Origin of the sequence: Massilia sp. MP_M2 (genome assembly GCF_039123635.1) — a bacterium.
In the GTDB taxonomy this organism is placed as follows: domain Bacteria; phylum Pseudomonadota; class Gammaproteobacteria; order Burkholderiales; family Burkholderiaceae_D; genus Telluria.
The window spans coordinates 57,672-114,678 of the sequence record NZ_JBCHJF010000011.1 but is presented as its reverse complement, the minus strand read 5'-3'; the positions used below and the strand labels follow the sequence as shown (position 1 = coordinate 114,678).

General features: G+C 61.4%; 51 protein-coding genes and 1 pseudogene (1 of these 52 running past the window's edge). 23 read left to right on the top strand and 29 right to left on the bottom strand.

From position 1 onward, the window contains the following. Positions 1-43: 43 nt before the first annotated feature. Both RCH14_RS20670 and cysC read right to left on the bottom strand, forming a co-directional pair. The gene (locus tag RCH14_RS20670; protein ID WP_343027973.1) at positions 44-1,885 is read right to left on the bottom strand and encodes a glycosyltransferase; all 1,842 of its coding nucleotides are present in this window, start codon (positions 1,883-1,885) and stop codon (positions 44-46) included. Positions 1,886-2,044: 159 nt separating this feature from the next. Next, positions 2,045-2,650, bottom strand: a complete 606-nt coding sequence (cysC, locus tag RCH14_RS20665) for an adenylyl-sulfate kinase (RefSeq protein WP_343027972.1) — start codon at positions 2,648-2,650, stop codon at positions 2,045-2,047. A 176-nt stretch (positions 2,651-2,826) separates the two neighbouring features. Here cysC and RCH14_RS20660 point away from each other — a divergent pair, with 176 nt between their 5' ends. The 3 genes and pseudogenes from RCH14_RS20660 (at position 2,827) to RCH14_RS20650 (ending at position 5,482) form a co-directional block, all read left to right on the top strand. Further along, positions 2,827-4,206, top strand: coding sequence for an FAD/NAD(P)-binding protein (locus tag RCH14_RS20660; protein ID WP_343027971.1), 1,380 nt, complete (start codon positions 2,827-2,829; stop codon positions 4,204-4,206). 6 nt (positions 4,207-4,212) lie between these two features. Then, positions 4,213-4,320 (top strand): annotated as a pseudogene (locus RCH14_RS20655) (IS481 family transposase); the annotation flags it as partial. A 106-nt stretch (positions 4,321-4,426) separates the two neighbouring features. After that, the gene (locus RCH14_RS20650; protein ID WP_343027970.1) at positions 4,427-5,482 is read left to right on the top strand and encodes a phytanoyl-CoA dioxygenase family protein; all 1,056 of its coding nucleotides are present in this window, start codon (positions 4,427-4,429) and stop codon (positions 5,480-5,482) included. A gap of 46 nt (positions 5,483-5,528) precedes the next feature. Here RCH14_RS20650 and RCH14_RS20645 read toward each other — a convergent pair whose 3' ends face one another. Next, positions 5,529-6,674 carry a DUF1501 domain-containing protein gene (locus tag RCH14_RS20645; RefSeq protein ID WP_343027969.1) on the bottom strand — a complete coding sequence of 382 codons (1,146 nt, stop codon included), beginning with the start codon at positions 6,672-6,674 and terminating at the stop codon, positions 5,529-5,531. Positions 6,675-6,678: 4 nt separating this feature from the next. Beyond that, positions 6,679-8,049 (bottom strand): DUF1800 domain-containing protein, encoded by a 1,371-nt coding sequence (locus tag RCH14_RS20640; RefSeq protein ID WP_343027968.1) that lies wholly within the window; start codon positions 8,047-8,049, stop codon positions 6,679-6,681. 185 nt (positions 8,050-8,234) lie between these two features. On the opposite strand from RCH14_RS20640, the gene RCH14_RS20635 reads away from it, so the two are divergent. The 4 genes from RCH14_RS20635 (at position 8,235) to RCH14_RS20620 (ending at position 13,183) form a co-directional block, all read left to right on the top strand. After that, positions 8,235-9,596, top strand: a complete 1,362-nt coding sequence (locus RCH14_RS20635; protein WP_343027967.1) for a chloride channel protein — start codon at positions 8,235-8,237, stop codon at positions 9,594-9,596. 332 nt (positions 9,597-9,928) lie between these two features. Beyond that, complete coding sequence (gene nhaA / locus RCH14_RS20630) at positions 9,929-11,161, top strand: Na+/H+ antiporter NhaA (protein WP_343027966.1); 1,233 nt, start codon at positions 9,929-9,931, stop codon at positions 11,159-11,161. Next, positions 11,158-12,486 carry a potassium transporter TrkG gene (locus RCH14_RS20625; protein WP_343027965.1) on the top strand — a complete coding sequence of 443 codons (1,329 nt, stop codon included), beginning with the start codon at positions 11,158-11,160 and terminating at the stop codon, positions 12,484-12,486. The genes nhaA and RCH14_RS20625 overlap by 4 nt, the downstream gene beginning before the upstream one ends. Then, positions 12,476-13,183 (top strand): TrkA family potassium uptake protein, encoded by a 708-nt coding sequence (locus RCH14_RS20620; protein WP_343027964.1) that lies wholly within the window; start codon positions 12,476-12,478, stop codon positions 13,181-13,183. The genes RCH14_RS20625 and RCH14_RS20620 overlap by 11 nt, the downstream gene beginning before the upstream one ends. A 33-nt stretch (positions 13,184-13,216) precedes the next feature. Here the strand turns inward: RCH14_RS20620 and rfbC are convergent, their stop codons facing one another. The 6 genes from rfbC to RCH14_RS20590 form a co-directional block, all read right to left on the bottom strand. Then, complete coding sequence (gene rfbC / locus RCH14_RS20615) at positions 13,217-13,762, bottom strand: dTDP-4-dehydrorhamnose 3,5-epimerase (RefSeq protein WP_183555750.1); 546 nt, start codon at positions 13,760-13,762, stop codon at positions 13,217-13,219. Then, positions 13,762-14,643 (bottom strand): glucose-1-phosphate thymidylyltransferase RfbA, encoded by an 882-nt coding sequence (rfbA, locus tag RCH14_RS20610; protein ID WP_343027963.1) that lies wholly within the window; start codon positions 14,641-14,643, stop codon positions 13,762-13,764. Before rfbA ends, rfbC begins: the two co-directional genes overlap by 1 nt. Before the next feature lie 8 nt (positions 14,644-14,651). Then, positions 14,652-15,557, bottom strand: a complete 906-nt coding sequence (rfbD, locus tag RCH14_RS20605; RefSeq protein WP_343027962.1) for a dTDP-4-dehydrorhamnose reductase — start codon at positions 15,555-15,557, stop codon at positions 14,652-14,654. After that, on the bottom strand, positions 15,554-16,630 hold the full coding sequence (gene rfbB, locus RCH14_RS20600; RefSeq protein WP_343027961.1) for a dTDP-glucose 4,6-dehydratase: 1,077 nt from the start codon (positions 16,628-16,630) through the stop codon (positions 15,554-15,556). The genes rfbD and rfbB overlap by 4 nt, the downstream gene beginning before the upstream one ends. Before the next feature lie 303 nt (positions 16,631-16,933). Next, positions 16,934-18,346, bottom strand: a complete 1,413-nt coding sequence (locus RCH14_RS20595) for a heavy metal sensor histidine kinase (protein WP_343027960.1) — start codon at positions 18,344-18,346, stop codon at positions 16,934-16,936. Next, positions 18,343-19,014 carry a heavy metal response regulator transcription factor gene (locus RCH14_RS20590; protein ID WP_343027959.1) on the bottom strand — a complete coding sequence of 224 codons (672 nt, stop codon included), beginning with the start codon at positions 19,012-19,014 and terminating at the stop codon, positions 18,343-18,345. The genes RCH14_RS20595 and RCH14_RS20590 overlap by 4 nt, the downstream gene beginning before the upstream one ends. Before the next feature lie 130 nt (positions 19,015-19,144). Here RCH14_RS20590 and RCH14_RS20585 point away from each other — a divergent pair, with 130 nt between their 5' ends. After that, the gene (locus tag RCH14_RS20585; protein WP_343027958.1) at positions 19,145-19,645 is read left to right on the top strand and encodes a heme-binding protein; all 501 of its coding nucleotides are present in this window, start codon (positions 19,145-19,147) and stop codon (positions 19,643-19,645) included. A gap of 56 nt (positions 19,646-19,701) precedes the next feature. Next, on the top strand, positions 19,702-20,139 hold the full coding sequence (gene uraH / locus RCH14_RS20580; protein ID WP_343027957.1) for a hydroxyisourate hydrolase: 438 nt from the start codon (positions 19,702-19,704) through the stop codon (positions 20,137-20,139). A 43-nt stretch (positions 20,140-20,182) separates the two neighbouring features. Here the strand turns inward: uraH and cynR are convergent, their stop codons facing one another. Continuing rightward, complete coding sequence (gene cynR / locus RCH14_RS20575; protein WP_343027956.1) at positions 20,183-21,082, bottom strand: transcriptional regulator CynR; 900 nt, start codon at positions 21,080-21,082, stop codon at positions 20,183-20,185. A gap of 127 nt (positions 21,083-21,209) precedes the next feature. Between cynR and RCH14_RS20570 the strand changes: the two genes are divergently transcribed. Next, on the top strand, positions 21,210-21,923 hold the full coding sequence (locus tag RCH14_RS20570) for an HPP family protein (RefSeq protein ID WP_343027955.1): 714 nt from the start codon (positions 21,210-21,212) through the stop codon (positions 21,921-21,923). 90 nt (positions 21,924-22,013) lie between these two features. On the opposite strand, the gene RCH14_RS20565 is transcribed toward RCH14_RS20570, so the two are convergent. After that, on the bottom strand, positions 22,014-22,790 hold the full coding sequence (locus RCH14_RS20565) for a methyltransferase domain-containing protein (RefSeq protein WP_343027954.1): 777 nt from the start codon (positions 22,788-22,790) through the stop codon (positions 22,014-22,016). Positions 22,791-23,032: 242 nt separating this feature from the next. Here RCH14_RS20565 and RCH14_RS20560 point away from each other — a divergent pair, with 242 nt between their 5' ends. Then, positions 23,033-23,377: a hypothetical protein gene (locus RCH14_RS20560; RefSeq protein WP_343027953.1), complete on the top strand. Its 345-nt coding sequence runs from the start codon at positions 23,033-23,035 to the stop codon at positions 23,375-23,377. Positions 23,378-23,382: 5 nt separating this feature from the next. On the opposite strand, the gene RCH14_RS20555 is transcribed toward RCH14_RS20560, so the two are convergent. Then, positions 23,383-25,140 (bottom strand): TonB-dependent siderophore receptor, encoded by a 1,758-nt coding sequence (locus tag RCH14_RS20555; RefSeq protein ID WP_343028058.1) that lies wholly within the window; start codon positions 25,138-25,140, stop codon positions 23,383-23,385. A gap of 12 nt (positions 25,141-25,152) precedes the next feature. Continuing rightward, positions 25,153-25,485 (bottom strand): hypothetical protein, encoded by a 333-nt coding sequence (locus RCH14_RS20550; RefSeq protein WP_343027952.1) that lies wholly within the window; start codon positions 25,483-25,485, stop codon positions 25,153-25,155. A 268-nt stretch (positions 25,486-25,753) separates the two neighbouring features. On the opposite strand from RCH14_RS20550, the gene RCH14_RS20545 reads away from it, so the two are divergent. Both RCH14_RS20545 and RCH14_RS20540 read left to right on the top strand, forming a co-directional pair. Further along, a complete protein-coding gene (locus RCH14_RS20545; protein WP_343027951.1) occupies positions 25,754-26,923 on the top strand; it encodes a serine hydrolase domain-containing protein in 1,170 nt (389 codons plus the stop codon). Between the two features lie 7 nt (positions 26,924-26,930). Beyond that, complete coding sequence (locus RCH14_RS20540) at positions 26,931-27,560, top strand: PAS domain-containing protein (RefSeq protein WP_343027950.1); 630 nt, start codon at positions 26,931-26,933, stop codon at positions 27,558-27,560. 191 nt (positions 27,561-27,751) lie between these two features. On the opposite strand, the gene RCH14_RS20535 is transcribed toward RCH14_RS20540, so the two are convergent. Beyond that, positions 27,752-29,959, bottom strand: a complete 2,208-nt coding sequence (locus tag RCH14_RS20535; RefSeq protein WP_343027949.1) for an EAL domain-containing protein — start codon at positions 29,957-29,959, stop codon at positions 27,752-27,754. Between the two features lie 242 nt (positions 29,960-30,201). Between RCH14_RS20535 and RCH14_RS20530 the strand changes: the two genes are divergently transcribed. The 5 genes from RCH14_RS20530 to RCH14_RS20510 are packed head-to-tail and all read left to right on the top strand — an operon-like array spanning position 30,202 to position 38,458. Then, positions 30,202-31,272, top strand: a complete 1,071-nt coding sequence (locus RCH14_RS20530) for a M35 family metallo-endopeptidase (RefSeq protein WP_343027948.1) — start codon at positions 30,202-30,204, stop codon at positions 31,270-31,272. Positions 31,273-31,278: 6 nt separating this feature from the next. After that, a complete protein-coding gene (locus RCH14_RS20525) occupies positions 31,279-34,095 on the top strand; it encodes a type VI secretion system Vgr family protein (RefSeq protein WP_343027947.1) in 2,817 nt (938 codons plus the stop codon). 9 nt (positions 34,096-34,104) lie between these two features. Continuing rightward, a complete protein-coding gene (locus RCH14_RS20520) occupies positions 34,105-36,348 on the top strand; it encodes a DUF3274 domain-containing protein (protein WP_343027946.1) in 2,244 nt (747 codons plus the stop codon). Next, entirely contained in the window at positions 36,345-38,165 is a 1,821-nt protein-coding gene (locus RCH14_RS20515) for a DUF2875 family protein (RefSeq protein WP_343027945.1), read from the top strand. The genes RCH14_RS20520 and RCH14_RS20515 overlap by 4 nt, the downstream gene beginning before the upstream one ends. A gap of 26 nt (positions 38,166-38,191) precedes the next feature. Then, positions 38,192-38,458: a PAAR domain-containing protein gene (locus RCH14_RS20510; RefSeq protein WP_343027944.1), complete on the top strand. Its 267-nt coding sequence runs from the start codon at positions 38,192-38,194 to the stop codon at positions 38,456-38,458. On the opposite strand, the gene RCH14_RS20505 is transcribed toward RCH14_RS20510, so the two are convergent. The 6 genes from RCH14_RS20505 to flhF form a co-directional block, all read right to left on the bottom strand. After that, positions 38,459-38,974: a hypothetical protein gene (locus RCH14_RS20505; protein WP_343027943.1), complete on the bottom strand. Its 516-nt coding sequence runs from the start codon at positions 38,972-38,974 to the stop codon at positions 38,459-38,461. It abuts the gene before it with no gap. Positions 38,975-39,053: 79 nt separating this feature from the next. Next, entirely contained in the window at positions 39,054-39,809 is a 756-nt protein-coding gene (motD, locus tag RCH14_RS20500) for a flagellar motor protein MotD (protein WP_343027942.1), read from the bottom strand. Between the two features lie 9 nt (positions 39,810-39,818). Next, the gene (locus tag RCH14_RS20495; protein ID WP_343027941.1) at positions 39,819-40,562 is read right to left on the bottom strand and encodes a flagellar motor protein; all 744 of its coding nucleotides are present in this window, start codon (positions 40,560-40,562) and stop codon (positions 39,819-39,821) included. Then, a complete protein-coding gene (locus tag RCH14_RS20490; protein ID WP_343027940.1) occupies positions 40,544-41,272 on the bottom strand; it encodes an RNA polymerase sigma factor FliA in 729 nt (242 codons plus the stop codon). Before RCH14_RS20490 ends, RCH14_RS20495 begins: the two co-directional genes overlap by 19 nt. Before the next feature lie 42 nt (positions 41,273-41,314). Further along, positions 41,315-42,133, bottom strand: a complete 819-nt coding sequence (locus RCH14_RS20485; RefSeq protein WP_343027939.1) for an antiactivator of flagellar biosynthesis FleN protein — start codon at positions 42,131-42,133, stop codon at positions 41,315-41,317. Beyond that, positions 42,126-43,523, bottom strand: a complete 1,398-nt coding sequence (gene flhF / locus RCH14_RS20480) for a flagellar biosynthesis protein FlhF (protein ID WP_343027938.1) — start codon at positions 43,521-43,523, stop codon at positions 42,126-42,128. Before flhF ends, RCH14_RS20485 begins: the two co-directional genes overlap by 8 nt. Before the next feature lie 304 nt (positions 43,524-43,827). Between flhF and RCH14_RS20475 the strand changes: the two genes are divergently transcribed. The 3 genes from RCH14_RS20475 (at position 43,828) to RCH14_RS20465 (ending at position 44,999) form a co-directional block, all read left to right on the top strand. Further along, the gene (locus tag RCH14_RS20475) at positions 43,828-44,151 is read left to right on the top strand and encodes a hypothetical protein (RefSeq protein WP_343027937.1); all 324 of its coding nucleotides are present in this window, start codon (positions 43,828-43,830) and stop codon (positions 44,149-44,151) included. Between the two features lie 147 nt (positions 44,152-44,298). Then, positions 44,299-44,721, top strand: a complete 423-nt coding sequence (locus RCH14_RS20470) for a DUF2778 domain-containing protein (RefSeq protein WP_407070101.1) — start codon at positions 44,299-44,301, stop codon at positions 44,719-44,721. Beyond that, positions 44,718-44,999 carry a hypothetical protein gene (locus RCH14_RS20465; RefSeq protein WP_343027935.1) on the top strand — a complete coding sequence of 94 codons (282 nt, stop codon included), beginning with the start codon at positions 44,718-44,720 and terminating at the stop codon, positions 44,997-44,999. Before RCH14_RS20470 ends, RCH14_RS20465 begins: the two co-directional genes overlap by 4 nt. A gap of 31 nt (positions 45,000-45,030) precedes the next feature. Here the strand turns inward: RCH14_RS20465 and flhA are convergent, their stop codons facing one another. The 3 genes from flhA to RCH14_RS20450 all read right to left on the bottom strand — a co-directional run bounded on the left by flhA (position 45,031) and on the right by RCH14_RS20450 (position 49,783). Next, a complete protein-coding gene (flhA, locus tag RCH14_RS20460; protein WP_343027934.1) occupies positions 45,031-47,142 on the bottom strand; it encodes a flagellar biosynthesis protein FlhA in 2,112 nt (703 codons plus the stop codon). Further along, positions 47,139-48,314, bottom strand: coding sequence for a flagellar biosynthesis protein FlhB (flhB, locus tag RCH14_RS20455; RefSeq protein WP_343027933.1), 1,176 nt, complete (start codon positions 48,312-48,314; stop codon positions 47,139-47,141). Before flhB ends, flhA begins: the two co-directional genes overlap by 4 nt. Before the next feature lie 158 nt (positions 48,315-48,472). Next, complete coding sequence (locus RCH14_RS20450; protein ID WP_343027932.1) at positions 48,473-49,783, bottom strand: glycosyltransferase; 1,311 nt, start codon at positions 49,781-49,783, stop codon at positions 48,473-48,475. A 272-nt stretch (positions 49,784-50,055) separates the two neighbouring features. Between RCH14_RS20450 and RCH14_RS20445 the strand changes: the two genes are divergently transcribed. Further along, positions 50,056-51,261, top strand: coding sequence for a hypothetical protein (locus RCH14_RS20445; protein ID WP_343027931.1), 1,206 nt, complete (start codon positions 50,056-50,058; stop codon positions 51,259-51,261). Here the strand turns inward: RCH14_RS20445 and RCH14_RS20440 are convergent. The 3 genes from RCH14_RS20440 to RCH14_RS20430 all read right to left on the bottom strand — a co-directional run bounded on the left by RCH14_RS20440 (position 51,242) and on the right by RCH14_RS20430 (position 54,272). After that, the gene (locus RCH14_RS20440; RefSeq protein WP_343027930.1) at positions 51,242-52,249 is read right to left on the bottom strand and encodes a fumarylacetoacetate hydrolase family protein; all 1,008 of its coding nucleotides are present in this window, start codon (positions 52,247-52,249) and stop codon (positions 51,242-51,244) included. The genes RCH14_RS20445 and RCH14_RS20440 overlap by 20 nt on opposite strands. A 55-nt stretch (positions 52,250-52,304) precedes the next feature. Then, positions 52,305-53,399: a phospholipase A gene (locus tag RCH14_RS20435; RefSeq protein WP_343027929.1), complete on the bottom strand. Its 1,095-nt coding sequence runs from the start codon at positions 53,397-53,399 to the stop codon at positions 52,305-52,307. A 156-nt stretch (positions 53,400-53,555) separates the two neighbouring features. Beyond that, complete coding sequence (locus RCH14_RS20430; RefSeq protein ID WP_343027928.1) at positions 53,556-54,272, bottom strand: 16S rRNA pseudouridine(516) synthase; 717 nt, start codon at positions 54,270-54,272, stop codon at positions 53,556-53,558. 214 nt (positions 54,273-54,486) lie between these two features. Between RCH14_RS20430 and RCH14_RS20425 the strand changes: the two genes are divergently transcribed. Further along, positions 54,487-54,921 (top strand): hypothetical protein, encoded by a 435-nt coding sequence (locus RCH14_RS20425; RefSeq protein ID WP_343027927.1) that lies wholly within the window; start codon positions 54,487-54,489, stop codon positions 54,919-54,921. A gap of 341 nt (positions 54,922-55,262) precedes the next feature. Here the strand turns inward: RCH14_RS20425 and RCH14_RS20420 are convergent, their stop codons facing one another. Both RCH14_RS20420 and RCH14_RS20415 read right to left on the bottom strand, forming a co-directional pair. Continuing rightward, the gene (locus tag RCH14_RS20420) at positions 55,263-56,264 is read right to left on the bottom strand and encodes a S49 family peptidase (protein ID WP_343027926.1); all 1,002 of its coding nucleotides are present in this window, start codon (positions 56,262-56,264) and stop codon (positions 55,263-55,265) included. Between the two features lie 144 nt (positions 56,265-56,408). Continuing rightward, on the bottom strand, positions 56,409-57,007 hold the 3' portion of the coding sequence (locus tag RCH14_RS20415) for an HAD-IA family hydrolase (RefSeq protein ID WP_343027925.1). 61 nt of this gene lie beyond the right edge of the window; the window shows 599 of its 660 coding nt (coding positions 62-660); its start codon lies beyond the right edge, outside the window — the gene reads right to left on this strand; its stop codon occupies positions 56,409-56,411.

The window sequence follows — 57,007 nt, the reverse complement described above, 5'->3', positions numbered from 1 at the left end:
AAATTTTTTTAAGAATACCAGGACTATTGAAAACAGCCGGCACTCACGTCGGCTTGATTAGCTCTAATCGTTCGCGATAACGTTTCCCAACTGTCAGTGGATTATGTTGAAATTCGATAACGCTTTTTCCAGCCTTAGAGATAATTTTCACTGCGTCCTTGCAATGTAGAATCTGCTTCATTCGTTTAGAGGCATGAATGATATCTGGCTCGGCCCATACCATTCCAGAGGAATTTTCATATTCACCAGGTTGCACTGGAATAAGTCTTGACTTAACCAAAAGCGAGTTTTCACTAGAATTAAATGAAAGATTGCCAGAATATCCTGTTACGATAACTGGTCGCTCTAACAACATCGCTTCTGCGATATTCCTCCCGAATCCTTCAGCGCGGTGTAGAGAAACAAATGCATCACAGCATTTGTACAGCGCCAATAAATCTGGTTTACTTAAAGTTTCTTCGATTAGAAATATACGAGAATCTTTCTCATGAAGAGATTTCAGAACCGGGTATACGTCATTATTTTTATGGCCGGCTTGAACCTTGATTACTAATCCAACTTCGTTAGTAAATTCCGAGTGAGGAAAAGCCAGCAAAAATGCATCGATACAAGCTGATGGATTTTTCCGATAGATAGAAGAATTTATGTCAAAAGAGAATAAGAACAAGCACCCATCTTGAGGCAATCCGAAATCAGATCTTGTCTTGCCACTAGGTTGCGGAATCTCAACTGCCATTGGCATCAGTATGACTGGCACGCTTGAAATTGGAGCAATTGAGTCGTATGTATGCCGACTAGAAACCCAAACTTCATTGACTAAGGCAAAGAGGTGGCTCCACTCATCCGGCCACTCGTTAAGTTCCCATGGCCAATAACCTATGTTATAGCCTTTTACGATTGCTTCACTACCATTCTCAGCAAAGTACCTACCATGTTCAATAGCCGTGAGGCAATACATATTTATATTATATTTGCCATCTGGCTTAACGAATTTTTGCATCGATAGTTCATTTTGCCCTACATTTTTTCCAGGCGCAAAATTAAGCATGAGAACCGGTACTGATGCGCAATCTAAAGCCGCGGTAGCCATTCGCGCATCTTCGCCAATTCCCAATTGCCCAAATGCATAACCTATTACATTTACTCCAAATGGATCTTTATCGATTTCACTAAATATTTCTTGCGCATGAATTGATTGCGGCGGAGGAAATTCGATTGCTGGCGAAAGCCACTTAATAAAATTATCATATTCTTCAGGTAATGGAAACGCATCCATTACGTCTTGGCGTGATTGGTAGACAATCAGCTCATAATTAGTTAGCGAATGGTATCCAGAATTTTTTTCCAAATATTTTTTCTGCCAATTACTTGGAGTCCATTCTACTAAATTTATTTCCTTAGAGCCGTGATTAGTAAACCATACAAAAAAATCATTTCTACCACCAATGGTTTTTATGTCAAATTTTAGGTCTTTTCGCATTCGTTCGACAAATACCATCTCCCAAGTATATATATTACCTGCGTCTGGTCGATCCATCGACGAATCTTCTATAGTTGCTTTGCTACGTAATTTATCCCACCACTCCCGATTTTCTCTTAATGTTACATATTCTCGACTACCGTTGGCAACACACCAACCTATAAATTCCAACCTACTTTCAATGGTATCTAGAGGGTAAATAATTTGTAAATCCATTGGTCGCAATTGCCAGATCAACACCATTATCCCCAGAAGTGGTATTGGTAACCCTTCTGACAGCTCTTCTACAGGTAAAAAATAGCTTTGCCAATTAGGATTTTGGTTTTTAAGCTCCCTGTTTTTCTCAACTAGTCTGTTGAGGCAATCGATGGGGAAACTAGAATTTTTTTGATCGTTGTTATTCATAGTATCAAGCTAAACTTATGTACCTTAAAAGTGAGTTGAAACAGGCCCAAGTAATGAAAATAGAAAATAGAAGGCTCTATCTCAGAAAATCATCTCAATCAGTGTATCTTTCGTACCGAAAAGATTGATGGTGAAAAATGAGCAGGCGCAGTTTTATTTTCATTTAGGGTGTATCACACGGCTTATCTTCAAGAGTTCTACAACCATTTCTACACTTCGTTCGAGGCTAGTAGACTCTGTATTGATGACCAACTTTGGATCCAATGGCTCTTCATATGGAGACGAAATTCCAGTGAATTCAGCTATATGCCCCTCTCGCGCCAGCTTATAAAGCCCCTTGACATCCCTCTCCTCACAAGTACTCACTGGACACTGGCAATAAATCTCCATGAAATCATTGACATCCAATAATTTTTTTATTCGATCTCTGTCATTTCGAAAAGGTGATATGAATGCTGTCAAAATAATGGTGCCAGCTTCGACGAAAAGTTTTGATGTTTCCCCCACTCGTCGGATGTTTTCAGTTCTATCAGTTTGACTAAAACCCAAATCTGCACATAATCCGTGTCGTACATTATCACCATCAAGAACAAATGTATGGCATCCAAGCATGTGCAGCTTTTCTTCAACAGCATGCGCGAGTGTCGATTTGCCCGAACCTGAAAGTCCAGTGAACCAAACAACAACACCTCGATGGTTATGAAGCTTTTCTCTTCCGTCTCGCGTAACTGTAGCGTGATGCCAAGTGGTATTACTCGATTTCATAATCACCATTTTTAATTATAAAAAAACAACATTAGCCCAAGTTTAAAAACATTTGATTAGCTTTCAATCTTAGAATTCCTGAGAAAATCGTTTATCAACATCTAAAATTTTTCCATGCATCAAGCACTTCAGCGTAGAATACCTTATCTAGGTCCTTTACAGTCGTAAAAATTATCATGAAGAGCTATCTTATCATTGGTGCCGGCTTCTCCGGGACAGTACTTGCTGCAAGATTAATCAAGGAAGCAGGCACTAAGCGAACTGACGTGTATTTGATTAACGGATCCGGCCGCATAGCTCGAGGCATGGCTTATGGTACGCATAGTCCGTTCCATGTTCTGAATGTCCCTGCTGGAAATATGAGTGCATTTGAAGAGCTTCCAAATCATTTTTTAGACTACGCGAGGGCACATGACTCATCAGTATTGCCAAGTTCGTTCGTATCGCGACGGATATACGGCGATTATCTTGAATGGATACTAAACGAGGCGGAACGAAACGCGCCGGCCCACGTCCATCTTCATCGGGTCTATCGAAAAGTCAAGCACATAAAGTCAGAAAATTGCGCAGGGAAATCGATTGTTACTCTCGACGACGGTGTAAAAATTGAGGTAGATAAAGTGATCTTAGCCCTGGGGCACTTCCCTTCGGCTAGAGTGCCTATTGAGAATCCGAACTTCTATACAAGTGAACGTTATATACATGATCCTTGGTCTCACGACAGCTTAGATTCAATTCCATCACGTGCACCTGTCGTTCTTTTGGGAACAGGGCTTACTGCTGTTGATGTCGCGATGACATTGCTCAGTCGCAATCCAATGCGAAAGATCGTAGCTATTTCACGACGCGGTCTATTGCCGCAGGCCCATCGCCACACTGCTGGAAAGCCCATGATTGTAGGAGTTGACGCAATTTGGAAAGATGCGGATACAGTGCGCTTACAAGTTCGGGCCTTTAGGAAATATTGTCGTATGTTAGCTACGGAGGGTCGAGATTGGCGTGAAGCACTTGCTTTGCTCCGTCCCGCGACCGCTGGGATCTGGTCTAAGTACCCCGAGATAGAACGTCGTCGCTTTCTTCGACACGTTCAGCCATATTGGGACTCTCATAGACATCGCCTTGCACCTGGAGTTGCAGAAAAACTCACAGCTGCACGTGAATCTGGAACAATGCGGGCCCTGTCTGGACGGCTTTTAAAAATTAATTTTGATCAAGAGAAAATCGATGTCCATTACACGCCGCGTGGCGCTACGCAAGCCAAGGTGGAGCAAACGCAGCATGTTGTGAACTGTACAGGCCCGTGCGCAGATCCTCGCCAAACTGGCAGCGAGCTAATGACACAGCTGTTTAACGATAACCTTGTGAAATTAGATTCCCTCGCCTTAGGCATTGATGTTACTGCCGATTGTGCAGTGATCGGTGCGTCAGGAAAGGCATCTGATAATTTATTTTACATTGGACCCTGGCTGAAGGCGCGATATTGGGAGGCAACCGCTGTTCCCGACCTTCGCGTCATCGCAAAAAATTTATCACGCAAGCTTAGAGAAGATAGTTAAACGGTTGCCATCGGTACAAGAATGCCAATTCAGGCACTCAAAGACTGGCAGCATGCCAAGCCCGAATTATTCGTCAAACTCGTTTATGAACACGCGAGACTTGACAGGCAATAACTATCTTTTCAGAAGAAAGCGCACAGCTTGAACACCAGTTCTCAGAAAATAATAGGCTGGCTATAACTATTGGATTATCATGTAAATATTATAAAACTGAGTATTTATGACGAACTTTAAAAACTCGCTTCCCGGCGTTCCAAGTGTCGAACACCCTCTGTTCGCACGCATATTCGACGAATCCATCGATCCAGAAACCCGTCGCGTCGCCTTTGAACTGGCAACCAAAGGCTACGCAGTACTGGACTTCCCCGATCAGGATTTCGATTCGATGGCCGAGTCGATCAAGCAAACGCTCCACGGCCATTACGATTTGGAAGGCTGGCGTGACCACGGCCACAAAGCCGGCATCAGCCTGCGCGTGCAGGACGCATGGGAGTTCGACGACAACGTCAAGCGCATCGCCTGCAACGAGAAGTTGCTGGCCATGCTGTCACAACTGTATGGCCGCCAGGCCTGGCCATTCCAGACGCTGAACTTCCCGGTTGGTACCCAGCAGCACTTTCATACGGACTCGATCCACTTCAGCTCCAGCCCTGAACGCTTCATGTGCGGTGTGTGGGTTGCCATGGAAGATATCGATGCGTCCAATGGGCCACTGATGTACTTCCCCGGCAGCCATCGCTGGCCGATCTATACGAACGAACACATCGGCAAGTGTATTGCGGAGCTGGAAGGGACGAAGTCGCAGGCCATTTACGAATCGATGTGGCGCGACCTGGTAGAAGCACATGATGCGCAGCCGGATTATTTCCACGCGAAGAAGGGGCAGGCGCTGATCTGGGCTGCCAACCTGATGCACGGCGGCACGAAGCAACTTGATCCGAGCCGCACTCGCTGGTCACAGGTCACGCATTATTTTTTCGACGATTGTGCGTACTACACGCCGATGATGTCCGACCCCTTTTATGGCAGCATCGCGTTCCGTGCGCTCACCAATATCGTGACGGGTGAGCATGTCCCCAATCGTGTCGCCGGCTATGAAATACCCGAGAGTTTTATTGAAGCGACATCGCCCGGACAAACGAACTGGCATGAGGCGCGAGCCTTTGATCCGCAGCTGTACCTGTTGGCCAATCCGGACGTGGCAGCAGCTGGCGTCGATCCAGAGCAGCACTACCTGCAGCATGGAAAAAGTGAAAAGCGTCGGCTGCGGCCCTGAACTGACGCACTGGCGGACATGCGTCGAGGCACGGCCGCTACCTGACTCACCCGCGCAATAAACGCGATGATGCCTTGTCCGGTCGTGAATCGGGAAACAACACCTGCGCAGTGCGTTGCGGATCAAGCTGGAAAGCGTCCGCGCAGGCCTGCGCCACCAGCGCGTCAAGGCCAAGGGTCGGTCGCAAGTCACGATTCTCGAGCAGGTCAGCACTCGCAAGTCCGGGCCAATCCGCGACAATCTTCCCACCCTTCACCGCACCACCAATCAGCATGGCAGCCGACGCAGTCCCGTGATCGGTTCCGCCCGTGCCATTGGCGGCAACGGTGCGCCCGAACTCGGTGGCAACGAGAATGGTCGTCTTCGCCCACGCATCCCCAAGTCCCTGCTGCAACCCGCTGATCAAGTCATCGAGGTTGTTCAGCTGCGTCGCCATGCGCCCCTTTTGCGCACTGTGCGTATCCCAGCCATTGGTTTCGATCATGGCGATCCGGGGGCCGTCTGCGCGCGCCAGAAAACCTGCAGCAACCTTGCCCAGTTCGACCGACGACTGTTGACCCTTGCCGCCCCCGGTCGCACCGGCCATGCCCTGCGCCTTGAGCGCCGTTGACCAGAGCCCGCTCAGCTGGGCATCGCCTTCATACAGCTTCTGCACGCGCAGCAGCAGATCGTCGTTGGCGTGCGGCAGGCCGGATGGCGCGTACGACGCGACATCGATTGCGCCCCGCAGCGCCAGCGGCAGCGTGGGCGCAAACGCGATGGCCTGATTGCTGCGCCGTGGCAGCATGCCGGCCAGCCGGTTCATCCAGCCGTCCTTGACCGCGAACGGCGCCTTGCCGCCGGTTTCGAGGACATTTTGCGCGTCGAAGTGCGAGCGATCGCGGTAGGGTGACGCCACCGCGTGGAACAGGCTGGCCTGCCCCGCCTTGTACAGATCGGCAATGCCGGTCAGCGACGGGTGCAGCGCAAACGTGCCGTCCAGCTTCAACGCTTCGGTGGGATCAATGGCAAGGGCCCCGCGCAACCGCGCATAGGCCGGATCGGCGTAGGGAATCACCGTATGCAGGCCATCGGCAGCGCCACGCTGGATGATGAACACGAAGCGGCGCTCGGTCTCGGCAGCGGCGAATGCGATCCGGGGCGCGGCAAGCAATGCTGCTGCACTGGAAATAAAACCACGTCGGTTGAGCATGTTTTTACCTTCTCAAGAATTCGGGCGATGCCAATAGCAACGCGAGCGCATTGGCCGGGCTTTCTGCCCCTGCAATCGCGCTTGCGGTCGGTCGGCTCAAGGTATCCGGCAGCACGCGTGGCGCCAGTGCGCGCGCATCGATCTTGCTGCCAAACTCGGTGGCCAGACGCTGCGCGATTTCTACCCGGCGCAGCAGCGCATCCGGGGCCGCCCAGGTGGCGCTGACGTCGCCATAGCCGGCCGGCGAACCGGGCCGCCAGACAGGCTGGCCAAGCCGGCCCATCAGAAACTGGATGCGCGCTGCCGGCACGGTCTGCACGCCCATCGCGCGCAGGCTGGACAGGGTCCAGTCCCAGGGCGACTTGAACTTGGCGGCCACTGGCTGCAAGGCATCTGCTGCGCTCACCAGTTCGCGGTACAGGGCCGTCAGGTCGCCGCCGGTCTGCAGAAAATTGTCCGCCAAACGCTTGACCAATGCCGGCGCTGGATCGTCGGTGATGAAATGCCGCGCCAGCTTGGTGGCGATGTGGCTGGCAGTCGCCGGGGCCCTGGCCAGATCGCGCAGGATGGCCGTGGCCTGCTGCTCCCCATCGTCGGCGTAGCTGCGGCGGAGCACCGTGCGCGCGCCGGGTTCGTGCTGGTTGGCCTGGAACCGGAAGGTGTGCGCGGCCCCGTCAGGCGACTGCGGGCCGGGTAGCGTCCAGCCGGTCAGTGCGCGGGCAAACTCCACCACGTCGGCCTGGGTATAGCCGCTTCGCACGCCCAGCGTGTGCAGTTCGAGAATTTCGCGCGCCAGGTTCTCGTTCAAGCCGCGCGTCGGCCGATCCGGCGCTTTCGCGCTGGCGCGGCGCCCGGCGACGCTGTCCGGCCCGGTCGAGATCGACTGGTCGAGATACAACAGCATGGCGGGATGGCGCACCGCGGCGAGCAGCAAATCCTCGAAGCGCCCTAGTACATGGGGCCGGATGGCATCGGCCTCGTAGCTGGCAGAAAAGCCAAGGACCGGTACTTTTTCGACCGAGATCGCAAAATGGTTCGCCCAGAAGTGGCTCAGGCGCTCGACAAACGGCGTGCTGCTTTGCAGGGCGCTGTTCGTGCGCGCCTCCACGCCGGCCAGATAGGCTGCCCTGCCCGCGCGCTGCCAGGCTTCACGGACGCTGGCACGCTGCGCCTCGGGGGCGTTGCGGATGGCGGCCTGCTGCTCTACCCACTGCGCGACGCGCGCCGGGGTGCGCTCGATGGAACGCCATGGCAGCGGCAACGGCTCGTACTCATCGAGCTGCGCCAGCAACCAGCGCCGCGGATCGGTAACGGGCTTGTCGTCCGGTCGCGCACCGAGGCCCAGACGGTTGCGCGCAATGGAATCGCTGATCATGGCCCGAGTATAGAACCGTAACTACCCTGGCAGGTCATACCGACCTGTATGGTCTGTAACTGTCCGTAACCGCCTGGCCCGCAGGGTGTACAGAATTTTTTCCATATTGGTGTCATTACAACAGTGTGGGTGCAAATACATTCGCACAAATATATATAATACGACCTCGTCCCCTCGAGCCCACCATGTCCCACGACCCAGCCCCGCACGACGTACGCTCCGCCTTCAAACGCGAACTCATCTCCGCCAATCTCTGGCGCACCCGCATCGTCGTCGTCGGCACGGCTTCTATCGCCGGCCTCGTGGTCGTGGCGTTTACCTGGCTGGCCGAGTCGGCATTCGCCCAGTTCAACGAGATCGCCGCCTTCGCCTGGTGGGTGCCTCTGATCTGGACGCCGCTGCTGTGCGCCGCCATCGTCTGGGTCACCCGGCGCTTCGTGCGCGGCGCCGGTGGTTCCGGCATTCCGCAAGTGATGGCGGCGCTCGACCCGGCCCTGTCCGGTGGCCGGCGGCCCCTGCTCGTGTCCCTGAAAATCAGCTTCGCCAAGATCGGCCTGACCTCGGCCGGCCTGCTGGGCGGGCTGTCGCTGGGGCGCGAAGGCCCGTCGGTCCAGATCGCCGCCGGCGTGATGCTTGCCGCGCGCCGCTGGCTGCCGCGCGGCAGCGGCATCAGCGCCCATTCGCTGCTGGTGGCGGGCGGCGCGGCGGGTATTGCGGCCGCGTTCAACACGCCGCTGGCGGGGATCATGTTCGCCATCGAAGAACTGTCGCGCGCGCCCGAGCAGCGCAACAGCGGCCTGATTGTCGCGGCGATCGTGCTGGCCGGCCTGATCGCCGTGTCCGTCCATGGCAATGGCCCGCACTTCGGCGTCATTCATCCGGGGCCGATCGGGCTGTCGCTGCTGTGGCCCGGTTTGCTGGCCGCCGTCGTGTGCGGCTTTGCCGGCGGCCTGTTCGCCCGCGTACTGATCGCCAGCCTGCGCGGCGTCTCGCCCGATCTGCCAACCCGCTGGCGCGCCCGCTACCCGGTGCGCTTTGCACTGGGCTGTGGCTTTCTGATCGCAGTGATTGGCGTGCTCAGCGGTGGGGCGACCTACGGCAGCGGCAACGAAGCCACACGCAGCCTGTTGGAAAACGAAGCCAATGTGCCGGTGGCGTTTGCGTTCTTCAAGTTCGTCGCGACCTGGCTCACGGCGTGGTCGGGCGTGCCGGCAGGGATCTTCGCGCCGTCGCTGTCGATCGGTGCGGCCATGGGCCAGAATATCGCCTCGCTCACCGGTTACCCGCATGGCGCGGCGCTCATCGCGCTGGGCATGGTGGGCTTTTTGGCCGCCGCCACGCAGGCGCCATTGACGGCCTTCATCATCGTCATGGAAATGGTCGATGGCCACAGCATGGTGCTTAGCCTGATGGCCTGCGCAGTCGTCGCCAGCACCGTCTCGCGCGTGCTCACGCCGCCGCTGTACAGCGCGCTTGCGACGATCCAGTTGCCGCCGCGGCCCGCTCACCAGGCCAGCTCCGACGCGCCGCCCGCGCGGGCGCCATGATGCGCCGCCCGTCCCGGAGCGGGGGCGACATGTCAATTAATTACGTTATAATCCGACCAGGGTGTTCATGCCGCCAGGCATGACAGGATTTGCGCTGGTCGGGCCGCCACGCGGGCTACTACGCGACCCCACCATGCACCTGCAACCCTGCCCGGCTTTCCGGCCATCATCCGCTGTCCACGACGCGATCGGCCACTTCGGCCGAATCTCGCCATACCTCACGCCATACCTCACGCCACACCCCACTCACACGAGCGCCCCGGCATCAGCTGCGCCGCCTCATCACACACGGGGGTTGCCAGATGACGCCCAAGCACTTTTGGAGAACCACAATGCGCATTGAAAAGCGTCTATCGAACACGTTCAAGGAATTCGCCGCGTCCGGCAAGGCGGGCGGCACGATCCTGATCGTGTGCACCATCCTGTCGCTGATGGTCGCCAATTCACCCTGGGGTGCGCCCTATCTCGCGTTCTGGCAGATCAACCTTGCCGGCCTGAGCGTCGAACTGTGGATCAATGATGCGCTGATGGCCATCTTCTTTTTGTTGATTGGCCTGGAGCTGCAGCGCGAACTGAACAACGGCGAACTGTCCGACCTGCGCAATGCGCTGCTGCCCATCATTGCCGCGGCGGGCGGCGTGGCGGTGCCGGCGCTGATCCACTTTACGCTCAATGGCGGCACGCACACCCAGCCGGGCATGGGCATTCCAATGGCCACCGACATCGCGTTCGCGCTGGGCGTGCTGGCCCTGCTGGGCAGCCGGGTGCCGGCGTCGCTCAAGATTTTTCTGACCGCGCTGGCCGTCATGGATGACCTGGCCGCCATCATCGTCATTGCCGTGTTCTATACCGCAGAGCTCAAGGTCGGCTACCTGGTCGGCGCGCTGGCCATGTTCGTCGCCTTGTTCCTGATGAACCGCCGCCTACGGGTGCTGGCGCTGTGGCCCTACCTGCTGGGCGGCGCGGTGATGTGGTTCCTGATGCTCATGTCGGGCGTGCACGCCACGATTGCCGGCGTGCTGCTGGCCTTTACCATCCCGTATTCGCACACGCAGGACGATCCCTCTTCGCCGGCGCACCGGATGGAACACGTGCTGCACACGCCCGTCGCGTTCGGGATCCTGCCGATCTTCGCGCTGGCCAATACCGGCATCGTGATCGGCGCCGGCTGGGCCGGCGAACTGATGTCGTCCAACAGCCTGGGCATCATCGCCGGCCTGGTCGCCGGCAAGCCGGTTGGCATCTTCCTGTTCACCTTTGCCGCCGTGATGCTCGGCGTGTGCCGCCTGCCGCTCGATCTGGCATGGCGCCACGTGATCGGCGCCGGCCTGCTGGGCGGGATCGGCTTCACGATGTCGATCTTCATCACCAACCTCGCCTTTGTCGGTGAGGCAGAGGTCATCAACGCGTCGAAGATGGCGATTCTGGCCGCGTCGCTGGCGGCGGGCATCCTGGGCTTCGTCTGGCTCAAGCTGTTCGGCGCACCGGCCGAAGGCGACACGGATCCCGACACCATGGATTTCGATGACGGGACCCCGGACACCGGGCCATCGCGGGCGGCATGACCACCATCCTGCATCCGGCCAGGGTCGTCGTCCTGCTGTTTGCAGGGGCGATACTGGTCGGCACGCTGCTGTTGATGCTGCCGCTGGCCAGCACCAGCGGCCAGGGCGCGCCCTTGATGGTTGCCTTGTTTACCGCCACCTCGGCCGTGTGCGTCACCGGCCTGGTCGTCGTCGATACCGGCACCTACTGGTCGGGCTTCGGCCAGGCGTCGATCATGGCGCTGTTCCAGCTGGGCGGTTTCGGCATGATGACGGCCGCCACGCTGCTCGGCCTGATGGTCAACCGCTCGTCGCGCCTGCGCACGCGCCTGATCGCGCAGACCGAAACGCGCTCGCTGGGCATGGGCGACATCGCGAGCGTGGCCCGGGTCGTGCTGACCGTGTCGGTGCTGCTGCAACTCGCGATCGCCGGCATCCTGTTCGTGCGGCTGCGCGCCGGGCACGATCTGGCGTGGGCCGACGCGGCGTGGAGCGCCCTCTTCCATGCGGTCGCGGCGTTCAACAACGCGGGCTTTTCGCTGCATGCCGACAGCCTTACCCGCTATGCGAGCGACGCGCTGGTGCTGTTGCCAATCATGGTGGCCATCGTCGTCGGCGGCATTGGTTTCCCGGTGCTGCACGACCTGCGCCACCGCTTGCGCGATCCGCGCCACTGGTCGCTGCACACCAAGCTCACACTCACCGCCACGCTGATGTTGCTCGTCGGCGGCTTCGTCACGGTGCTGCTGTTCGAGTGGCACAACGGCGCCACGCTGGGCGCCCTGTCGACCCCCGACAAGCTTCTCAACAGCATGTTCATTTCGGTGTCTGCGCGCACAGCGGGCTTCAATACCGTCGACATCGGCGTGCTGACGCCCGAGACCTGGGCGCTGCATTATCTGCTGATGTTCATCGGGGGCGGCAGCGCGGGCACGGCGGGCGGTGTCAAGGTCGCCACGGTCATGATCCTGGTCTTGCTGGTGGTTGCCGAAGCGCGCGGCCAGTCCGACACCGAGGCCTTCGGCCGCCGGGTGGGGCTGGCGGCGCAGCGCCAGGCCGTGACCGTACTCGTGCTGGGCAGCGTGATCGTGGCAGCCGGTACCGTGACACTGTTGCGGCTCTCGGATTTCCCGACCGACCAGATCATTTTTGAAGTCATCTCGGCGTTCGGCAGCGCCGGCCTTTCCACCGGCATCACTGCCCAGCTGCCGGCATCGGGCCAGCTGGTGCTGGCCTTACTCATGTTCATTGGCAGGGTCGGCACGATCACCCTCGCGACCTCGCTCATCCTGGGCAAGCGGCGCATGCCCTATCGTTATCCGGAGGACCATCCAATTGTTGGGTAGAATTTTCACAGAACAGTTCGCCTTTTCGGCGGGCGACAGCGTCGTCGTGATCGGCCTGGGCCGCTTCGGGGGCGCAGTGGCGCAATCGCTGATGCGCCTGGGGCACGATGTCATGGGCATCGACCGCAGGGAAGATCTGGTGCAGCTCTGGAGCGAGCGGCTCACGCACACCGTGCAGGCCGATTCGACCAACGAGAACGTGATGCTGCAGCTGGGTGTGGCCGATTTTTCGCATGCCATCGTCGCCATCGGCTCGGACCTGGCGGCCAGCCTCATGACGCTGATGGTGCTGTCCGAACTGGGCATCAAGGATATCTGGGTCAAGGCCATGACGCCCGAGCACGGCCAGATCGCGCAGCGCATCGGCGCCCATCACGTGGTCTACCCGGAAGCCGACATGGGCGCGCGCGTGGCCCACCTGATCACCGGGCGGCTGATGGATTTCATCGAGTTCGAGGACGGCTTTGCGATCGCGAAGATCAATGCGCCGGCCGAAACGCACAACATCACGCTGGCCGAGTCGCACGTGCGCGCGCGCTTTGGCGTCACGGTGGTGGGCGTGAAACGGCTCAACGAAGACTTCCAGCATGCGCTGGGCGAGACCCGCATCCTGCCGGGCGACCTGTTGATCGTGTCGGGCCCGACCAAGAAGATCGAGCTGTTCGCCGGCGGCGACAAGAAAGGCAAGAAACGCTAGGGCCGTGCCAGGGCCCCGCGGCCGGTCGCCCTGTTACTCGAACACTTCGGCGGTGGCGAACATCGTGCCCTTCTCGTCCTTGGCCGACACCGATGGCGTCGCGCTGATCGGCCAGGTGATCGCCAGGCTCGGATCGTTCCAGACGATGCAGCGCTCGTGCTCGGGTGCGTAGTAGTCGGTCGTCTTGTAGACGAACTCGGCCGTTTCGGACAGCACGACGAAGCCGTGCGCGAAACCTTCGGGCACCCACAGCTGGGCCTTGTTCTCGGCCGAGAGGATTTCACCGACCCACTGGCCGAAGGTCGGCGACGCGCGGCGCAGGTCGACCGCCACGTCGTAGACGCTGCCGGCGACCACGCGCACCAGTTTGCCCTGCGGCTGCTTGATCTGGTAGTGCAGGCCGCGCAGCACGTTGCTGGTCGATTTCGAGTGATTGTCCTGCACGAACGATACCTTGCGGCCGACTGCTTCTTCAAAGCGGGCCTGGTGGAAGCTTTCGTAGAAAAAGCCGCGGTCGTCGCCGAACACGCGCGGTTCGATCTTCAGGACGTCTGGAATTGCCAAGCGAGTAATCTGCATCAAAATACCTTTTCATTCAAAACACGCACCAGATACTGGCCGTAGCCGTTCTTGCGCAGGGGCGCTGCCAGTTCTTCGAGCTGGGCAGCGTTGATCCAGCCCTTGCGATACGCGATTTCTTCGGGGCACGCCACTTTCAGGCCCTGGCGCTGTTCGATCGTCGCGATGAACTGGCCGGCGTCGAGCAGCGACTCGTGGGTGCCGGTGTCGAGCCAGGCGTAGCCGCGGCCCATGATCTCGACATTGAGCTTGCCGATGTCCATGTACATGCGGTTGAGGTCAGTGATCTCGAGTTCGCCCCGTGGCGACGGCTTGAGCGTGCGCGCCATCTGCGCGACGTTTTCATCATAGAAATACAGGCCCGTCACGGCATAGTTCGAGCGCGGCTTGGCCGGCTTTTCTTCCAGGCTGATGGCCTTGCCGTCATCGCTGAATTCCACCACGCCGTAGCGTTCGGGATCTTGCACGTGGTAGGCGAAGACGCTGGCGCAGTCGGTGCGGGCATCGGCGCGCTCGAGCAGCTGGTTGAAATCGTGGCCATAGAACAGGTTGTCACCCAGCACCAGTGCCGAAGGCGCGTTGCCGATGAAATCTTCACCGATGATGAAGGCCTGGGCCAGGCCGTCGGGCGAGGCTTGCACCGCGTACGACAGGTTCAGGCCCCAGCGCGCGCCATCGCCCAGCAGTTGCTGGAAGCGCGGCGTGTCTTGCGGCGTGGAGATGATCAGGATGTCGCGGATACCGCCAAGCATCAGGGTGCTCAGCGGATAGTAGATCATCGGCTTGTCGAACACGGGCAGCAGCTGTTTCGAGATCGCCAGCGTGGCCGGATGCAGGCGGGTGCCGCTGCCGCCGGCGAGGATGATGCCTTTACGTTGCATAGCGTTACTCATAGGTTTCCTTGCGCCGACAGTTCGGCAATCAATCGGTTGACGTGGTGGCGCCAGTCGGGCAGGCTCAGGCCGAAATTGGCGCTGAACTTGCTGCAGTCGAGCCGCGAATTGGCGGGCCGCACAGCCGGGGTCGGGAATGCGCTGGCGGCGATGGGCTGCACGGCGTCCGGCCCGGCCTTGAGCACGGCGCCATGGCTTTGCGCCTGCGCCAGCACGTGCTGGGCGTAGGCGTGCCAGGTGGTGCTGCCGGCGGCGGCCAGGTGGTACAGGCCCGACAACCCCTGCGCATCCACGCTAGGGGCGGCGATGCGGTGCAGCGCCAGCGCGGTGACATCGGCCAGCAGCTCGGCGCCGGTCGGCGCGCCATGCTGGTCGGCGACCACATTGAGCGTGTCGCGCTCTTTGGCCAGGCGCAGCATCGTCTTGGCGAAATTGCCGCCGCGCGGTGCAAACACCCAGCTGGTGCGCAGGATCAGGTGGCGCGCGCCGCTGGCGGCAATGCGCTGCTCGCCGTCGTATTTGGTGCGGCCGTACACCGACAGCGGATTGACGGCGTCGGTTTCGACCCAGGCGCCCACTTTCGTGCCATCAAAGACATAGTCGGTCGAGTAGTGCACGAGCCAGGCGTTGCCGGCGGCGGCTTCCTCGGCCAGCACGCCCGGCGAGACGGCATTGACATTGTGCGCCATGGCAGCGTCGCTCTCGGCCTTGTCGACCGCGGTGTAGGCGGCGGCATTGACGATGACGTCAGGCGCAAACGCGCGCACGACGGCGCGCAGCGATTCGGGATCGGTGAAATCGGCGTCGGCGCGGCCCAGCGCGCGCAGCTCGCCCAGCGGCGCGAGCGCGCGTTGCAGCTCCCAGCCGACCTGGCCATCTTTACCCAGCAGCAGGATCTTCATGCGGCAGCGTTTTCTGCCGTGTACTGGCGGTCGACCCATTCCATATAGGCGCCGCTGGTGACGTTCTCGACCCAGGCGCCGTTGGCGAGGTACCACTCGACGGTCTTGCGGATGCCCGTGTCGAACGTTTCGGCCGGGCGCCAGCCCAGTTCGCGCTCGAGCTTGCCGGCATCGATCGCGTAGCGGCGATCGTGCCCCGGGCGGTCTTTCACGAACGTCATCTGCGTTGCGTACGACGCGCCGTCCGCGCGCGGCTGCAGTTCGTCGAGGATCGCGCACAGCGTGCGCACGACGTCGATATTGGCTTTCTCGTTCCAGCCGCCGACGTTGTACGTTTCGGCCAGACGGCCGTCTTCGAGCACGCGCCGAATCGCGCTGCAGTGGTCGGTCACGTAGAGCCAGTCGCGGATCTGCTGGCCATCGCCGTAGATCGGCAGTGGCTTGCCGGCCAGCGCGTTGTGAATCACGAGCGGAATCAGTTTTTCGGGGAAGTGGTACGGGCCGTAGTTGTTCGAGCAGTTGGTGGTCAGGACCGGCAAGCCGTAGGTGTGGTGGTAGGCACGCACCAGGTGATCGGACGCGGCCTTGGTGGCCGAGTACGGGCTGTTCGGTTCGTAGCGGTGCTGCTCGGTGAAGGCCGGCGCATCGCTGCCCAGCGTGCCATACACTTCGTCGGTCGACACGTGCAGGAAGCGGAACTCGGCCTTGGCTTGCTCGTCCAGACCGTTCCAGTAAGCGCGCACGGCTTCGAGCAGGTTGAAGGTGCCGACAATATTGGTCTGGATGAAGGCGCCCGGGCCTTCGATCGAACGGTCGACATGGCTTTCGGCCGCGAAGTTCAGCACGGCCCGCACCTTGTGCTCGGCCAGCAGGCGCGCCACCAGGGCACCGTCGCCGATGTCGCCGCGCACGAAGTGATGGCGGCTGTCGCCTTCCAGCGTGGTCAGGTTTTGAAGATTGCCGGCGTAGGTCAGCTTGTCGAGGTTGACGACGGGTTCGTCATTGTGAGCGAGCCAGTCGATGACGAAGTTCGAGCCAATAAAGCCCGCTCCGCCAGTCACGAGGATAGTCATGCCTGCAGTTCCTGGTAAAGGTATCGGTGGCTGCGCGGCGCCTGAGCACTGCGCGAACCTGAGAATGATCGTGGACGAACGGCATCCGCCTTTCGTGCACTGTTGCTACTATTTTATGATGCCTAGATAGCAAAAACGTGACATGTCGGCACATTCTCCCGGCACTGTAGGTATCTTGTCAATGCCGGTTAGCCTCGTACGTTTCGTTGAGGTAATACTAACATTTGCGTGGAAAATGTGCCGCGCGTATAAGTACGCCGGGTAAAGCCAGATGCCTTCCGTCATCGTGTTTGCATGAATCGGTCAGATCGTGCGCGATCGGTCTTGCGCGGAGCGTGGGAACAACAGGATGAAACGATTGCCCATGTCGTCGCTTTCGGCCCGGGCTTCGCCACCGTGCAAATGCATGATCGAGGCGACAATGGCCAGTCCCAGCCCACCGGAATCACCGCCCTGGCTACGTGCCGGGTCACAACGATAAAATCGTTCGAACACGTGTGGGAGATGGGCGGCCGAGATGGGTGCGCCGGTATTGTGCACGGCAATGCTGACCGTACCGTCGCGCACGCAGGTCTGGATTGTTACTGTGCCTGCGGCATCGCCGTAGCGGAGCGCGTTGGCCAGCAAATTGGCGAGGGAACGCCGCACCAGCGCACGGTCGGCAACCAGTTCGCCGGCCGCGTGCACCACCACGCTGATCCCGCGTTCTTCGGCCACGCCTTCGAAATAGTCCACCAGTTGGGTGCACAACTCTGCCAGATCAATCGTCTCAAGGGTGACGCTGCTGGCCGGCTGCTCCGAACGCGCAAGGAACAGCATGCTGTCGATCATGCGCGCCAGGCGCCCGTATTCTTCCAGATTCGACGCCAGCAGTTGTTCATGGTCATCAACGCTGCGGCGCTTGCGCAGCGCGTGTTCAGTGTGGCCCATCAGGTTATGCAGAGGCGTGCGCATCTCATGGGCAAGGTCTTCGGAAAAGCGCGACAGCTGGCCGAAGCCGTCGGCCAGGCGCGTCAGCATCTGGTCGAGCGCTGCCCCCAGTTGCTGCAGTTCCTGCGCTTCTTCCAGCGGCACCGGTGTCAGCTTCACCGCCGCTTGCTGCTGCAGGCGCCGCACGTCAACGGCGGCGGCCCGCTCCGCCATGAGCCGCACAGGCCGCAGCGCGCGCTGGCTGATCAGCCAGCCCAGTACGAACGACAGCAGCGCCCCGCCGGCCAGCGCCGCCGCCAGCGTCATGCGGTAGCTGGCCAGCATGCGCTCGCGCTCGGCCAGCATGTTGGCGGCGACCACGGTGAAACGGCGGTTGCCCCGCCAGACATCGACCCAGGCCAGCCGCGCCGCCTGGCCAGTTGCGACATCGGTGAGGCGGATCGATGGCGCGGGCGGCAGGGACGGCAGCGCCAGGCCGGCCGGATTGACAGCGATCAGCAGCTGGCCACTGGCGTCGAGCATCCACAAGGCGTTGTCGCGGTTGCCCAGCATGTTGGCGTACAACTGCGGGCGCCGGCGCAACGCCTCGACACTGTCACTATCGGCAACCAGCGCGCGCATGCGGTCAATCCTTCCTGCCAGCGCGATGTCGTCGCGCCACGCCAGTTCGTTTGCCAGGGACCGGTACAGGAACACGCCGATGGCCCCCAGCAGCAGCGCGCTTGCCAGGGCGAACCACAGCGCCAGGCGCATGCTCAGCGAACGGGGCGCCAATGCAAGCCTCATGGCGCTTCGCCCAGCATGTAACCCATGCCACGTACCGTATGAATCAATTTGAGTGGATAGGGATCGTCGATTTTCACGCGCAGGCGGCGGATGGCCACATCGACGACGTTGGTGTCGCTGTCGAAGTTCATCTGCCATACGTGCGAAGCGATGACCGCACGCGAGAGAACCTCGTCGACCCGGCTGACCAGCAGGTGCAGCAGCGCGAATTCCTTGCCCGTCAGGGTAATCCGGTCGCCCTGACGGGTGACCCGGCGGCGCAGCACATCGACCTGCAGGTCGGCGACGCGAAATTCCTGCATGTCGCGCGGCGGTCCGCGCCGCAGCAGGGTGCGCACGCGCGCCAGCAGTTCGGCAAAGGAAAATGGTTTCAACAGATAGTCGTCGGCGCCCAGTTCGAGCCCGCGCACGCGGTCTTCGATGGCGTCGCGTGCCGTGAGAAACATCACCGGCGTGGCCGACCTGGCGCGCACCAGTTGCAACAACGCCCAGCCGTCCAGGCCGGGCAGCATTACGTCGAGGATCACCAGGTCGAAGTCGAACTCCTCGATCATGTATCGACCGTCAAAGCCATTGCTTGCCACTTCGACGATGTAGCCGGACTCGCGCAAGCTCTTTTGCAGGTAGTCGGCCGCCTTGCGTTCATCTTCCACGATCAGTATGCGCATTGCCTGGCTCCTTGTGCCGCCATCTTACTGCCCGCCGCGCGCCAGATGACAAAACTGTCATCTGGCCGTCATCTTGTTGTCGCCATGCGCTGCGTAGCATGCAGCCATTCGAACACCACCGGGATGATTCATGTACCACCAACTGCCTGCAGGTTTGCTGATCGTGTTGTCGCTGGCCTGCGCCCAGGCCAGCAGCGCCGCCCCGCTGACCGTACCCCACCGCACTATCTCACTCGATGGCGCCAGCCGCCTGCTCGACGCAGCGATGAGCACCTGCCATGCCGACGGCAAAGTACTGGCCGCCGCGGTGGTCGACCGCGGCGGCAACCTGGTTGCCCTGCGCCGCGACGATGGCGTCGGACCGCACAACACCATTGCTGCCCAGCGCAAGGCCTACACGGCGCTGTCCACCAGAACGGCGACCCGCCTGCTGGCCGCCAATGCCCGCGCCAGCACTGAAGCCGCCAACCTGAACACCGTCGACACGCTGCTGCTGCTCGGTGGCGGCGTGCCACTGATGGCGGACGGCGAGCTCATTGGCGCCATCGGCATTGCCGGCGCTGGCGGACCGGCCGCAGACGAAGCCTGCGCACTGGCCGCAATCGACAAGGTGTTGCGCAAGACGCCCTGATCGCTGGCGCCATTGACGTCCCACTTATGTTCACACTTAACCCCTACGGAGAACGCATGAAACGCATTCAGACCCTGCTCGTCCTTACCCTCGGCGCTGCTGCGCACTGCGCGGGTGCCGCGACCGTACCCACCGTCGCACCGTCCGCCGCCATCAACCCGCTCAGCGTCCATGTCCTCAACCTGCAGGACGGTTTGCCGTCAGCCAATGTTTCTGTGACGCTTGAGCAGCGCGTGGGCGATGGCTGGACCCTGCTCGGCGAAGGCGTCACCAACGCCCAGGGCCGCATCCCGGCCCTCTTCCCCGCTGGCGTGGCAATGGTACGCGGCACTTACCGGGTCACATTCAAGACCGGCAAGTGGTTTGCCGAGCACAAGAGCCCCACGTTCTTCCCCGAGATCCCTGTCATCTTCACGGCCGATGGCAGTGTGCCGCATTACCACGTGCCGCTGCTGCTAAGCCCTTATGGCTATTCTACTTACCGCGGTAATTGAATCCGTACAGCGGGAAAGGCTGTCAGCGGCGCGCCCCCACAGATCAGCACGCACCTGACGTCAAATCCCGCACCAGCACGGTCAAGACGTCGACCAGTGCTTTGCTTGCCGCCGTGCGATACGCCCCTTTGCGCCACGCGTAGACGACATGGCGGAACGTCATCGACGGCGTCAGCGCAAGCGCGTGCAAATCGGTATGGGCGGCAGAAATCGGGTGGGGCAGAACGGTTCCCAGCGTTCCCTGACGAACGATCTCGACCAACGCACCGATGGCATTGACTTCGACGGCGACCTGCGCCTCGATACCGTGAGACGCGCAGTACGCATCGATTTGCTGGCGGGTAGCGAATGACCTGTTGAGCAAAACCAGCGGTTCGGTAGCGAACGTCGCCAGCGGCAACGCGGCAGACCGGGCGGCGAGTCGATGACCGACGCCGGTCACGAAGCCGAGCTGTTCTTCGTACACGGGTGTGTAGTCGAGTGCACCCGGCTGCAGCGGGCTGAAGGCGATGCCGAGGTCGAGTTCGTCGTTGGCGAGCATCGCTTCAATGTCTTCTTGCGCAATTTCCAGAAAACTGACCGTGACCCCTGGATGCAGTTCATGGAACCGGGCAATCAGCGGACCGATCAGATACAGCGACAACGTTGGCGGTGCAGCACAACGCAGCACGCCACGGTGTGCGGTGCCGACATCCTGGAGCGCGCGGGCACCGGCGTGAAGATGCTGCATGCCGAGTTTGGCGTGGCCCATCCATACCTCGCCGGCATCCGTCAGGCGCACGCTTTTTCCACTTCGGTCAAACAGCTGGACACCCAGCAAGGCTTCGAGCTGCTTGATCTGCTGCGACAGCGCCGGTTGCGACACATGCAGCGCAGTGGCGGCACGGGTGAAGTTCCGATGCTCTGCAACGGCAAGAAAATAGCGGATATGACGCAACAGCACGGGAGTCCCAATGATTCGTTTTACTTATCGACATCATCGCATATGGGTCTTGGACCTTATGGTTGCAGGTTGTTATATTCGCAGCCGCAACCCGAACCATCTCCTCATTTTTTAGAAAGATTTCATCTTGTCGGCCTTTCAGCAATGGTGTCGTGACTTCGTTCCCGCCCCGATTCAACTAGCGCCTCGTGAACAATTACGCAGTAGCCTGGGCGCGCTGATCGGGATATTTTTTACAGCAGCAATTGCCTGTTTTTTTATAGGGCCAGTCGACAATCTGCCATTGCTGGCAGCGCCCTTGGGCGCGTCTGCCGTGCTGTTGTTCGGCGTACCGGCGAGCCCTCTGGCCCAGCCATGGCCGCTCATCGGTGGGAATCTGATCGGCGCAGTCACGGGCGTCAGCTGCGCTTACCTGATTGCGATGCCACTCCTGGCGGCGGCAGTTGCCGTGGCCGTCACGGTCATGCTGATGTTTTCGTTTCGCTGCGTGCATCCACCGGCTGGTGCGGTGGCGATTACAGCGGTGCTGGGAGGCAGCACGATTCATGCACTCGGCTATGCATTCGTGCTGTTCCCGATCGGTATCAATTCGGTTGCCCTGCTTGCTGGTGCCCTTGTTTATCACAGGCTCACCGGGCATCGCTATCCTCACCACGCGATTCACAAGACACCTGCGGCCAACCATGGAGCGACGGAGATGTTCACACGTGCGGACCTTGACGCAGTATTACGCAGGCGCACCGAAATACTGGATATCGATGTCGATGACCTGGAATCGGTGCTGGAAGAAGTAGCGCAGGAAAGTCAGCGACGTCGTATCAACATGTCGACTTCGTCCTGAAACGGGAGATGGTTGCGCAGTGTGCGTCGGGCATGGCAGAGGCTCAGCGGCTCAGCGGCTCAGCGACAGCAACGGCAAGAAAATCTGCGCTCAGGGCTTGCGAAACACGATCGCATGCTGGATCGGCAGCGACTTGATGCTGCGTTCCCACTTCAGTCCATGCGCCGTGGCTTCACGCCGTATCTGCGTCTCGCTCATCTTGTGCAGCGGCTTGATCGCGACTGCCGGATCCTCGGCGCGATATTCGACGAAGACGACGCGCCCGCCCGGCTTGAGGGCGCCGACGATGCTGTCGAGGACTTCCGCGGGATAGGCGAGCTCGTGATAGACATCGACCATGATTGCCAGGTCGACGCTGGCCGGTGGCAGTTTGACGGTGGTTTCGCTGCCCAGCACCGAGACCACGTTGCGCACGCCACGCTTTGCCATCTGGCTGTCGAGCATGGCGATCATTTGCGGCTGCACGTCGACGGCGTACACACGTCCGCCGGCCCCGACCTTGTTCGCCAATTGCCAGGTGTAGTAGCCGGTGCCGGCGCCGATGTCGGCCACCGTCATGCCCGGCGCCAGCGCCAGTTCCCGCAACAGCAATTCAGGCCGCTCCTCGTGTGCGCGGCTTTCGCGCTCGAGCCATTGCGCACCCTCCCATCCCATCACGCCGGAAATCTCGCGGCCCATGTAGCGCTTGCCGATGCCATCCGGGCTGGGCGCGGTACGTTCATAGCGCGTATCGGCGGTCGCTGCCTGTGCCACGGCATCGATACTGGCCGATGACAGCAGCATCAAAGCCGACAGGCAGGCCAGCAACATGGGCAGCGTACGGTCGGTGTGGCTGGTGCGGCAATTGCTCGAGCGGGTGCGGTGCATGATCGGTTTCCGTAAGAAGTCGCTGCCTGCAATCGCATCGGCAGGCTTGCCATGAATGGGAATGATCAGTGTAGCTGCGTTGGCTGTCCAACGTGCGTTCGCTACCTGACGTGCGTTGGGTGCATCAGAATTTCTTTCATCACTACAAAGGAGTTGATCGACTTAATGTGGCGACTGGCGTGGAACGAGGAACTATATGTTCGTAACAGTATCCGACTCTTTCGCCTTGGCGCCTTGTTACGATGAGTTCAAGGACCAAGTTCGGCCAGGGGCGGACAATCGCACCAAACAATAGGGTGGGTCGCAACGGCGTGGCCGATGGCTTGCCGATCGACCGCCGCGGCGAGCTCATGTACGTCACCTCGCCCGAGGACGATTCGATCAGGGTGCGCAACCTGCATCTGGTCGGCAGCACACCGCGGCTGGTGATCGGCGACCCGCGGCTGCGCTGGCCCGACACGTTTAGCCAAGGCCCGGACGGCAGCGTGTGCGTGACCACCTCGCGCATCCAGGACTCGGCGTTCCTCAAGCCGGGCGCGCCGATCGCCTTGCCGCCGTCGCTGTGGCGCCTGACGTACGGCAGGTGAGCCGCTTACAGGTCGATCTTGAGCCGTGCCACCACGCTGCGCTCGGCGCCCGGCGACACGTACAGGTTGCTCCACGACGAAGCGTAGTACCTGCGGTTGGCGAGATTGTGCACGTCAACCGACAGGCGGGTGCGGCTGTTGACTTGCCAATAGCTGACCAGCTTGAACGTGATGTAAGCGGGCAGCGCATAGGTATCGGTGGAGTTGCCCGAGCGCTCGCCCACGTAGTTCACACCGGCGCCAATGCCGTAGCGGCCGGCGCCCGGCAGGCGGTCTTCGCGGATCGCCAGCAGACCGGCGCTGTATTCCGGCACATTGGCCAAACGCGTACCTACGGCCAGCGTCTTGTCCTTCGTAACGCGCGCATCGATACCGGCGAAATTGCCCATCACGCGCCAGTGGCGGTCTACCTGGCCGTTGACGTCGGCCTCGAAGCCGGTGCTCTTGATTTCGCCGGCCGCTACCGAGTAGCCGGGAACGTCGCTGGCCGTCAGCACATTGGTCTTGGTGATGTCGTAGACGGCCAGCGTGGCGCCCAGGCGGCCATCGGCCAACTGCAGTTTCCAGCCCGCCTCGTAGGCGGTTGAGCGCTGCGGGTCGAAGGCCTGGCCGGCGATATCGGTACCGTTATTGCCGCGAAACGACTTGCCTGCCGAAACATACAGCGAACTCCATGCGTTCGGCAGGAACGTCACGCCGGCGCGCGGCGTGACGGCACTTTGTTTGCGTGCCGCGAAGGTGTTGGCCACGCGGTTGTCCAGCGACTGACTGTATTCGTCCCAGCGCAGGCCGGCCAGCAGCTTCCAGCGGTCCGACAGGCTGACCTGGTCTTGCGCGAACACGGCCTTCACGCGCTGGCGCTCGTCCGTGCTCGTGGTGCGCATCGTCAGCGGCGGAGCGGGCTGACCGTAGACCGGCACATGAATGTCGATCGGGTAGTTTGCCGAGCGCAGGATTTCCGTATTCATCCACAGGCGCGAAGCTTCCACACCGACCAGCAGGGCGTGGCCCACGCTACCCGTGTCGAATTTGCCTTCGATTTCGGCCTGCAACGCCGTGTCGCGCGAGGGCAGCGTGCGCCAGGTCGCCTGGCGGTTCAGCGTGCGGTTGTCGGCGGCCAGGGCGTTCGCTTCCGTGTATTCGCCCTCGAAACTGCTTTCCTTGTAGCTAGCGCCGATGCGCAGGCGCCAATCGTCCGCCAGACGGTGCTCGAGTGTGGCCTGGTGCGTGGTGCTGGACAGGTCCAGGTTCTCGTCACCCGGCTCATTGAGCACGCGGTCGCGCGGCAAGGTGCCGAGCACGCCGCGCACATTGATCACGCCGCGGTCCAACGGCGCATTGGTGCGAAGGAATTCCGACTCCAGGTTCAGTGTGGTGCGGCTGTCGATCACCCAGGCCAGCGCGGGCGCGACGAGGTGGCGCTTGCTGTGCAGCAGCGAAGAGCGTGGACTGCCTTCCTCGGCCATCACGTTCAGACGGTAGGCCACCGTCTCGGTGAGCGCCCCGGTGCTGTCCAGCGTGGCGCGGCGCAGGCCCCGGTCACCGAGGCTGACCTCGGCCACGTTCGCGCTGGTGAACTGCGGTTTCTTCGTCACGATATTGATCGTGCCGCCCGGTTCGCTGCCGCCATAGATAGCACTGGCCGGACCCTTGAGGAATTCGAAGCGCTGCACGGTGGCGGTATCGCGCGGCGGGTTATAGCCGCGCGAGCCTGGAAAGCCGTTGACGAGGTAACCCATGTCAGTGCTGGAAAACCCGCGGATGGCGAAGTTGTCTCAGGTGCCGCCGAAGTCGTTCAGGCGCGCAATGCCGCTGACGAAATCGACGGTGTCGGCCATGCGGGTGGCGCCCAAGTCGGCGATCTGCTGCGCGTCGATCACGCGCACCGATTGCGGCACTTCGGCCAGCGGGGTATCCGTGCGGGTGGCGCCGCGCGCACTTTGGGGATTCCAGGCGACGCCGGCGCGCTCGCCCACGACGGTGACCTGCTGCAGCGTCGTGTCGGGGGATTCATCGGTGCCGCCGGCGGCGGCGGGCAAGGCGGGGGATAGCACATACAGCAAGGCGACGCTGGCTGCAGGAAATGAGGAGTGAAACGAGGACTTCATCGAGGCTTTCCGGGCAAAGACTCGATTATGAATGATAATCATTTGCATTTGAAAAAAATGTGACTTGCGCTGCGGCCAGGCATCACCTATCGGACGACGCCATCTCACTAGCCACTGAAGCGCTGTTGAAGTTCGCTCCTGTGTCGACGATCCCGCTATCCGCCGCCGCATGGTCAAATCGGAATTTGACATAATTTCTACTAATAGATATTCTGTCTTCACCCCTTCGCATGGCTTGTTGACTTATTGCCTTACATTGCAGAACTGGATGATTGTGAAAAAGAAGAACGTGCTCGAATTGTTGCTGTCAATTACCCTGTGCTCATGTGCCGGAGTCGTATCTGCCGCAGCGGCCGGCGCGCCATCGACGCACTTGCAGTTGATGGAACGCACTGCGACCACTTTGCGCAACACGACTGGCGCCAGTGCAGTCTCCGTCGGTGTGGTTTTCAATGGCAAAACATACTCGCACCATGACGCGAAGCACAATGCGCACAGCGGTGTGCAAGCAAGCGACGCTACCCTATTCGAAATCGGATCCGTCAGCAAAGTGTTCGCGGGTACCTTGGTCGCCCAGGCGGTAGTGGATGGCAAGTTGACGCTCGATGATGATGTGCGCATGCATCTAAGTGGTGCCTATTCAAATTTACAGTTTGACGGCCAGCCAATCCGGATCAGGCATTTGCTGACCCACAAGACTGGCATCGATGTCCCTTTTCCTGACACTAGGGAAATTCGCCTAAAGTTTCCTGCGCATGATTTCATCGCCCAGAAGAATGTGCTGGATGCGCGCTACACAAAAGACGATTTTTTCAAGGAGCTTGCTGCGGCCAACCCGACGGCTTTACCAGGCACACGCTTTAAATACGGCGCTTTGGGGCCGGAACTGTGCGCGGTGATCCTGGAAAAAGTTTATGGCAAGGGCTATGACACTCTTTTGCGAGAATTCGTGCTTGGCCCAGCGGGAATGGCCGCAACACGCCTTCGTCTGGGGCCAACACAACGGCTGGCGACCGGTTTCAACGCCAAGGGCCGCGAAATGGACCCGCTGTCTAGCAATTTGTGGGGTGCATCGAAGTTCCTCAAATCTACGATGGGCGATATGCTTTCCTTTGCCACATATGAACTAGCCAGCCGCAATCCGGCCGTGTTGGAGTCACGACGCCTGATCGATCCGGATGGAAAAATGGCATACTTTTGGGAGGTGGAAAAGGACCGTGCCGGCGGATGGAATTATGTGAAGGATGGTGGCTCGAACGGTACGTCGAGTATCATCAAAATCCTGCCGGCGCGGGGCCTTGGCATCGTTATAGTCGTGAACCAGAGCGACGTAAGCACGGGTACGGAGATCGGTGCTGCACTCGATGCACTGGAAAACGAGTTGCTGGCTGTACCCACTAGTGACAATGGCGCAAAAATAATATCCACCATACCTTAGAAGTAACATGATCGAACGCAGCCCCGAGCAGAGCGCACTACTGGAACAAATGGAACAGATCGCGATCGGCCTCGGCAAGGCACTTGCGCCGTTTTGCGAAGTGGTCGTTCATGATTTACTGGACCCATCAAGCGCGATCGTGTCGATCCAAAATAACTTATCTGGTCGCTCGGTGGGCCAGGAAGTGACCGAACTGGGGCTGTCACGCATTGCTGATCCTGACTTTCCTCAGGTGCTTGCCAACTATACCAACCAGTTTGCGGATGGACGCCAGGTGAAGAGTACTTCCATTGGCATCAAGGACTCAGGGGGGCGGTATGTCGCCGCCTTATGCCTGAATATTGACTTGACCCCATTTCACAGCATGCAGAACGTGATGCGCCAATTTGTGCGGATAGAAGACCAAGCGGGAGTGGCCGAGTCGCTAGCACCATCGGGTTCGGACGCGATTCGACTGCACATCGACCAGTTTGCCGCCAGTTGCGCTACCACACCACGCGCTCTGAAAGCAGAGGAAAGGCGACGGCTGATGCGCGAGTTGAAGAGCCTCGGTTTACTGGAGGTAAGGCGAGCGATGGAAACGGTGGCGCAGCATCTCGGCGTGTCGCGTGCCACTGTATACAAAGATGCGCCTTAGGCGAGCCGCCATGGCATGTAAGCAAACGATCGCAAACTTCGTCGTTGAAAGCGACTAGCGCGCAACGCTTTGCCGATGCGTTATGGCAGACACAGTTTGCAAGAACAGCAGGCAGGCCTGTCTCATAGGACAGCTTGCGGCAGACTTCATTCTTCGTCCGCAGCAAGACGTGCACACGCCTGCGCGTACGCCTATGCAGCGGCCGTGAGGTCGCCTTGCTGGGCCGAGGCAGCAGGCGCCGCGCGCAGCAGCACTTCGATGGCGTCCGGCGCCACCGGCCGGCTGTAGCAGAAGCCCTGCATCTGGTCGCAACCGTGGGCGAGCAAAAAGGCGAGCTGGGCGGGCGTTTCGACGCCTTCGGCAATCACGTTGAGCTTCATTGAATGGGCCAGGCCGATCACGGCGTCGACAATGGCGGCGTCGTCGGCATCGTCGGTCAGGTCGCTGACAAACGAGCGATCGATCTTGAGGCTGTGGATCGGGAAGCGCTTCAGGCTGGCCAGGCTCGAGTAGCCGGTGCCGAAGTCGTCGATCGCCAGTTGCACGCCCATCGCCGCCAGGCGCGCCATCGTGGCGGTGGCCGCCACCGGGTTCTGCATCAGCACGCTCTCGGTGATTTCCAGCGTCAGCACGCGCGGGTCGCACCCGGTTTTCTCGAGCAGCGCAGCGACGCGCTGGGCCACGTCCTGGCCCAGGAACTGGCGCGCCGACAGGTTCACGCTCACGCGCACCGGCGGCAGGCCGCCCTGCTGCCAGGCCACTTGCTGGGCCATTGCGGTTTCCAGCACCCACTCGCCGATCGGCACGATCAGGCCGGTTTCTTCGGCCAGCGGGATGAAGTCGGCCGGCGACACCATCGGCTTGCCCAGCGGCTGCCAGCGCAGCAGCGCTTCGACGCCGCCCAGGTGGCCGGTGGCGATGTCGACCACGGGCTGGTAGTGCAGCACGAATTCGTGGCGTTGCAGCGCGCGTTGCAGGTCGCTTTCCATGCGCAGGTGCAGCGCGGTCTGCGCGCCCATGTCGGCCATGTAGAAACTGAAGCCGTTGCCGCCCTCCCCCTTCGAGCCATACATGGCGCTGTCGGCGCACTTGAGCAGCGTGGCGCTGTCGGTGCCATCGCGCGGGTACATCGCGATGCCGATCGAGCCGGTCGGGAACACCTCTTGTCCGCACAGCAGCAGCGGCTGGAACAGGTTGTCGAGCAGCTTGCGGGCCACGCGTGCGGCGTCGGTCTCCCCGTTCATTTCGGGCAGCACGACGACGAATTCGTCGCCACCCTGGCGCGCCACGGTATCGCTCTCGCGCAGCGAACCGGACAAGCGGCGGGCGATCTCGACGATCAGCTGGTCGCCCGCGTCGTGCCCGAGCGTGTCGTTGACGTGCTTGAAACGGTCCAGGTCGATGAACATCACCGCCACCTGCGTGCCAGCGCGGTGCGCATGGGCAATCGCCCGCTCGAGCCGGTCTTGCAGCAGCACGCGGTTCGGCAGGCCGGTCAGGGCGTCGTGGTTGATCACGCGCAGCAGCGCTTCTTCGGCGCCCTTGCGGCGCGAGATGTCTTCGACGACCGCGATGAAACGCTGGTTGCCGTAGGCGTCGCGCATCGTCGAGACGCTGACATTGACCCAGATCGGCGTGCCGTCGCGCCGCAGCAGGCGCCGTTCGCGCTGGTAGTCGCTGATCTCGCCGTCGCGCAGGCGCTTGACCAGCGTCAGCTCGTCCGGCAAATCGTCCGCGTGCGTCAGTTGCTGGAAGAAGCGCTGCAGCAATTCGATTTCGCTGTAGCCCAGGATCTGCGCCATCTTGCCGTTCACGCGCAGCAGGCGCCCGTCCGGGCCCAGCAGCACGATGCCCACGGCCGCCTGGCTGAAAGTCAGGCGGAAGAATTCCTCGCTCTCCTGCAGGCGCAGGCGCGCCTTGCGGCGAAACGTGATGTCCTGGCCAATGAGCAGCAGCATGTGGCCGCCCGCCTGCTCGGTGCGGCGGATATTGAATTCGAGATGGCGCACGCCATCAGGGTGGCCATCGAGCGAGACGAGGATGTGGTCTTGCGGCATGCCGGTGACGAGTGCGTCGTTGACCCGCGCGGCCAGGCCGGCGTCGGGTAGCCAGCGCGCCAGTGGATGGCCGGTGCTGGCCGATTCTTCCGGCGCGTCGATCAGCTCGGCCATCATGCGGTTCATCGAGCGCACGCGGCGCTCAGCGTCGATGACCAGCAATCCTGCCGGCATGCCGTCGATCACTTGCTCGAGGTAGTTACGGTTCTGGCCGAGCAGCGCGTGGGCGTCCCGCAGCGCATGCGCCTCGCTGGTGGCCTGAATGAGTTGGGCGGCTGTGGCGTGCAGGTCGGTCGCCGCAACTGGGTGCGGTGCGGAAGTCTCGGTCGTCTGGATCATCATGGAAAGCACCTGTGGCTATCCAACGTAATTGAGTGTTATTTTTTGTTGGATACGATTGTTGCATGATAGCAAACCACGCTCGGTCCGGCGACTGTTGTCGATCCTCTGTTGTTATTTTGCGTGAGATTTCTGCGTAGCCAATGAGGTGATTCAAGCTGGACAATGACTGCCGCTGCAGCCGCGCAATGTGGGCAGAGAAAATAAGGTGAGAGTAATCCGGTCCAACCCAACCGGAGTCCACCATGCATTCAGGTTTTCTGCTGTCGCGCGCCGCTGGCGTGCTCGCCATCTTGTGCAGTGCCAGCGCGGCGCATGCCCAGGTCATCGTCACGCTGAACCCGGCGCAGCCAGCGGTTGGCCGCGGCGACAACGTCGTGGTCAGCGTCACGCTGACCAATACCTCGCGCACGGTCCAGCACCTGCTGCGCTGGCGCATGCCGCAGCAGGGCCTCGAGGCGCCGCTGTTCGACGTGCAGCGCGACGGCCAGCCGGTGCGCTACCTGGGCCGCCGCATCAAGCGCGCCGCGCCGGCGCCAGCCGATTACCTGCAACTGGCCCCGGGCGCGGCGCTCACGCACACGATCGAGCTCTCGCGGTTCTACGAAATGAGCATTACCGGCAACTACACGATCCGCTATCGCAGTCCCGCGATGCCGGCGCCGGGCACAGCCGCCAAAGCGGTGGTGGGCGAGCTCGCGTCCAACCCTGTCACGATCTGGATCGACGGCCGCCTGCCGCGCGGCAGCAGGACGGCGATCCTGCCGGATGCAGCGGCCCCTGGCCTGGGCTTTGCCAATTGCACCAATGCGCAGCAGGGCCAGCTGGTGAGCGCGATGGACGCCGGGCGCGCAATGGCGGCCGACAGCCAGGCCTATCTGAGCGCGGGCAAGCCCTACGGCGCGCGGTATGCGATGTGGTTCGGGGCGCAGGATGCCGCGCGCGGCGCGAAGGTCACGGCCAATATGACGGCCATCAACGAGGCATTCGAGAACAAGCCGGTCAGGATCGACTGCGATTGCGACGAGCCGTATTTTGCCTACGTGTATCCGACGCGGCCATACACGGTCTGGGTCTGCAAGGCGTTCTGGGCCGCAGCGACGAGCGGGACCGATTCGCGCGGCGGCACGCTGTTGCACGAGCTGAGCCACTTCGACGTGGTGGCGGCAACCGACGATCACGTGTACGGCCAGAGCGCCGCAGCCGAACTGGCGCGCAGCGCGCCGCAGCGGGCGATCAACAACGCCGATTCGCACGAGTATTTTGGCGAGAACACGCCGGCGCAGGCGAGCCGGTCGCAGGCTGCCGGGGAGTGATCAACCATGATACTGCCTGCAACCACCCTTGCCGCCGCCCTGGCCAACTACCGGCTCGACACGCACAACCGGCCCCTGCGCATGGTGCTGGGCCAGCCCGGCGCCGCCGATGTCACTGCGCTGCTGCCGCACTATGTCAGCGCCAGCGAGTCAGTGTGCGGCGGCCTCGAGCTGCAGCTTCTCTGCTTGTCCGAAAGCGCGACGCTCGAACTGAAGCGTTTTATCGGCGTGCCGTGCGAACTGCAGATCGTGACCGACCGGGGCCACCTGCGCAGGCTGTGCGGGATCGTCACGGCGGCTGCATCGGGCCACAGCGACGGCGGGATCGCGAGCTACAAGCTGACCGTGCGCGACGCGCTGTCGGTCATGGATGCGGCGTGCACCACGCGCGTGTTCCGCAACAAGAGTGAACTCGAGATCATCGAACTGGTCCTCAAAGAATGGCAAAGAAACAATCCCGTGATCGCGTCGACCTTCGACTTCGAGATCGCCAGCAGCCTGCTCAACCGCAAGCTCCCGAAGCGCGCGCTCACGATGCAGTTGAACGAATCGGATGCCGGCTTCATGCGTCGCCTGATGCAGCGCCGCGGCATCGCCTGGTTTTTCCGCCCGGGCAGAACCGACAGGCAGAATCAGGCAGGCGGTGATCTCGCCGGCATCGGCCACACGCTGGTGCTGTTCGATGATGATCAGGAACTGGCGCGCAATGCGGCCGGCGCCATCCGCTTTCACCGCGATGGCGCGACCGAGGAGCGCGACGCGATCACGCTCTGGAGCGCAGAGCGCACGCTGGTGCCCGGCCATACGTCGTTGCACAGCTGGGATTACCTGAACCCGGGCAATGGCGGCTCAACGACCAGTTCGCCGCTGCGCGTCAACCAGGGCAAGACCGGGAACGCGCTGGCCGCCGGCCTGGAACACTATCAGGTGACGGCGCCACATCTTGGCGACAACCGGTCCGACCTGGTGGCCATCAGCGATGCGCTGGTGGCGTACCACGAATTTGTCGCCAAGTGCTTCCATGGTGAAGGCACGGTACGCGACCTGGCCGTTGGCGAGTGGTTCGGTCTGACCGGCCATCCCGAGATCGACAAGCACCAGCCCGAACAGCGCGAATTCGTGGTGACCGCGCAGCGCATCGATGCCGCCAACAACCTGCCGGTGGACGTCAACGCCCAGATCGAACGGCTGTTTGCGCGCAGCGGCTGGGACATCGTCCGGCTTGACGACACTGCCCAAGCGCTGCGCTACCGGTGCCGCTTTACCTGCGTGCGGCGTGGCATACGCATCGTGCCGCCACCACCGGTGATTCCGCAGCCACAGTTGCAGAGCGCGATCGTCGTCGGACCGAAGGACGAGGCCGTGTGGTGCGATCACCTGGGCCGCGTCAGGATCCGTTTCCCGGCAACCCGCGCGCAGGATCACGCACATGCCGCTGGTGCGGGCGCGTCGAGTTCGGATACCGACTCGGCGTGGGTGCGCGTGGCGTCCGGCTGGGCGGGCAATGGCGCCGGCAATCAATGTGGCACGCGCCTGCTGCCGCCCGTGGGCGCCGAGGTACTGGTGGCGTTCGCCGGTGGCGATCCCGACAAGCCAGTCATCATCGCCCAGGTCTATAACGGCGCCGCTCCACCGCCCCGCTTCCGACGCGAAGATGGCCTGCCCGCCAACCGCTACCAGTCAGGCCTGCGCAGCCGAGAAATTCACGGCCAGCGCGGTAACCAGTTGCGGCTCGATGACACGTCTGGGCAGATCAGCGCGCAGCTGGCGAGCGACCATGGGGCGAGCGAACTCAATCTGGGCTACCTGACCGAGCCGCGCCAGGAAGGCCGCGCCAGGGCGCGCGGCGAAGGGGCCGAAATACGCACCGAAGACGCCATTGCTCTGCACGCGGCGCGCGGCATCCTGCTCAGCGCCTGGAAACTGCTGGGCGGTGGGGGCGACAAGGGTGCGCAGCTGGCCCGTGACGATTATCTTGGCCTGCTGCGCGATTGCAGCGAACTGTGCGCGTCACTGGGCAACTACGCCGCGCAGCACAACGGCTTGGCCATCGACACGACCGAGCAAGAGGCGCTGCTGGCGCGCTTCACGGCATGGGAAGACGGCAGCAATACCAAGCCGGAGGCAACGCCGCCGGGCGAACCGGTGATTGCCGTGACGTCCCCGGCGGGGATCGGCTTTGCCAGCTCGAAAGCCGTGGTCAGCTACGCGGGAACCAACGTCGACACGGCCGCGCAACAGCACATGCAACTGACCGCAGGCCAGCGGTTCTCGGTCAATGCCGGCAAAGGACTGTCGCTGTTCGCGCATCACGGCGGGCTGCATGCGATCGCCCACAACGGCAAGCTCCTGATGCAAAGCCAGCACGACGACACGGCCATCGAATCGGCGCAGAACATGCAGCTCACGGCGACGGAGGGCACGGTGACGGTCACGGGCAAGGTCATCCTGCTGGTGGCTGCCGACGGCTCGTTTCTCAAGCTGGGCGATGGCCCGCCCGTATTTGGCAGCAAGGCGCCTCTGCAATTTCATGCGCCGGATTACACATTTGACGGACCTGAATCGATGGCGGCGCAGTTGCCGACATTTGGCGCTGGCGGCGCCGACCAGAAACTGGAACTGCGCTATCCACGGGGCGTAGCGGACGACGATGGCGCCGAACCGCTGGGCGCGCTGGTGAAGGACATGAAGATGCATGTGGCGCTCAGCGATGGCACGAGCCTGGAGGGTGTCAGCGATGCGCAGGGCAAGTCTGAATTGCTGGCGCGCGATGCGATGCATATGGCCGAGATCGTGCTGTCGCGCGGCGGCGAAGACCAATAGGAGAACGAGATGGCCAGCAAATATCCGAAAAGCGAATACGTCATCAAACGCGATAACGCGCTGCTGCAACCCTGTCGCATCAGCGACAAGATCGTCGACGTACCGCGCGAGCAACCCTGCAACATCATCGTGGTGCATGGCGTAAACGATGTTGGCACCAGCTATGGCGCGGTCGAGGAAGGGCTGTGCGCGGGACTGCAGGATCGCCTGCTGCGCAAGTTCAAGCCCGGTACCTACCGGATGCCGGGCGAGGGGGACAAGAAAACGCTGCTGGATGATCCGGATGCGGTGTTTTTCAAGCGCGACACGGCGCCCGACACGGATAGTCCGGTGATCCCGTTTTACTGGGGCTTTCGTGAAGTGGGCAATCTGACGAAAACCGTGAATGGCCAGAAGACGGACCGCAACGGCAATCGCCTCGACAAGGACCTGTCCAAGGGAGGCGGGCCGTTTGGCAATGCCACCAGCACCCTGCCCGATATGTGGAATCGGGGCGTGTTTGCGCCCGCCGATCCGGCGGGCGATCCACTACGGCCGGTCAAGACCGGACCCGGTCGCATGTACATGGTGCTTGCGGCCCGGCGCCTCGCAGCGCTGGTCGCAATGATTCGCCAGTATGAGCCGAATGACACCGTCAACATCGTCGCGCACAGCCAGGGTTGTTTGATCAGTTTGCTGGCACAGGCTTTCCTGATGGAGATGGGTGAGCGTACGGCGGATACGCTGATTCTGACGCATCCGCCGTATAGCCTGGATGAAGGCATGGGCGTGGCGATGCGGACCGCCACCTTTTTTACAGGTGATAGCGACAAGGCCATGGAGGGTTTTTACGACCTGATTACCAGCAGACAGAACGTCCATGCCCGTCTGCAGACGCTGGTCAATATTGTCGCCGGTGTTGCGACGTCAAAGGCAACCTCACCCGTTTTCGGAAAGATCAGCGAGACGGACTCCTGCGGCATGGTGCATGGGCGCTGGAAGGCAGATGCTGATCGCGACAACCGGGGCAAAATCTATTTGTACTTCAGCCCGGAAGACATGACGGTCGCTCTCGACAATATGCGTGGAATTGGCTGGCAAGGGGTACCCGATGCCGTTGCATACATGCGCTACGCACCATCAAATACGGTCAAAGGTTTTAACCAGACAGCGTTATTCGGCTCGATCCCTACAATGGTCGTCACAAACCGCAAGGCCATCGATGAACTGGGACCCACGTTCCGTCAACGAGTATTCACGGCGAAATTGAGACCTGTGGCCGGAATGGGGAAAGCGGCCCCAGTGCTGATCGGCCAGCCACCACATGATTTTGTGTTACGACTACCGGGAGAGGACGATCATGCCCATGTGGCAGCCAGCGGCCGTATGCTGCGTGAATCTCTACCTGAGGTCAACACCGGTCATCCGTTGCAGCGTCATGGCATTCGAACGATCAATGGTGAGTCCCTAAAGAAGCCTTGCCAGGCGGACGTTCAAGGCAATCAAGTTAATGCAGAAAAGGTTCCGACGCATTCGATGCTCGCGCACCTCAAGCGCGAAAAACGCGGACCCTGTGAGGAAGTCGATCCGATTGACGCCGCTATCGCCGTTACGAGCGATAAAGGCCTGCTTGTCAGGACCGTAGGGCTGCCGGCGTCCGTTGTCGCATCGATCGAGCGCGGAGGGACTGATGACGTCTCGGAGCAAGACCGTCAACGGCTGGAAGTCGCTTACAACAATTCCCGAGTCCCAGGCAACACCAATCCGGATGACATGTCGCGCATCTTATGGGCCACGCGCTACAAACATGTCATTTCCGCGCAGGTACAGGAAAGTCCGAATGCTGCAAGGCTGCGCTGGCAACAGGAAGTCAGTCCGAAATCGTTTCATAGCGCGATTTTTGGAAGCAGAAAAAATCACCGGCAGGTCACTGCATACGATTTGTCGATTGGAAGCGGCAAGGCGGTGAGTGATCCGACGTTTTATGCCTATTTGCGCGCAGTGGCGGATTGGCGGCTGAAGAAACCCAACCAGCTCACCCAGCCGAGACCGGGCATATTGACCTGGGACTCGTTTCTCAAGTTATACCGGGCCTATTACGATAACGAACCCAATTGGAGAAAGCAGCTTATCCAGGGAAGCGTCGGATATTACAGTAGCGGCATCCTTCCGGACGGGCTTCCTTTACTAGCTGGAAAACTATGGGACATAGTCATCTCAGAAACAACATCAGGCAAGTGCGTCGTAGCATCTCCGAGTAAAGGAAAATCATGAACAAAGTTTCGCCTGATGAATTACTGATCTCCCCACCAAAGGCATGGAAATACATTGCCGGAGCTGTGATCGCATTTCCTGTTTTTTTCCTGCTATGGGTTGTATTTGATCTCAGAGTATTGCGCCCTGAATTAGCAAATCTGGACATGGAGACTACGATGGAAAAATTGCGCTGGTTCGGTATCCCTCTTCTCGTGATAACTGTTCTGTTCGGCGGAAAGTGGCTGTTTGATGTAAGTGCGGCTCAAGGCCGCGAACGCATGTGGCAGAAAAAGATCCAACAACTCAAGCAAGAGAAACTCATCAAAAAAGAATCCGAGCAATCCAGACGCGAGTACGTGCTTGAAGTACTGGGACTTGGCATCACAGTCGAGCAGTATCGCCAGGGGAAACTGTGGAACATATTGCAGAAAGGGGGCCCGTATACCAGTATTCGGGAACCTGATCCGAGCAAGTACCCATGGACCGGGATCGACAAAATGGGACAAACCGGCGGTCGGGCTTGCGACGCACTGGAAAACGGCGTCAATCCTTCGCCAATGTTTTGGGGGGTACCATCGCTGTATGCAGGCGGTCCGTATGACAACCCCAAGGATCCTCCCAGCGATATTTCCCCGATAGCTGGTCTTGCTGCCAGCGCTGAGGGAACTGGGATGGCATGGCACTTGTTCTCAATCGGTCCCTGGCAGCTCAGCGAAAGACCAGACCAACTTCTCGAACAGGCGTTCGCGTTTTTCGATGCGTACCCGGATTTGCCGTACATCGTGTTGCTCAGCACCGAAAGTGATTCAGATCGCGACGATGGGCAGGGGCCTGACAAAGAAAGTCGAGTACGGATTGGGCACTATATTCCGGCTTATTCCGATGCCACAGCGGTCTTCATCCTGGCAAGACGAGAGCGGGTCGAGCCACTGCGCCCCTATGTATGGGAAGACCCGGACAACGACTATCTACAAGAAACCCTGCGCCAGATGTACTACCAACTCATGAGCACAGTACCCATGCGCCCGGAACTGAAAGCCGAATGGCCCCACATCACCAGACAACCCACCGTCGCCGAATGGCTCCCTGCCGCCGCCAAATTCGCCAAGGCCCCTGTGTTCGATCGAAAAGAAAGCACCCTGCTCGACGACTACAAACGCTGGGCCAATCCGCCCCCGAAAGACTGGAAGCCCACCCCCTGGTTCCCGATCCCCTGGAACCGCAATCAGCTCGCCGCCTTCGACGCCCTTCCCTCGATGGGCTTCATCCACCGCCCCGTGTTCGTCAAGTTCGAGGACGACCAGGGCAAACCGGTCAAGCGCCGCGACGCGCGTCAAAAGCTGCTGGAAGCCGGCTGGCAGCAGGCGCTGCAAACGCTGCCCGAAGCGCAGCGCGCCGCAGGCCCGGCGCGCATCATCGCCGCGTTCAACCACGACACCGAACAGAAGATCACGCTGGCCGGCACGCTGCACGCGTATGCCGCGCAGGGCGGTACGGACATCGACACCGGCAAGACCTCACAGTTCATCGATACCGACCAGCGCATGGGCAATACCGGCGCAGCGACCTTCTTCGTGCAGATGGCCGTGGGCGTAATGGGCAGCTATATCGACGGCGGCGCCTCGGCCGCGATCAATCTGCGTGACCCGGCCGGTGCCAGCATCGTGTTCATCAGCCCGCCGAGCAAGGAACGACGCGAGGCACAAGGCGCAAACATCTTCAAGCACATCGTGCAGCCGTCGATCGACCCGGACAACTACAAGCCGCCAACGGTGGCGTCGGTACTGGGCGCCGAGGCGGATGCAAGCCCCGAACACGACATCGCAGCTGACTGAATCACCATCACAAGAGAGGCTCAATCATGCGCAATATCATCAGGCTCGGCGACGCCACCTCGCATGGCGGCAAGGTTCTCAGCGTCAGCGCGCGGCATGTCAGTGTGGGGGGCATTCCGGTAGCGTGCGTGGGCGACACCTGCAGTTGTCCCATCAAAGGTCACAACGGCTGCAAGATCGTCAGCGGCTCGGCGCACCATAAAATCGACGGCAGTTTGATTGCCTTCGATGGCGACAAGACGAGTTGTGGCGCGACGCTGATCGCCAGCGCCACCAATTGCAAGGTGCCGTGATCAGCGCGCGGCCATCCTGACCGTGTGCGAGAACTTCACCGGCAGCGCCGGGCTGCTCTTGATGCCGCCCGCGTCGAGCTTGCGCAGATCGGTCACCCACGGGCCGGCATACCGGATCTCGTAACTGTGCTGTCCCGGCTTGAACGCATACGCCTGCGTGATGTCCAGCGTGTTCAGGTAGGTCGTCTGCGGCTTTATTTCAAGGTAATCGGCAGCGTTCAGCGGGCCGCGCTTGACCATGCGGCCCGTGTACGCGACCGTGTCCGTCAGTGAGCTCAGCGCAAACCGTGGGGCGCTCAGATCGTCGCCCAGCGCAATTTCGCGCGGGATCCATACCGGCGCATCACCCCGGTTCTCGATCAGTACCCGTACCTTGACCTTGCCGGCCCCGGTTTCCACTTCGAGCCGGTGATGGACGTTCACCTTGGCCTCCACGGCGTTGACCACACCAACCAGGCTGACCAGCGACAGCACCATTGCCAGCTTGGCCGCCGGCGAGCTTCGTTTGACATGCATTGCGACTCCTCGAGGATTCACGGCAGGCGTCACCCGCGCGACGCTGCCTGTCGATTATGGCATGAATCCATCAATACATTCACGGAAGTATGTTACCGCCGGTCTCGGGCAGCGCGGCCAGGATCATCACCGCCACGCGCCGGTTGCGCGCCTTGCCGATCTCGTCGCTATTGGGCGCCACGGGCCGCGTCGCCGCAAAGCCGATCGCCGACAGGCGCACCTCGGACACGCCGTTGGCGGCGAACAGCCGCACCACGCTGCTCGCGCGCGCGGTCGACAGTTCCCAGTTCGATGGATACAGCGGATTGGCAATCGGCAGGTCGTCGGTATGGCCTTCGACCTCGATGCGGTGCGTATCGTTCCTGAGCAGGCCAGCCACCTGCGCGAGGATTTCCTGGCCTTCGCCGTCGAGCACTGCTTCGCCCTGCGGGAACAGCACGCTCGCGTTGATCTCGACGCTGATGCCGCGCGCGTTCTGGATCACCCGTACCTGGCCCGACTTCACCAGCGGCAGCAGGGTTGCCGACAGTTCGCGCGCCATCACGCCCATCTTTTCCTGCTCGCGCCGCGCTGCCTCGTTGCGGCGGCGGTTGATGATGTGCGACAGCGGCAGCACGGGTTCGACGTTGGTGTTGACCTGGGTGGCTGCGCCGCGGCCGCCGAATGCATTCCCGAGCGCATCGGACAGCACCTGGTACTTGCCCTCGTTGACAATGGAGATGGCGTACATGACGACGAAAAACGCGAACAGCAGCGTGATCAGGTCGGCGTACGAAATCAGCCAGCGCTCGTGGTTTTCGGTGGGAACATCGTCGTCGTAGCGCTTGCGGGCCATGGCGCTGGCCTAGTGGTGCGTGAGCAGGCTGGCGACGCGTTCGTCGACGACGCGGCCGTGGTCGCCGCTGGCCAGGTCGGAAAAGACTTCGGCCAGGATCTCGTACTGCGATACCTTGTCGCTGACGATGGCCTTGAGCTTGTTGCCCACCGGGTAAAAGAACAGATTGGCCATGCCCACGCCATACACGGTCGAGACGAATGCCACCGCGATGCCCGAGCCCAGACGGGCCGGATCGGACAGGTTTTCCATCACGTGGATCAGGCCCAGCACGGCGCCCAGGATGCCGATTGTCGGCGAGTAGCCGGCGGCCGATTCCCAGATGCGCGCCGCCTGGCGCTGGGCGAATTCGTAGCCGTTGATTTCGTGTTCGAGCAGGCTGCGCACTTTCTCGGGCGCGATGCCGTCGACCACCAGGCGCAAGCCCTTGGCGACGAACGGGTCGGCCTTGCTCATGAATTGTTCGAGCGACAGCAAGCCATCGCGGCGCGCCGTCAGGCTCCATAGTGCGATTTCGCGCGACAGTTTCTGGCGCCCGTTTTTTGGTGGCACGAATACCCAGCGCAACATGGTGATGCCGCGCAAGAAGGTGCGCGTCTCGCTTTGCAGCAGCACGGCGCCGAAGGTGCCGACCACCACGATGGCAAATGCGGCAGGCTGGATCAACGACGAGAACTTGCCGCCGTCGAGGGTGTAACCGAGAAAGATGCCGGCGATCGCCAGCACCAGGCCGATTACGCTGGCCCAGTCCATAATTGCTCCCGTAAGGTGGTGCGCAAACGTGCGACGGCCTGGGTGTGCAGCTGCGACACCCGCGATTCACTCACGCCCATCACGGCGCCGATTTCCTTCAGGTTCAGTTCTTCTTCGTAGTACAAGCCCATCAGGAGCTTTTCGCGCGGCGGCAGCTTGTCGATCGCGTCGATCACGGCCTGGCGAAAATCGGTTTCCATCAGGCTGCGCAGCGGGTCGGCATCGTCCACCGCGTAGCGATCGAGAAAGTTGTCGCTGCCTTCGTCGGCATGAAAGTCTTCGTAGTACAGCAACTGGTGGCCGCCCGAGTCGGCCAGCATGTCCTGGTACTCGTCGAGCGAGATCTTGAGCGATGCGGCCACCTCGGATTCGCTCGGCGGGCGGCCAAGGCGCTGCTGCAGCGACTGCATCGCGCCCTCGACCTTGCGCATGTTCTGGCGCGTGCTGCGCGGCATCCAGTCGCTGGCGCGCAGCTCGTCGAGCATCGCGCCGCGGATGCGCAGCACGGCATAGGTCTCGAACTGCGCGCCGTGGTCGTCTTCGTAGCGGTTGATCGCATCGAGCAAACCAATCATGCCGGCCTGGATCAGGTCATCGACCTCCACCGAAGGCGGCAGCTTCGCCTTCATGTGGTGGGCAAGACGCTTTACCAACGGCATATGCTCCGTCAGCAAAGAATTCTTGTCCGCTTTCCCTTTGACCGTATACATGCTGGCGTATGTCTTTTTCTTTATATGTCGTTAGCGACGGTGTCAGGAACCGATGGACGTGCTGCCCTGGCGGCCGAACTGCGGCAGTGCGGGCAGTGCGAACTTTCCGGCCAGCTGGCGAAACGCAACCGATGCGCCGGCCAGCGGGAACGCGTCGACCACGGCCCGGCCCAGGCGCGCAGCGCGGTGCAGGTATTCGTCGGCCGGCACGGCGCCCATGAAACTGAGCTTGACGGCCAGGTAACGTGTTGCTGCCAATGACATATTATCGTATACCACCTTGGCCTCCCCCTCGGATGCGCCGGTTACCAGGATGCCGAATGGCCGGCGGCCCAGTTCCTGCGTCAGGCGCTTGATGAGCGAGTAGGCATTGGTGATCGACGCCGCACTGGTGGACACCTGGATCACGATCTCGGAACTGGACATCAAGGGCACCGGAAATTCGCCGTCCGGGCCCAGTTCGCCATCGACGATGACGATGGCCGCCTGCGTGGCCAGCACGTCGAACGTCTTGCTCAGGCGCCGCACATCGTCGGTCGATTCGGGCGTGCCCATCGGCACGACCGAGAAGCCTTGCGGGGCCGGATGGATTACCTGGTTCAGCGCGCTTTCCTGGCGCGCCACCTGCAGCAGCGAGGCGCAGCGGTTCAGGCCCAGGCGGCGGGCGACGCCGTACTCGACGTTGCAGGCATCGACGATCAGTACTTCGTTGCCGGCCTGGGCCAGCGAGGCGCCCAGGTTCACCAGCATCGCGCCCTTGTCGTCTTCTGGCGTGGCCGACAGGAACGTGACCACGCGCGGACGCGGGCCTTGCAGCATGCGGCGCAGGCCTTCTGCCTGGTCGAAGTCAAAACTAGCCATGCGACACCTCGCGGCGGTTGGCCTTTGCGGTGGCTGCCATCAGCATCGGCAGATCGGCATCAAGAGGCGCCTCGCCGTGGTTGCGGAAAGCGCGGTCGATCAGCATCGCGCTGTCGGCCACGTGCAGGTCTTCCGGCACGCGCTGGCCGTTCGACACGTAATGGAGTTTGAGCTTCTGGCGAATGACGATGTCGAGCACGCCGCCGGTTGAGGCGGCTTCGTCCATCTTGGTCATGATCGCGCCGTGCAGGCCGCTGCCCTGGTAGGCGCGCACGACTTCGTTCAGCGTCTCGTTGGTCGACGTCGAGTTCAGGCACAGCAGGCGCTTGACTTCGGCACCCGAGCCCGACAGCATCGCGACCTGCTCGGCCACCATGTGGTCGCGCTGCGACATGCCGATGGTGTCGATCAGCACCGTGTGCTTGTTGCGCAGTTCTTTCAGCGCGATGCGCAGATCGGCCTCGTCCTTCACCGAGTGCACCATCACGCCGAGGATCTTGCCGTAGATGCGCAGTTGCTCGTGACCGCCGATACGGTAGGCATCGGTGGTGATCAGGGCCAGCTTGTCCGGGCCGTGGCGCATCACGCAGCGCGCGGCCAGCTTGGCCGTCGTGGTGGTCTTGCCCACGCCGGTCGGGCCGACCAGCGCGAACACACCGCCTTCGGACAGCATCGCGTCTTCGTTGCCGATGGTCGCAAGGTTGCGGGCCAGCACGGTCTTCACCCAGCGCATGGCTTGCGCCGCGTCATTGGTAGCCGGCATTTTTTCAATGATGTAGCGCGCCAGCGTGGCAGAGAAACCGGCGGCCAGCATTTCGCGCAGCACTGTGGCCTTGTGGGGTTCGCGCTGGGCAGTCGAGCCCCACGACAGTTCGGCCAGCTGGGTTTCCATCAGGCCGCGCATGGCGCGGATTTCGCTTATCATGTTGCTGACTTCAGAGCTCGCCGACTCCTTGGCCTGGGTGATGGCGGCGCTCACCATGGCGGTCATGGCGGCCATGTCGATGGTCGGTTCAGGCGCGGGTGCGCGGCGTTCGGCGTAGGTCGCGGCCGGTTCAGCCGGGGCCAGCGGCGCCACGGGCGCGACATAGGCAGGCGCAACCGGCGAGTTCATGACCGGACCGGCATCCTGGTAGCGGCGTGCCGGCGTGGCACGCGGGGCAGCGGGTGCGAGTTCGTCGAAGTGCTGCAGCTGCGGTTTTGGCTGGGCCATGTCGGAATCGGCGACAGGCGCGGACAGCGAGGCGACATCGTCGTTGTCGAGCGCCAGAATTTCGACGGCGCCGTCGACCGGACGGTTGGACAGGATGACGGCATCCGGGCCCAGGGCTTCGCGCACCTTGCGCAAGGCATCCCGGGAAGTTGCCGCTGTAAATTTCTTCACTTTCATCGTGGTTCTCCGCACTTCAATCTATGTTCTGCATGACGGGCACATGCCCATCGATAAGAATCATTATTGTCGATGCCGTGCGGAAACGATCAACCGAGAAGGATGGGGAAAAGGGTCTATTTCCCCATAATCAGAAAAAGTGATACCAGTTTATTGCGACTTGGCAGCATCTGTACAGGTCTCACCGAGGATTGCGCTGGCGCAGGAAGATGGCGTTCGGGTGCCGATCTTGCGGATACTGGCCGGGTCGAATCGTGACTGGCACGACTGGCGTGCCGCAAACGCCCATCAGGAGCCCCCCCCCATGGCACGCTCGATCCGGCTGATCTACCGTAACGTACAGGGCCGTGTACGCCGCAATTTCAACTGGCCCGGTCTCACCGAGAGTTCGGCCGTTCTCATCACGGCCGCAGAATGGAAAGCGGTGCTCGACCCGTTTGATTCACCGCCCGGCCGCCCTCACCTGGGCGAAGCCAATGTGTATGTCACCAATATCGGGCCGCACGATCCCGAAGGTGGCGCCGGCGGCGTCGAGTTTCATCTGCATGTCGACTGGGACAGTCCACTGCATGTCCTCGTGACGATCACCGATCTGGGGCCGATCGAACAGCAGATCGTGATTGGCTAGGCGTCATGGCGCCCCCGCTGTGGCAGCGTCATCGGTTGTGACACCTCAGCGACTGCCTGCACCAGCTACCTATGATCAGAAGCTTCTCAACCAGGCTTCAAGGGGTTCCATATGGTCGAATGTACGTTCAAACTCAACGGTAAGCCGATGAGCACATTTGAAATGCGCTCTTTAAAATTTCCAGCCTTTTCGGGCTTGGACAACCAGGTAAACCGCAGGGAGTTCATTTGCAACGCGAATTCCGGTCCGATTCCTCCGGGTGTCTACTACCTGCTCGATCGCCATTCTGGCGGTAAGCTGGGAGCGCTCCGCGACGTATTCACCGGCCGGTCTGACTGGTTTGCCCTCTATGCCGCGGATGGCAACGTCGATGACGAATTTTTTTGCGACAGGGTCAAACGGGGCAACTTCCGTCTGCATCCAAAAGGACCAGCCGGTATCAGCAGAGGCTGCATCACCATCGAGCGGGAAGTCGACTTCAACATTTTGCGCGCTCACATCAAGGCGACGACCGAGATGACCATCCCCAATAGCACGTTGACAGCTTACGGCCGGGTGACTGTCACGTGAAGAAAATTTTCGTGCGAAGCCTGCTGACGATATGGGTACTGGTCGCTACCGCTGCACTTGCCCGCTTCTGGCTGACATACCACTACCTCTTCCCGCAGGTGCCAATTCCCTTCTTTATCTGGGTCAGCGATCTGTACGGCGCAACCAACGGTGAGGAAATGGCCGATGTCGAGTTGCTTGTCGCTCTGGTCGGTGCACTGGTGATCGTACTGATCGTCACATCGACCGGCATCCATATCTTGCGCAAACTACGCAGATCTCCGCTGGCGCACCACTAGCCAAGGCAGCGCACAAGCGCTGCCTTGGCGATTACATCGGCACGCCAACCAGGCTCGTCACGCGAATCGTCTTGGTCTCGGGCACTTCGGCATGCGACAGCACCTTGAGGGCCGGCACGGCGCGGCGCAGGAAGCGCGACAGCAGTACGCGCAGTGGCGCCGGCACCAGCAGCACGGGTGACAGGCCCATCTGCTCTTGCTGGTTGGCGGCATGCGCTGCCTGCTGGGCGATCGTATCGGCCAGGCCCGGCTCGATGCCGGTACCGTCGCCACCGGCGCCCATCGCCTGCATCAACAGGCGCTCGAGGCGGTTGTCCAGAGTCATCACCGACAATTCGTTCTCGCCCGGGAACAATTGCTGGACGATCGCACGCCCCAGCGACACGCGCACCACGGCGGTCAGTTCGGCCGGGTCTTGCGTCATGCCGGCGTGCTCCGACAGCGCCTCGATGATCGAGCGCATATCGCGGATGTGCACGCCTTCGACCAGCAGGTTTTGCAGCACTTTTTGCAGCGTCGACAGCGACACGACTTTCGGTACCAGGTCTTCGACCAGTTTCGGGGTCTCCTTGCCCAGGTGGTCCAGCAGCGCCTGCACTTCCATGCGGCCCAGCAGTTCCGACGCATGCAGCGTGATCAAGTGGTTCAGGTGCGTGGCAACCACGGTGCCGGCATCGACCACGGTGTAACCCATGCTTTGCGCTTCGTCGCGCAGGCTCGCTTCGATCCAGGTCGCCGGCAGGCCGAAGGCCGGGTCGGTGGTGACCACGCCTGGCAGCGTGCCGCTGGCCATGCCCGGGTTGATCGCCAGGAACTGGCCGTTGAGTGCTTCGCCGTTACCCACTTCGACGCCCTTGAGCGTGATGCGGTATGCCGACGGCTTGAGTTCCAGGTTGTCGCGGATGTGCACTGGCGGCGCCAGAAAACCCACTTCTTGCGCGAACTTCTTGCGGATGCCCTTGATGCGCTTGAGCAGCTCGCCGCCCTGGTTCTTGTCGACCAGCGGAATCAGGCGGTAGCCCACCTCCAGGCCCAGCGTATCGACCGGCATCACATCCTGCCAGGTCGCTTCTTCGCTCTCGGCCGGCGCCGTGCGGGCGGCGGCGGCGGCATCGGCCACGGCAGCGGCCTCCGCCTGTGCCGGCGCTTCCTTCTTGCGCTTCGAGATAAAGTAGCCACCGGCAGCAAGCGAGCCGGCCAGCAGCAGGAAGACCATGTTCGGCATGCCAGGGATCATGCCCAGACCGCCGATGATGGCGGCCGTGATGTACAGCGCTTCGGGACGGGCGAACAGTTGGTTGGTCAGCTGCGAGCTGACGTCTTCATCGTTGGCCACGCGCGAGACGACCATACCGGCCGCGATCGAGATGATCAGCGAAGGAATCTGCGCAACCAGGCCATCACCGATGGCCAGCAGCGTGTAGATCTTGGTCGCTTCGCCGATGGCGAGGTCGTGCATGACGACGCCGACGATCAGACCGGCGATCAGGTTGATCACGGTAATCATGATACCGGCGACGGCATCGCCCTTCACGTACTTCGAAGCACCGTCCATCGCACCATAGAACTCGGCCTCTTGCGAGACTTCCTGGCGGCGCTTGCGCGCTTCGTCTTCGCCGATCAGGCCAGCGTTCAGGTCGGCGTCGATCGCCATCTGTTTACCCGGCATGGCGTCCAGCGCAAAGCGTGCACCGACTTCGGCGATACGGCCCGCGCCCTTGGTCACGACCGAGAAGTTGATGATGGTCAGGATGATGAAGACAACGATACCAACGGTGTAGTTACCGCCGATCAGAAAGTGGCCAAAGGCCTCGACGACCTTGCCGGCAGCGGCGCTGCCCGTGTGCCCTTCGGTCAGCACGATACGGGTCGAGGCGACGTTCAGCGCGAGGCGCAGCATCGTCGAGACGAGAAGGATCGATGGAAAGGCCAGGAAGTCGAGCGGCTTGACCGTGTACAGCGCGGTCAGCAACACGATGATCGACAGCGCAATATTGAAACTGAAAAACACGTCCAGCACGAACGCCGGCAGCGGCAAGATCATCATCGCCAACAGCATGATGATCAGAATCGGCGCCGCCGCCTTGCCGCCTTGTGCTCCAAGGCCGCTCATCCAGGCTGGCAGTTTCATGCTGTTGGTCATTCAGTTGCTCCATTATCGGGTGCCGGTCGCTGTTGCGAGGCCGGGTTCAGCGGGTCCATCTCGGCAGGTACTTTCAACCTGGTCGGGCGATCCGGGTAGTCGCCCTCGCCCTTCTTGTACGCCCGCAGCTGGTACACGTAGGCCAGCACTTCCGCCACCGCCGAGTACAGCTTTTCCGGAATCTCTTCATCGATCTCGGTGTGCTTGAACAGGGCGCGGGCCAGGGCCGGGGCTTCGAGCATGGGCACCTTGTTCTCAGCGCCCATTTCGCGGATCTTGGCCGCGATATCGTCGACGCCCTTGGCCACCACCCGCGGCGCACCCTTGCCATCCGCGTACTTCAGTGCGACTGCATAGTGGGTCGGGTTAGTAACGATCACATCAGCAGTAGGGACATTTTGCATCATCCGGCCCCGGGCCATTTCGCGCTGCATCTGCCGAATCTTCCCCTTAATCTGAGGATTGCCGTCCGATTCCTTCGATTCCTGGATCACTTCCTGGCGCGTCATCTTCAGTTTGTCTTTCCAATGCCACAACTGATACGGGCCATCGATGAGCGCAATCACCCCCAGCGCGCCGGTGATGAACAGGAACGAACGGCCGATCATGTCGCCGACGTGGGCGCTGCTTTCATTGAGCGGCTCGACCGCCAGGCCCAGCATCGCCTCTTTCTGGCCGCTGACGACGATCCAGGCCACCACGCCGATGATGATGGTCTTGATGATGGCTTTGAATAACTCGACCAGCGCGTTCTTGGAGAACATATTGCCGATACCCTTGATCGGGTTGAGCTTGCCGAAGTTCGGCATGAATGCCTTGGACGAGAACAGCCAGCCGCCGATCAGCAGCGGCGAGATCAGGGCGATGAGCATGATGGCGCCGGCGATCGGCAGGCAGGCCAGCATCACGCTGACGATGTCGTTGAGAATGCGTTCGAGCAGGATATTGGGATTGAAGATTTGCTCGCGGTCGAGCGTGAGACCGGACTTCAGGGATGTCGCCAGTCTGCCGACGAGCATGCCGCCAAATGCCCACAGGCAGGCGCCGGCCGTCATCAGGACAGTGAACGTCGCCAGCTCGCGCGATCGGGGAACGTCGCCTTCTTCGCGCGCTTTCTCGATCTTTCTGGGCGATGCGTCTTCGGTCTTTTCTGCGTCGCTGTCATCCGACATGCTGCCCCCGCTCGATTGCTCTTGAATGTCTTAGCGGCACCTTTGTACCGCGCGAGCGAGATTATCGCTGAAATTGCCGTGCGGACAGGTCGAGAACAAGCGGGGAAACCCGCCCCAGTTCAGGGACGGCGTCGTGCGGGCTGCAGCCCGGGTGAAAATTACATGCGCCGGCGCGCGAGGACCGGCGCTGCCTGCTTGTGGCTGTGATCGGCCAGGCCGCCAGGCTGGTTGGCGGCGGATGGGTTGGCAATGCGGGCAACAACCAGGCCGGACGTCGTGCCCTGGCCATTGCTGCTGGTGGTAATGAGTGGCTTGACCGCCACCGGCTTGACGACGACGGTGGCTGCCTTCGGCGCCAGCGGCGCGGCCGCCACTGGTATGACGATCGGCGCGTGGCGGCGCCGGGCGCGCCAGGCCGCGACGACCAGCGCGTACACGCCCAGGTACAGCGCGAAGCTGGCCAGCGCGCCCTGCACCAGCACCTCTGGCTCGCCCGCATAATTGACGGCCAGCGCGGCCGGCACCAGAGCGATGCCCCACGAGACTGGCGAGACGAAGGCATTGCGCAGCGGTGGCGGCAGCATGCGCAGGTAGCGCGCAGTGATCGCCGTCTTGACCAGGCTGTGCAGGTGCCAGCTGTCCGGATGGCCCGGATGGCGCCGGCACCACAGGCGACGCATGATCGTGAAGACGGTTTCGAATACCGGGTAGGCGCAGGCCAGCAGAGGCGCCCAGGCCGACACGGACGGATTGCGGTAGACCAGCATGACCGACAACCAGGCCAGCAGGAAGCCGAGCAGGTAGGCGCCGCCATCCCCAAGGAACAGCTTGCCTAAGGGGAAATTGACGAGAAAAAAGCCTGCAGTGACGGCGCAGATCACGAAGCACAACTGCGCCAGGTGAATATCGCCGGCGCCCAAGGCGATCAGGCCCAGCGTACCGAGGCCGATGACGACCGTCCCGCTGGCCAGGCCATTGAAACCATCGATGATATTGACGGCATTGGCAACGCCGCCGACAGCAAACGCGGTAAACAACACGGAGAAAGGCAACCAGCCGAGCATGCCGTCGAGCAGTGGCAGGCCCGTGTGCTGCAACGTGACGCCCGTGAGGAACCAGCACACCACGCCACTGCCGATGGTGGCCAGCAGGCGGGTGCGCACGGAGACGGTGCGGGTCAGGTCTTCGGCCAGGCCAAAGACGAAGGCTGGCAGCGAGGCAACGAGAACTGGCAGCAGTAAATCGCGCTGCGCTTGCGGCAGGACGCCGAGCGCCATCCAGAGGCCGGTCATGATGGCGGCGCCGCCAATACGCGGGGTTGGGGTGATATGGAATTTCTGCACGCCACGCGTTGCATCAAGCGAGTAGCGACCATGCCAGCGTGTGGTGAGCACGAGCAGGAGCGATACGATCAGCGATGTGGCGAAGCCGATTTCGAGGCCGGCTAATGGCAAGTTATAAATACTCATAGAACCACTTTGTTAACCCGGCAATTCTATCGCATTTCGGGTCGCTTCTTCCCGATTCGTGTTGACACAGACTTTCTCGCACAATCCCACTCATGATTATCGATGTCATACAAGCCCTTGATTGTGAACGACTTATTGAGCAATTTTAGGTACGTTGCGCTGCAACAATCAATAGTACAGATACTTCTCCTACCATTTCTCCACAAATTGTTACACTTTTCTCTAGTGATATTCAGATAGATTTATTTCTTATTACCCAATTGGGGCAAATCATGGCGCGACGATATTCAACCGCACGAGTGTTCTATTCGATCGTCATGTTATGTCTGGGCGCCGTGCATTCGGCGCATGCCATCCCTCAGGGCGCCGCATCGCCCGACCTGCTCGAAGCGCGGGCGCGGCTGCAGGAAGCCGAAGCCCGGCAGGCGATCGCCGAAGCCGAGCGCGCCGAATTGCTGGCGCGCCTGCCGCCGGCGCAGGCCAGGACACTGGGCGGCAGCGTCGATATCCGCGGGTTCGGCGCCGCCGGCCTGGCACGCGCCGTCGACCTGACGCTGGTACTGGCAGCCGAAATTTGCCAAATTCTGCCGCCTGGGCGCGTCGTCATCCTGTACGACGCGTCCGTCAGCCAGGGCATCGTGGTGGCGCGCACGGTCGACGCTGCGCTGCTCCGCGAGGCGCAAGAATTGGCTGCGCGCAACGCCGAGCTGCAGCGCTATATCGAGACCAGCTCGACACCTGGCGCGCGCCGGCGCAGCGCCGTGCTGCTTGCCTGGCTGACAGCGCCGGCGATGGTGCTGCGCGCCGGCGCCGATCTGGCCAACCTGTTCAAAACCGACACCACGCTGGCCGGTACCGCCTACGGCGACGGCGCCCGCGCCCTGTTTGCCAGCGCCATGGCGCGCAACTGCCCTGCCCGCCTTGCTGGACTGAGCGGCGGCTATATGGGCGAACTCGACGTCACGCGCCACGCGGCCCTGCTGGAACGGGTGCGGCTGGTGGGACTGGAACGCGCTGCACTCGCGCGCCACGTCGATGTACTCGACGCGCTGGCCGCCACCGCCAAGGGCGAGAGCAAAAAAGAGCTGGCCGCCGTCGCGGCCGCTGCGACGGGACAGCTCAAGGCGGCCGACAGCTTCATCGACTCGCTGCGCGCGGGCGAAGCAAGCGACAAGAGCCCGCTCTTCACGACGGCGCGCTATCTCGGCCAGGCCGAGCGTAGCGCCGGTGCACTAGTGCTCGATGTCGATCTGCGGCTCGAAGGTCTTGCCGTACAGCGCGATCATCTGTTCACGGGCGAGCGCCTGGCCTTGTCGGGCGTGGCCTTTCTCTGGTACCGGCTGCATGAACCGGATGGGCGTCTGATACGTGCCGATGCGCTGCGCCGGATCAGCCGGCCGGTGCAGGTCAATCTGCGCGGCGTGCCAGGTGGCGCTGGCTTCTGGGACGAGCCCGGCGTCAGGATGCCGCAGCCTTGAGCGTCTGCTCGATCGCGCCGAACAGCGATTTGCCATTCCCGTCGAGCATCTCGATGCGCACCGTATCGCCAAAGCGCATGAATGGCGTGACCGCGTCGCCGCCATCGGCCATCTCGATCCAGCGTGCCTCGGCAAGGCTGGCGTAGCCCGGCGTATGGCGCCGGGTGGTCCGGTTCGATACCACGCCCGAGCCCACGATCGTCCCGGCCGTCACCGGCCGCGTCATCGCCAGCGCCGACAGCAGCTGCGCAAAATTGAACGTCATGTCCTCGCCCGCCTCGAGTGTGCCGACCGGATTGCCATTGAAGCGCACGCGCAGGGGCAGCGCGGCTTTTCCGGCAGCCCAGGCGTCGCCCAACTCGTCCGGCGTGACCGCCACCGGTGCAAATGCGGTAACTGGTTCAGCCTGCAGCAGGCCGAAACCCGCAGCCAGGGCATCCGGCAGCAGATTGCGCAGCGTGATGTCATTGGCCAGCAACAACAGGCGAATCTGGCCCAGCGCCGTATCGGGCGTCGCGCCCTGGCGCAGGTCGCCGCTGATGATGGCCAGCCCGGCGCCAAAGTCGATGCCCCACTCTTCGCGCGCCAGCACCAGGTCTTGCGTGGGACCGAGCAAACCATCGCCCGCAGCCTGGCGCAGCTGCGGCGCTTCACGCCAGGCAGCCGGAACGCTGCGTCCAAGCCCGCGCTGTTCCAGGTCGTGATGGTGCAGATAGGTGGCGCCATACACGCGGGTGCTGGCGCGCGGCAGTGGCGCCATGCAACGGGTGGGGTCGAAGTCGAATGCCCGGCGCGCCGCGGTGTCCCCCTTGCCGTCATTCAGCTGACGGTAGAGTGCATCGAGTTGCGGGGCAATGAAGGCCCAGTCATCGAGCGCGGCGCGCAAACTCGGCGCGATGCCGTCGGCAATGTGGGCAGTAGACAGGTCGCGCGACACCACGGCCAGTTGGCCGTCACGGGTGCCGTCGTCCAGCGAGGCAAGTTTCATGGGCGGGCTCGTGAGAACAAGCCCGCCATTCTACGGTAAGGCAGGTGTAAAGCGATCAATACTTGACGATGACACCGACGCCCAGGCTGCGCTGGAAGTAGTTGTAGTCGATCATGCTCTGGCCATAACCAGCGAACGCATTGACATAGCCCTTGATCGGGCCGACGAGCGGGAACGCCCAACCGACCTGGACTGCACCCTTGTCGGTGCTGAAGTTACGGCGCACGAGGGCCGAGACTTCATGGCCGCTACCCATGCGGTAATTGCCGGCCAGCTCGAAGCGGCCCATGAAATCGGTGATGTCCGGGTTGTTGTCGTCTTCCAGCGATTCATTGACGCGCTTCCAGAGCTTGGCGGTCATGGTCAGTGGGCCACGTTCCAGGCCCACTTGGGCGTAGTAGCGGTTCCAGCTGCGCGACAGGCTCGACGACTGGCCGTTCGACTGGTGCACGAAGCCCAGGTTCAGGAAGCGGAAGTTGATACCGGCCAGGGCAAAGTCCAGTGGCATGACTGCCATGATCTCCGGCTGGTAATTGGTTTCACGGAACGGGCTCGATGCCTTGTGGTTGGCCGCTTGCCAGAACGAATTCTGGGTGTAGCCGAACCAGACGTCGATCGGTTGCTCGAACAGGGTTTCGACCAGTTTCATCTTGACGCTGAGCTGGAATTCCAGTTCGGCCTTCGACAAGCCTTCAGCATCCGGGTCGGTCGCCAGGAAGTCCGCATACGGCGCTTCGTTCGGACGGTGAGTACGGGTGGCGATCAGATAGTTGGGGTGGTGCGGACGGAACTTGAATGCGCCGCGCTTGTCGCGCGAATCGAGTTCCCAGTGGCTGCTCAGCGTGTATTCGGCGGCGGCCTGGACGGCTGGATCGATGGTGGCGCTGTGGTCGACGGCGCTGTTCAGCGGTGCGTCAAACGCGCTCTGGGCGGCCACGGCCGGCGAGACGACCGGGGTCGATGCGGCAGTCGCGGCAGCGGCGCTGCCGGTATTGGCAACGCGGTCGAAGCAGGCGAGGCGCTGGGCGCTGTCGAGAATCGGGGTGCATTCGGCCAAAGTGGCCGGCTGGCTCTGTGCCATGACTGGCAGCGCCAGCAGCAATGGAATCAGGGCGAGGGAATGGGAGAGGCTCGGTCGGTATGCGTACATGGTTATTTTTCTGGAAAATTCGTTCGTGCGACAACCGGTGCCCGGACGCCGTCGAAACGGAGTGTCGCGGAATTCGGCTGTTGATGTCGCACGAATATTGTGGTTAAGCATGTTCCGTTGTGAAATTTCCACAACTGCATGCGGGGATGTGGTATGTCAGCCCGGTACCAGCAGGTCGAGCTGTGCCTGGTCGAGGAAGCACCACTCGCCTTCTTCGAGCCCCAGCGCAGCCAGCGTCAAGCCGCCGATCTGGGCCCGGTGCAGCGCACTGCAATGGTTTTCCGCGGCGGCCAGCATGCGCTTGACCTGGTGGTACTTGCCCTGCTCCAGCACGATCTCGATGGCGCGTTCGTCCAGTTTGACGCACGACACCGCCTTCAATGGCGCCGGCTCGTCGTGCAACTGCACGCCGGCGAGCAGATTTGCGACGAGTTCATCTGTCACCGGCTCGGCCGTGGTGGCGTGGTAGACCTTCGGCACGTGCCGCTTGGGCGACGATTGCGCGTGGATGAACGGGCCATCGTCCGACATCAGGAGCAAACCGGTCGTGTCATGATCGAGCCGCCCGACTGGTTGCACATCGCGCCAGGTAAATTGTTCTGGCAACAGTGTCAGCACGCCAGGATGGTGGCTGGGCTTGCGCGAGCATTCGAAGTTGGCCGGCTTGTACAGCGCTATATAGACGTGCTCGCGGTAAGCCCATTCTTCGTCGAACACAGTCAGCACCAGGCCATCGGTGTCGAAAGTGGCCTTGAAGTTATCAGTAACTTCGCCATTGATGGAGACGTCACCGTCCTCGATCAGGGCGCGGCAGTATTTGCGGGTGCCGAATCCCTGCGATTGCAGGATGCGGTCTAGGGACAATTTACTCATGGGGCGAGACTTTACCAGAACAGGTCGGGCGGCGACAGGCTGACGTAGAAGGCAATGTTTTTTAGTCAACATGCATGCCGCGATTCATTTGAGCAGCGTCAAGTCTGAAGAAATTCCTATTGATAGACTTCAACATGTTAGGAATCCGCCTAACGACCCTGATGGTTGTTTGCCATACATCAAGGTGCAATTCCGCCAGAGAACAGGACTGAACGTGAACGATGATCTCGACACCTGCTATGAAAAGCTTTCCCCGCACGAAGTGCACTGCGCCCGGCAGCGCCTCGCACGAGCGCATGCGGCGCTTTTTCCCACGTTGATGGCCTTGTCGCGCTGGAGCAGCGGCGCCCGCCCGCTGCTGCAAGACGACGAGTTCCGGCTGCGCGCCGCGTGGTTTGCACGTGTCGGCGGCGACCATCAGGACTGGCTCGAGCGCGGCGGCTTTGCCCAGCATGACGATTTGCCGCCACTACGCCAGCCCACCATGTGGCACCCGCCGCGCCTCGTGACGCCATTGACACCCCAGGCGGCTGACACCACGACCGACCACGATAATGATAACGACAACGACAACGACAACGATCTGGACCACCCGTCACGCCGCACCGGCCGCGATGACGACGCCCGTCAGTGCGGCAGCCTGACCTGACCCCGGCAACGCCCACTACGGCAGCACGGTCAGCACCACCATCGGCACCCATCCACGACGGCTGGCACGACAGAGGCTGACAAGCCCGCGCCAGCCGCAACGACCTGCCCCACCAAAAGAAAACGACGGCCAGGGCCGTCGTTTCCAATCCCGCCGCGCGCATATACGTGCTCGGGACAGTCCTACCGCGAGGAATGACAATTCTCTCGAAAACCGCACAGCAGTGCGGTCGCCAGCGTTCACCGTCCGGGATCAATTGGCAAGCAAGTTGACTGATCCACCGCAGCGTCGGCCACCGTTTAACTATAGCCGCATATCCTGCGGTTTCAAGAACAAAATGCTTACCGCAATTTGGGTACGGCGCTGTGATACGCCGCCCTCACAGCGCTTTCACCCACCGATGCACCAAATTTCTTCAGCACCCGCTCGGGCAAGCCTTCGTGCGCCGTGTAGTCGACGATGTCTTCCGCCTTGACGATGTCGCGCGCCACTGTATCGACCGTGCCAAAGGCATCGGCCAGACCCATGTCGACGGCGCGCGCACCGGTCCAGTAGAGGCCCGAGAACGTCTCTGGCGTTTCTTTCAGGCGCTTGCCGCGTCCGGCGCGCACCACCGAAATGAATTGCTGGTGGATTTCGTTGAGCATGGTCTGGGCATGCTCGCGGTGTTTTTCCGACTGCGGGCTGAAAGGATCGAGAAACCCCTTGTTTTCGCCGGCCGTCAGCAGGCGGCGCTCGACACCCAGCTTTTCCATCGTGCCGGTAAAGCCGAAGCTGTCCATCAGCACGCCCACCGAGCCGACGATCGAGGCCTTGTTGACATAGATGCGGTCGGCCGCCGAAGCAATGTAGTAGCCGCCCGAGGCGCAGATCTCGTCGACCACGACATACAGCGGTTTATCGGGATAGCCGCGCTTGAGGCGCTGGATTTCGTCGACGATGATGCCGGCCTGCACCGGGCTGCCGCCCGGGCTGTCGATACGCAGCACGACGGCTGCCGAGCCGGGATCGGAGAACGCCTTGTTCAGCGACGGAATCACGGTGTCGGCCGCGCCGCTGCCTTCGGCCTCGATTTCGCCGTTGATTTCGATCAGCGCCGTGTGGCGGCCGAGGTTTTCGGTGTCGCCACTGGCGAAGTTGAAGTCGTAGTAGGCCCATAGCGCCAGCAGCGCCACGATCAGGAAGCCGAGCTTGAAGAAGATGCTCCAGCGGCGCGCCGAGCGCCGTTCCTGGACGGTGGCAAATACCAGTTTCTCGAGCGTGTCGCGCTCCCAGTTGCTCATCGTCGGATTCGACGCGAGCCGGCTGTCGCCAGGTTGGTCAATGCTCGTAGGGTCACTCATAAAGTCGGGAAAGTGGACGACGAAACGCCGTCCCCGCGCGTCACGCGCGGGGCTGTTCGTGCGGCAGTCAGTATATCTTGCCAGCGCCGTCGTGTACGGTCGGCAAGGCCATGCTTACGACGCTGGCCCGCCGCGCCCCCGACTTCAGGCATGCTCGAGCAGCCAGGCATGCAGCTCGGGGATGTTCTTGGCAGAGAACAATGGCTGACAGGCGTGGAGCTGGCTGACCGGATGCGCACCGAACTCGACCGCAATACCGGCCGCGCCCGCATTGGTGGCCATCAGCAGGTCATGCGTGGTGTCGCCGATCATCACTGTGCGGCGCAAATCCTGGCCGAGCTCGCGCGTGAGCTCTTGCAGCATTGCCGGATGCGGCTTGGAGAATGTCTCATCGGCGCAACGTGTTGCATCAAAAATCGACAGCAGCCCCGTCGCATTGAGCGCGCGGTTCAGACCGACACGGCTCTTGCCGGTGGCCACGGCCAGGAAATAGCCTTCGCTCGACAGCGCATTGAGCATCTCGGGCACGCCCTTGAACAGCACCAGCTGGTGGTCCTTGGTCAGAAAATGGTGCCGGTAACGCTCGACCATGCGCGGATACAGCGCCGGCTGGATATCGGGCATCACCGCCTGCATCGCCTCGGCCAGGCCGAGACCGATGACGTGCGCGGCCGACGAATCGGTGGGCACCGGCAAGCCCAGGTCGCGCGCAGCCGCCTGGATGCATTTGACGATGGCCGCGG

Excerpts from the sequence above, each read along its gene's own strand:
- RCH14_RS20645 (WP_343027969.1), bottom strand. The coding sequence starts at position 6,674 with ATGCTCAACCGACGTGGTTTTATTTCCAGTGCAGCAGCATTGCTTGCC.
- cysC (WP_343027972.1), bottom strand. The coding sequence starts at position 2,650 with ATGAAATCGAGTAATACCACTTGGCATCACGCTACAGTTACGCGAGAC.
- RCH14_RS20450 (WP_343027932.1), bottom strand. The coding sequence starts at position 49,783 with ATGAGTATTTATAACTTGCCATTAGCCGGCCTCGAAATCGGCTTCGCC.
- RCH14_RS20635 (WP_343027967.1), top strand. The coding sequence starts at position 8,235 with ATGTCCCACGACCCAGCCCCGCACGACGTACGCTCCGCCTTCAAACGC.
- RCH14_RS20530 (WP_343027948.1), top strand. The coding sequence starts at position 30,202 with ATGCATTCAGGTTTTCTGCTGTCGCGCGCCGCTGGCGTGCTCGCCATC.
- RCH14_RS20435 (WP_343027929.1), bottom strand. The coding sequence starts at position 53,399 with ATGTACGCATACCGACCGAGCCTCTCCCATTCCCTCGCCCTGATTCCA.
- RCH14_RS20545 (WP_343027951.1), top strand. The coding sequence starts at position 25,754 with ATGATTGTGAAAAAGAAGAACGTGCTCGAATTGTTGCTGTCAATTACC.
- RCH14_RS20485 (WP_343027939.1), bottom strand. The coding sequence starts at position 42,133 with ATGGCTAGTTTTGACTTCGACCAGGCAGAAGGCCTGCGCCGCATGCTG.
- flhB (WP_343027933.1), bottom strand. The coding sequence starts at position 48,314 with ATGTCGGATGACAGCGACGCAGAAAAGACCGAAGACGCATCGCCCAGA.
- RCH14_RS20585 (WP_343027958.1), top strand. The coding sequence starts at position 19,145 with ATGTACCACCAACTGCCTGCAGGTTTGCTGATCGTGTTGTCGCTGGCC.
- RCH14_RS20660 (WP_343027971.1), top strand. The coding sequence starts at position 2,827 with ATGAAGAGCTATCTTATCATTGGTGCCGGCTTCTCCGGGACAGTACTT.
- RCH14_RS20565 (WP_343027954.1), bottom strand. The coding sequence starts at position 22,790 with ATGCACCGCACCCGCTCGAGCAATTGCCGCACCAGCCACACCGACCGT.
- RCH14_RS20430 (WP_343027928.1), bottom strand. The coding sequence starts at position 54,272 with ATGAGTAAATTGTCCCTAGACCGCATCCTGCAATCGCAGGGATTCGGC.
- uraH (WP_343027957.1), top strand. The coding sequence starts at position 19,702 with ATGAAACGCATTCAGACCCTGCTCGTCCTTACCCTCGGCGCTGCTGCG.
- RCH14_RS20420 (WP_343027926.1), bottom strand. The coding sequence starts at position 56,264 with ATGAGTGACCCTACGAGCATTGACCAACCTGGCGACAGCCGGCTCGCG.
- motD (WP_343027942.1), bottom strand. The coding sequence starts at position 39,809 with ATGGCCCGCAAGCGCTACGACGACGATGTTCCCACCGAAAACCACGAG.
- RCH14_RS20650 (WP_343027970.1), top strand. The coding sequence starts at position 4,427 with ATGACGAACTTTAAAAACTCGCTTCCCGGCGTTCCAAGTGTCGAACAC.
- flhA (WP_343027934.1), bottom strand. The coding sequence starts at position 47,142 with ATGACCAACAGCATGAAACTGCCAGCCTGGATGAGCGGCCTTGGAGCA.
- RCH14_RS20490 (WP_343027940.1), bottom strand. The coding sequence starts at position 41,272 with ATGTATACGGTCAAAGGGAAAGCGGACAAGAATTCTTTGCTGACGGAG.
- RCH14_RS20550 (WP_343027952.1), bottom strand. The coding sequence starts at position 25,485 with ATGAAGTCCTCGTTTCACTCCTCATTTCCTGCAGCCAGCGTCGCCTTG.
- RCH14_RS20625 (WP_343027965.1), top strand. The coding sequence starts at position 11,158 with ATGACCACCATCCTGCATCCGGCCAGGGTCGTCGTCCTGCTGTTTGCA.
- RCH14_RS20560 (WP_343027953.1), top strand. The coding sequence starts at position 23,033 with ATGAGTTCAAGGACCAAGTTCGGCCAGGGGCGGACAATCGCACCAAAC.
- RCH14_RS20595 (WP_343027960.1), bottom strand. The coding sequence starts at position 18,346 with ATGAGGCTTGCATTGGCGCCCCGTTCGCTGAGCATGCGCCTGGCGCTG.
- RCH14_RS20505 (WP_343027943.1), bottom strand. The coding sequence starts at position 38,974 with ATGCATGTCAAACGAAGCTCGCCGGCGGCCAAGCTGGCAATGGTGCTG.
- RCH14_RS20515 (WP_343027945.1), top strand. The coding sequence starts at position 36,345 with ATGAACAAAGTTTCGCCTGATGAATTACTGATCTCCCCACCAAAGGCA.
- nhaA (WP_343027966.1), top strand. The coding sequence starts at position 9,929 with ATGCGCATTGAAAAGCGTCTATCGAACACGTTCAAGGAATTCGCCGCG.
- RCH14_RS20495 (WP_343027941.1), bottom strand. The coding sequence starts at position 40,562 with ATGGACTGGGCCAGCGTAATCGGCCTGGTGCTGGCGATCGCCGGCATC.
- RCH14_RS20445 (WP_343027931.1), top strand. The coding sequence starts at position 50,056 with ATGGCGCGACGATATTCAACCGCACGAGTGTTCTATTCGATCGTCATG.
- rfbA (WP_343027963.1), bottom strand. The coding sequence starts at position 14,643 with ATGCAACGTAAAGGCATCATCCTCGCCGGCGGCAGCGGCACCCGCCTG.
- RCH14_RS20670 (WP_343027973.1), bottom strand. The coding sequence starts at position 1,885 with ATGAATAACAACGATCAAAAAAATTCTAGTTTCCCCATCGATTGCCTC.
- RCH14_RS20640 (WP_343027968.1), bottom strand. The coding sequence starts at position 8,049 with ATGATCAGCGATTCCATTGCGCGCAACCGTCTGGGCCTCGGTGCGCGA.
- RCH14_RS20440 (WP_343027930.1), bottom strand. The coding sequence starts at position 52,249 with ATGAAACTTGCCTCGCTGGACGACGGCACCCGTGACGGCCAACTGGCC.
- RCH14_RS20525 (WP_343027947.1), top strand. The coding sequence starts at position 31,279 with ATGATACTGCCTGCAACCACCCTTGCCGCCGCCCTGGCCAACTACCGG.
- rfbD (WP_343027962.1), bottom strand. The coding sequence starts at position 15,557 with ATGAAGATCCTGCTGCTGGGTAAAGATGGCCAGGTCGGCTGGGAGCTG.
- RCH14_RS20535 (WP_343027949.1), bottom strand. The coding sequence starts at position 29,959 with ATGATGATCCAGACGACCGAGACTTCCGCACCGCACCCAGTTGCGGCG.
- RCH14_RS20540 (WP_343027950.1), top strand. The coding sequence starts at position 26,931 with ATGATCGAACGCAGCCCCGAGCAGAGCGCACTACTGGAACAAATGGAA.
- RCH14_RS20470 (WP_407070101.1), top strand. The coding sequence starts at position 44,299 with ATGAGCACATTTGAAATGCGCTCTTTAAAATTTCCAGCCTTTTCGGGC.
- RCH14_RS20520 (WP_343027946.1), top strand. The coding sequence starts at position 34,105 with ATGGCCAGCAAATATCCGAAAAGCGAATACGTCATCAAACGCGATAAC.
- flhF (WP_343027938.1), bottom strand. The coding sequence starts at position 43,523 with ATGAAAGTGAAGAAATTTACAGCGGCAACTTCCCGGGATGCCTTGCGC.
- rfbB (WP_343027961.1), bottom strand. The coding sequence starts at position 16,630 with ATGACTATCCTCGTGACTGGCGGAGCGGGCTTTATTGGCTCGAACTTC.
- rfbC (WP_183555750.1), bottom strand. The coding sequence starts at position 13,762 with ATGCAGATTACTCGCTTGGCAATTCCAGACGTCCTGAAGATCGAACCG.
- RCH14_RS20590 (WP_343027959.1), bottom strand. The coding sequence starts at position 19,014 with ATGCGCATACTGATCGTGGAAGATGAACGCAAGGCGGCCGACTACCTG.
- RCH14_RS20510 (WP_343027944.1), top strand. The coding sequence starts at position 38,192 with ATGCGCAATATCATCAGGCTCGGCGACGCCACCTCGCATGGCGGCAAG.
- RCH14_RS20475 (WP_343027937.1), top strand. The coding sequence starts at position 43,828 with ATGGCACGCTCGATCCGGCTGATCTACCGTAACGTACAGGGCCGTGTA.